The organism is Belnapia moabensis DSM 16746, assembly GCF_000745835.1.
In the GTDB taxonomy this organism is placed as follows: domain Bacteria; phylum Pseudomonadota; class Alphaproteobacteria; order Acetobacterales; family Acetobacteraceae; genus Belnapia; species Belnapia moabensis.
In genome coordinates this window covers 55,340-112,014 of the sequence record NZ_JQKB01000015.1, presented here as the reverse complement: position 1 = coordinate 112,014, position 56,675 = coordinate 55,340, and the positions used below count along the sequence as shown (strand labels likewise).

Below are 56,675 nucleotides of genomic sequence, written 5' to 3'. Positions count from 1 at the left end.
CGGCTGGTAGACGCCCGCGATGGAAATGCCGTAGCCCGGCTCCAACAGGCTGTAGCAGGTGTTGATGAGCTTCGGCGGGGCGGGGGCCTCGCCCCGCAGCAGCGCCGCCACCGCCTCGGCGCAGACCCGTGCCTGGGCATTGGCGGCGAAAGCCGATTTCGGCATCGCGCCGGCGATGATCGCATCGCCGATCAGGTGGATGCCCGGCCGCAGCCGCGATTCAAAGCTGACCGGATCGACTGCGCACCACCCGCTGCGATCCGTGAGCCCCGCCGCCTGGGCGATCCGCCCGGCCGATTGCGGCGGGATGATATTGGCCACCGCCGCCTGGTGCTCGCCGAATTCGGTCCGCACCACCCGCGCCGCCGCATCCACCTCCACCACCTTGCCGCCCGAGGAGAGCGGCACCCATTCCAGCAGGCCGGGATAGAGCGCCGCCCAGGCCTCTTCGAACAGCCGCTGCTTGGAGAAGGCATCCTTGGCATCGAGCAGGATGAGCTTCGACCGCGGCTTATGGGTCTTGAGGTAATGCGCGATGAGGCTCGCCCGCTCATAGGGGCCGGGCGGGCATCGGTAGGGATTGGCCGGCGCCGAGAGCACCACCAGCCCGCCATCCTCCATCGCCTCGAGCTGCCGCCGCAGCAGCAGGGTCTGCGGCCCGGCCCGCCAGGCATGCGGCATCGCCTCGGTATCGAGGCCGGGGATGGCATCCGGATGCAACGCGATCCCCGGCGCCATCACCAGCCGGTCGAAGGGGAGGGTGGCGCCATCCGCCAGCACCACCCGCCGCTCCTCGACGGTTCGTGCGGCCTGAACCACCACGGCGATGCCCTCCCGCCGCAACCCGTCATAGCCGAAGCGTTGCGCCTCCATCTCGCGGAGCCCGGCGATGACGGCATTGCTGAAGGGACAGGAGAGATAGGTGGCGTCCCGCTCCACCAGCGTCACCGAGACGCCGAGGCGATGCAACGCCCGCGCCGCCGTCGCGCCCCCAAACCCGCCACCGATAACGACCACCTTCGGCGCCGCCTGCGCCAGGGCGGGCGCGGCCAGCAGCGCCGCGCCGAGCAGCGCCCGCCGCCTCATCGCGGCGCCGCGACCCAGGCGGCGATGGCCCGGATTTCTTCCTCGCTGAAGCCGCGGGCGATGCGGTCCATCACCGTGGGCGATCCCTGGCCCGCCTTGTAGGCCAGCATCGCCCCGGCGATCGCCTCCACCGGCTGCCCGGCGAGGGCCGGCATCCCGCCCCCGCCATGGCAGCCGGCACAGGAGGAGGCCCCCGGCGGAGGCGCCGCCGCGGCCGGCAGCGCTGCCAGGAGGCTAAGCCCTGCGAAGATCCGCATGCTTCAGCGGCAGCTGCCGCACCCGCTTGCCGGTGGCGGCGAAGATCGCATTCAGCACCGCCGGCGCCGCGACGGCGATGGTCGGCTCCCCGACCCCGCCCCAGAAGCCGCCTGAGGGCATTAAGATCGCCTCCACCGCCGGCATCTCCGCCATGCGCATCACCGAATAGGTGTCGAAATTCTCCTGCTCGATCCGCCCCTCGGCCACCGTGCATTCGCCATGGAGCGCCGCGCTCAGCCCATAGACGAAGGAGCCCTCCACCTGCGCCGCGATCTGCTGCGGGTTCACCGCATGGCCCGGATCGGTGGCAGCGGTGATCTTGTGGATTGTCAGGTCGCCTGCCGGGCTGACCGAGACCTCGGCGCAGGCCGCGACATAGCTGCCGAAGCCCATGATCTGGGCGAGGCCGCGCGCCCGCCCCTCCGGCGCCGGCTGGCCCCAGCCGCCGCGCTCGGCGACCGCGTTCAGAACAGCGAGGTGCTTCGGACTGTTCTTCAGAAGAGCCCGCCGGAACTCCAGCGGGTCCTTGCCCGCCGCATGCGCCAGCTCGTCCATGAAGCATTCTACATAGACTGCATTCTGGTTGAGATTCACCCCGCGCCAGAAGCCTGGCGGCACATGCGGGTTGCGCATCGCATGATCGATGAGGATGTTCGGGATGGCATAGCCGAAGGCACCCTCCTCGCCACCCGGGCTGAGCCCCTGGAACACCACCGGGTCCCGCCCGTCGCGGATGTTCTGCGGGAAGATGCCGGCGACGATCGACTGGCCGGAGATGCGCATGGCAAGCCCCGTCAGGTTGCCCTGCGCGTCCAGCGCGCCCGTCAGCTTGCATTGGGTGATCGGGTGGTAGCGCCCGTGGATCATGTCCTCCTCGCGCGACCAGAGCAGCTTCACCGGCGTGCCGGGCATCTGCTTGGCGATGTCGACCGCCTGGCGCACCCAGTCATGCACCGCACCGCGCCGGCCGAAGCCGCCGCCGAGATGGATCTTGTACACCTCGCACTTGTTGGGCGGCAGGCCCGCCGCTTCCGAGGCCGCGGCCAGCGCCGCCTCGCCATTCTGTGTCGGCGTCCAGACCTCGCAGCGCTCCGGCGTCCAGAGCGCCGTGGCGTTCATCGGCTCCATCGTCGCGTGGTTCTGGAAGGGGTAGCCATAGGTGGCCTCCACCCGCTTCGCCGCGCCCGCGATGGCCGCCTTGGCATCGCCCGCGCGGTTGCCGATGGCGGCCTCTGGCGCCTCCAACCCCGCCTTCAACACCTCAGCGATGCTGGCGGAAGATACCTGCGCGTTCGGCCCGTTGTCCCAGGTGATGGGCAGGGCATCGAGCGCCGTCTTCGCCCGCCACCAGGTATCGGCGACGACCGCAACGGCGGTCTCACCCACCGGGACGACCTTCTTCACCCCCGGCATCCCGGCGACCTTGGCCGCGTCGAAGCTCGCCACCTTGCCGCCGAAGACCGGGCAGTCGCGGATGGCCGCATTCAGCATCCCCGGCAGCGTCAGGTCGGCGCCATAGACCTGCTTGCCATTGGTCTTGTCCACCGTGTCCAGCCGCGGCAGCGGCTTGCCGGCGATGGTCCAGTCCTTCGGGTCGCGCAGCGGGATGTCGGTCGGCGGCGTCAGCCGCGCCGCCGCCTCGGCGACCTTGCCATAGGTGGTGGTGCGGCCGGAGGGCGTGTGGGTGATGGTGCTGTTCGCCGCCCGGCACTCCGTCACGGGCACGCCCCAGCCGCGGGCCGCGGCCTCCACCAGCATCATCCGCGCCGCCGCACCGCCCTTCCGCACGACCTCGTGGCTCTCGCGGATGCCGCGGCTGCCACCCGTGGACATGTTCCCCCAAGCGCGATTGCGCGCCAGGTTCTGCCCCGGGGTCGGGTATTCCGTGGAAACCTTCGACCAATCGGCATTCAGCTCCTCGGCCACGAGCTGGGCGAGGCCGGTGAGCGTGCCCTGGCCCATCTCCGAGCGGGCGATGCGGATGATGATGCTGTCATCCGGCTTCACCACCACCCAGGCATTGACCTCGGGTGAGGTGGCGCCCTGCGCTGCCCCCTGAGGCGCGACCCCTTGGGCGCCCGCCTCCGGTACGCGGATGCCGAGGGTGAAGGCCCCGAGCGCCGCCGAGACCTGGAGGAAGCCGCGGCGATTCAGGCTTGCGATCTGGTTCATCCCCGCCCCCTCAGCCATTGGCCTGGTTGCCGCCGGCCGCCTGCTTGATGGCGGCCTGGACGCGGTTATAGGTGCCGCAGCGGCAGATATTGGTGATCTCGCCGCGGATATCGGCATCGCTCGGCTTCGGATTGGCGGCGAGCAGGGCGGCGGCCGCCATGATCATCCCCGACTGGCAGTAGCCACATTGCGGCACGTCGAGCGCCACCCAGGCCCGTTGCAGGGGGTGGCTGCCATCGGGCGAGAGCCCCTCGATGGTGACGATCTTCTGGTTCTCGTCGAAGGCCGAGACGGGCGTCGAGCAGGAGCGGGTGGCGACGCCGTCCACATGCACGGTGCAGGCGCCGCACTGGGCGACGCCGCAGCCGTACTTGGTCCCGGTCAGCCCCACCTGCTCGCGGATCGCCCAAAGGAGGGGCGTGTCGTCCTCAACCGCAATATCGACGACGCGCCCGTTGATGTTGAGCCTGGCCATCCCGCCCTCCCCCAGCTTTCGCCGATCAGCCTAGCGGGGGAGGTGGCGCGGGGCCAGGATGTTGCAACGGGACGGTCAGGCCGCCGCTTCGGTCACCGCCACATAAGGCAGGCGCTTCACCCGGTCCATGTTCATGCCCTCGATCCGCAGCAGCCGGGTCGGGCCGTCGCGGCGGGGGGCGTGCAGCTCGCCCGGCTCGTAGAGATAGGCATCGCCTGGCTGTAGCGAGTAGTCGCGCACCGGCTTCGCCTTGCCAGGCGTGCTCTCGGTCGGGCGGGCGAGGCATTCGTAGTCAGTCATGATCGTCTCGCCCTCGGCCTGGCCGTAGATCGCCCAGGAGGGGCCGTGGTCATGCGGCGTGCTGCTCTTCGCCCCGACATAGGCATGGGCGAGGATGGCGAAACCGAGCTCCGGATCCTCATAGATGACCTTCCGCTCCGGCGTGCCCTCGGGCAGGATCGAGGCGACGAATTCGCGGTCCTGCAAGGCCTTCTGCACCAGCTCGCAGACCGCGACCCGCCCCTCGGTGCCGGGATGGGACTTGAGGGCGGCGTGGCAATCGGCGGCGAATTGCTCGAGCGTCAGGGCCATGGCCTGGCCTCCTTGCGTGTGATGGACCGATGGACGGTAATCCCCGCGCCGGTGGTGTCAACCGCGCCGGTCCCGGCCGGCGATTGCGACAATGCGATGAAACATCAGCCTGGAAGCCGCCCCACCCGTGTACGGCATGGGCGGGCCCGCCATAATCTTCGGCCCCGATCGCAGACCGCAGGGTACCCGCATGACTGACCCCCGCCTCGCCCGGATCGAGGAGCTGCTGACGCTCAAGGCCGACGGCCAGTACGGCCTCGCCGAGATCAACCAGCGCCAGCACGCGCTGCAATCCGCTTGGCTGGCGGAGCGGCAGGGCTGCCCGCCCGCGCTGATCGCCGCCGCGCTGATGCACGACATCGGCCACCTGGTTCACGACCTCGGCGAGAATCCTGCGGCCGAAGGCATCGACGACGAGCATGAGGCGATGGGCCACGCCTTTCTCATCCGCTGGTTCGGGCCGGAGGTGACGGAGCCCGTCCGCCTCCATGTCGCCGCCAAGCGCTACCTCTGCGCGACGGAGAGCGACTATTTCGGCAAGCTCGCCCCGGATTCCGTACGCAGTCTGGAGCTGCAAGGCGGCCCGATGTCGGCCGAGGAAGTCGCCGCCTTCCGCGCCATCCCTGAAGCGGACGCTGCCGTCCAGCTCCGCCGCTTCGACGAGCAGGCCAAGGTGAAGGGGCTCGAGACACCCCCCGTCACCCACTTCATGCCCTACGTCGCCGCCTGCATCCGTCAGCCCGGATAGGTCTGCGCCCGGATCGCCGAGAGCCAAGGCAGTTCCATCCCCTCGGGCGAGACGAGAACGGTCTCCACCTCGTCCTCCAGCAGCCGGTGCAGCAGCGCCCCGGTGCAGCGCTCGCCCGGCAACCCGTCCTGCGGCGGATCGACGACGAAGGAGGCGGGCGGCGCCCAGGCATAGCGCACCGCGCCTCGCTGGAAGCCGTGATGCAGGTGCAGATGCCCCGAGGCCACCAGCCGCAGCCTGGGATGCTCCAGCACCGGCGCCAGCGCCGCCCGCGCATGGGGCGGCACCGACCAGTAATCGAAGGTCGGATCCCCTGGCTCGGTGATGAAGACCGGCTTGTGCAGGAAGAGCGCGATCCGCCGCTCCGTCGCCGCCGCCTCGGCGATGAAGCCGGCCTGCACCTCCTCGTCCGGCAGGCCCGTCCCCATGATCTCGGTATCGAGGCCGACGATCCGCCAGCCCGGCACGTCCCGCATCCACCAGTCCGGCCCCGCCACGCGCCGAAAGCGTTCGAGCCGCGCCGCATCCACCGGCTGCGCCGGCATGGTGCGCGGGTGGCTGCCGACATCGTGGTTGCCGGGGATGGCGAGCAGCGGCGCCGGAAAGCCCCGCAGCGTCTCCACCGCGAGGGCCAGATCCTCCTCCCGGTCCGCCCCGTCCAGCGACAGGTCGCCGCTGGCGATCAGCAGATCGGGCTTCGCCGCCTCCGCCCACTCCCTCAGCCGCGCCAGGTTCTCGCGAAACAACCCGTTTCGAGGCGCGAGATGCGCGTCCGAGACTTGCAGGATGGTGGTCATCAGGTTCCCCGCCGTGGCAGCAGCCGGCGCACCTCGGCCGCCATCTCGGGCAGGACCTGCTCCGGCGTCGCCCGTTGTTCCACGATGCGCGCCGTGTTGTCGACGATCACCTGCGTCACCCGCACGCTGTTGGCACCGGGGAAGGCATACCACGGGATCGAGATCGGCACCTGCTTCACCGCCGTCGTGTAGAGCGGATTGTCGCGGTAGAACTCGCCGAGCCAGCGTGGATCGTCGATGGCGATCTGGTTCATCGGGATGTAGCCGGTGTTCCGCGCCATCAGCGCCGTACCCTCGGGGCTGGTCGAGAAGCGGAGGAATTTCCACGCCGCCTCGCGCTTCGCCGGGTCCTTCGCCGTCAGCATCCCCGCCGCGCCGCCGGTCGGCAGCCGCCCCTTCTCGGCATCGATGACCGGCATCGGCCCGGTGCGCAGCTCGAAATTCCGGCCGACCTGCTGGATTGCCCCGCGCAGCACCGCCGTCGTCCAGTACATCATCCCGAGCTTGCCGGCGGCGAAGGCCTGCTGCGCCGCATCCGTGGTGAGATTGGGCATGCCGCCCTCCTTCACCATGCGGTCGATCAGCCTGAGGCTCTCCAGCCCCTCGCGCCCGGCGAAGCCGATATCGCGCTCATCCTCGGTCAGCATCCGTCCGCCATGGCCGAAGAGCAGGGCGGAGAACATCCAGTCATCGCCCATCCAGCGATAGAACATGCCCTCCGTCCCATCGCCGAGCGCCTTGATGCGGCGGGAAAGCGCGATATGCCCGTCCCAGTCCGTCGGCATCCGGTCCGGGTCGCCGCCAGCACGCCGCACCAGATCCGCATTGTAGAAGCAGACGGGGTTGGAAGCGGCGAAGGCCAGCCCCGCCTGGAACCCGCCGAAATGTCCGAGCGCCAGCAAGTTCGGCGCATAGCCGAGCGAGGCCGGGTCACCCTCCGCCGTCAGCAGCGGCATCAGATCCTGGGCGATGCCGCGCTCGGCGAAGAGCCGCAGCCGGTTGAAGCCTTGATAGGTGAGGTCCGGCATCCGCCCCACCGCCTGCTGCCGCAGGATGAGCTGCATGCCCTCCTCGTAGTTCGGCGTGGTGACGAACTCGACCTGGATGTTCGGCTCGCGCTTCGCGAAGACCGCCGCGATCGCGTCGTAGCTCTCCTTGTAGATGAAAGGCTGCGCGTAATGCACTGTGATGGAAACCGGCGCCTGCGCCCGGCCGATACGCGGCGCGGCAAGCGCCATGGTGCCGAGCGCGAATGCCGCGCGGCGAGTGAGCAAGGCCATGATCGTCTCCTTCTGTCAGCCTTTGAGTCCGGTAGTGGCGATGCCTTCCACGAAGCGGCGTTGCGCCAGCAGGAAGGCAAGGACGAGCGGCAGCGTCATCAGCACGGCCGCCGCCATCATCGCGCCGAAATCGTCGCCCGCTTCCTCAGAGCGGAAATAGAGGACGCCGAGCGCCGGCGTCGCATGCTCATGCCCCTGCACGACGATCAGCGGCCAGAACAGGTCGTTCCAATGGCTGACGACGGAGAAGATGGCGAAGGCCGTCGCCGCCGGCCAGGCATTGGGCAGCACCACGCGCCAGACGATCGACCATTCCCCCATCCCGTCCAGCCGCGCCGCATGCAGCAGGTCGTCCGGCAGCGCACTGAAGAACTGGCGGAACAGGAAGATGGCGAAGGCCGAGATGGTGAAGGGCGCGATCAGCGCGGTGTAGCTGTCGAGCAGCCCCATCCCGCTCGCCGCCACATAGAGCGGCAGCGCCGGCACATGCGGCGGCACCAGCAGCCCGAGCATCACCGCGCCGAAGGCGATCCCCCGCCCCGGGAAGCGCAGCTTCGCCAGCGCATACCCCGCCGGCACCGCGAAGAGCAGCTGGAAGAGGAGGATGCCGCCGCAGACGACGACGCCGTTCCAGAGGTAGTGCAGCACCGGCACGCGGGCCAGCACCTTGCCGTAATTCTCGGCCGCCGCGAATTGCTCCGGCCAGATCGAGAGCGAGGCGCGGAAGATCTCGCTCACCGGCTTCACGCTCGCCGCTACCATCCAGAGATAGGGCATCAGCACCAGCGCACCGAGCAGCGCCAGCACCGCGATCCGCGCCCTCATGCGTAATGCACCCGCTTGTCCAGCACCCGCGTCTGCACCCACATCAGCGCCAGCACCACGGCGAGGAAGACAAGAGTGATCGCCGCCGAATAGCCGAGCCGCAGATAGGTGAAGCCCTGCTGGTACATGGTGAAGAGCAGCACCTCGGAGGCCTTGTTCGGCCCGCCCTGCGTCAGCACCGCCACCGTGTCGAAGACACGGAGCGAGCGGATCATGCTGATGGTCAGCACGAAGAGCGTCGTCGGCCCGAGCAGCGGCCATGTCACCAGCCGGAAGCGGTCGAACCCGCCCCGCGCCCCATCCACCTCGGCGGCGGCATAGAGCTCGCGCGGAATGGCGGTGAGACCCGCCATGAACAGCACCATGTTGAAGCCGATGCTCTCCCAGACGCCGATGGCGGCGAGGCTCAGCAGCACGGTATCGGAGGAGGACAGCCAGAAGGGCGTCCCCACCCCCATTGCCCGCAGCGCCGCATTCACCGGCCCGATGGTCGGATGCAGCAGGTACTGCCAGGCCGCCGCCATGGCGACCGTAAGCGAGACGACGGGCAGGAAGAACACGGCCCGGAAGAAGGCCCGCCCCCTGGCCCCCGCCTCCACCAGCAGGGCGAGCCCGAGGCCGCCGAGAATGGAGACCGGCGTCACCAGCCCGACATAGACCAGCGTGTTCCGCACCGAGACGCCGAAGCCCCGGTCCGCCAGCATCTCGCGGAAATTATCGAGCCCGATCCAGCCGAGCGCCGTCGCCCCCAGCTCGTAATCGGTGAAGGCCAGCAGCACCGTCGCCAGCGTCGGCAGGAGCAGCAGCAGCAGATAGGCGATGCCCGCCGGCAGCGTCATCAGCGCCCCGGCCAACGCCTCTCCGGCAAGCCGCTTCACGCCGGCACCAGCCCGGCATCCGCCCGCGCCGCCACCCGCCGGCCATCGGCGCCGAACAGCAGCGCCCGCCCCGGCGCGAAGCCGAGCCTGAGCGCCGCCCCCGGCTGCAACCCCTCCCGCGCCTCCGGCTCCAGCCGGGCGACCAGCGCCGCCCCATCCGGCACATGCCGCGCATGCAGCAGCAGCCCGTCGCCGAGGAATTCCAGATGCTCGATCGCCACCGGCAATCCCTTCGCCGCCGGCCGCAGCGCCTCCGGCCGCAAGGCGAGCGTCAGCGCCCCGCATGCCTCCGCCCGCAGGCCGGCAGGCACCCCCGCGACGCGCACCCGCCCCTCTGCATCCGCTTCCGCCGCCAATGTGTTGATGCGCGGCGAGCCGATGAAGCCCGCGACCCGCAGATCGGCCGGATCGGCATAGATCGCCTCAGGCGTGGCCACCTGCAGCAACTCGCCGCCCATCATGACGGCGACCTTGTCCGCCATGGTCAGCGCCTCGGCCTGGTCATGCGTGACATAGAGCGTGGCGACGCCCGCTGCCCGATGGATGTCGACGATCTCCCGCCGCGTCTGCACGCGCAGCGCCGCATCGAGGTTGGAGAGCGGCTCGTCCATCAGGAAGGCCGCCGGCCGGCGCACCACCGCCCGCGCCAGCGCCACCCGCTGCCGCTGCCCGCCGGAAAGCTGCCCCGGCCGCCGGTCCAGCAGCGGCTCGAGCCCCAGCGGCGCCGCCGCCCGACGCACCTCATCGCCGATCGACGCCCGCTTCCTCCGTGCCCCCGGCAGCAGCCGCCCGAGCAGCGGCAGCCGCTCCAGCACCGAGAGCCGCCGCATCGCCAGCGGCACGGCGATGTTCTCCCGCACCGTCAGATGCGGGTAGAGCGCATAGGACTGGAACACCATCGCTATGTCCCGCTCCGCCGGCCTGAGCCGCGTCACGGCTCGCTCGTTGATCACGATCTCGCCGGCATCCGCCGTTTCAATCCCGGCGATGATGCGCATCAGCGTCGTCTTGCCGCAGCCCGACGGTCCGACCAGCGCCACGAATTCCCCGGGCTCGACCGCGAGCGACACGCCCCGCAACACCGGCGTGGCACCAAATCCTTTGACCACTCCAGTGATGGTGATGCCTGCCACGCCGGCCCCTTCGTCTCGATTGCGGGGCGGCTCTAGTGGGCTCCGATGACAATGGCGTTCCGGATTTGTGAAAAATCCATGTCGCCCGGCTTGACCCGCCCCATGGATGGGATGAGTTTTCCGTGTCGGATCACGGATGCTGCATGGACCGCCGAGCCCCGCCTCGCTCCAGCCTCTACCGCGCCCATCGCCTGGTCGCCCGTGGCGCCGCGCCGCAGGGCTGGACGGTTGCCATCCACCCGCCCGATGGCCAGCCGCGGGCGGTCCTGCGCAACACGGTGCCCGCCGGCCTCGCCATCCTCATCGAGGAGGCGAAGCACCAGGTCGACCGCCGCCTCGACGGTGCCGACTGGCAGCGGGAGCCGTAGCACTCCCTGTCCAGGCCCGCTTCCGCATTGCGGGGCGACAAAGGGCGCCCCCCTTACGCCGCCGCCATCCGCGCTCCGCGCGCCTCCAGGTCGGCAAGGCCCGCTGCATCCTTCACTTCCATCCGTCCCAGCGCGAGCACCAGCCCGGCATGACGGCGCAGGGTGGTGCGGCGCCTCGGATTCCGCTCCACCTCATGCACACGCCGCAAGGTGTCCACCATGCGGATCAGTACGGCTGAGGAGCCTCCGCTGTTCTGACGGATCATATGGAACATGGCATCGCAGAGGCCGTCGTAATCGGTGACGTGCCGCAGGAGCACGCTCTGGTCCCCGCGGCACAGCACAGGGGCGGGCATGCGCCGCATTGCAACCTCGCAAAGCGTCGCGCCGAGGCGGTCCAGCACCACCATCGCGGTGAAAGGGTCGTTGATGCCGGGCGACAGGGCGCGAACGGCGACCTCCACCATCTGACGGACGGCGAATTCTAGGTCCTGCACGGCCGCCTGCCGGTCCCCGGTCAGCGCCGCCGCCTCGAAGGCCTCCTCGGCCGAGCGGCTCGCCTCGGCCGGCGCCCGGCCTTGCGGGAGGAGAACCTCGCCGACCGCCGCCCCCGGGAACAGGTAATCGCCCGTCCTGACATGCAGCCGCAGTACGGCGCCGCACGAGGCCGCCCAGTCCGCAAGCGCATCCTCGTCGAGGGTGCGCAGGAAGCCGGCGCGCGGGTAGCGCAGCGGCACCGCTGGAACACCAGCTTCCGTCGCCGCCACACCCGGCCTGTCGGCCTCCTCGCCCTGCTCGAGGCTGGTGACGGCATCCATCAACTCCGCATGGACCAGGCCGATCACGGTATCGATGTTGATGCTGTTGGCGACATGGTGGACGAACCAGACCAGGGCACCGACGCAGAGCAGCGCCAGCACGAGCGCCCCGGTGATGCCGAGATGCGGCACGAAGGCCTGTTCCTGAACGGAGCGCACCGTGCGCAGCAGCATCAGGGCATAGGCGAAGGTGCCGAGAAAGATGCCAAGCACCCACTGGTTACCCGGGTCCCGGATGAAGTGGCGCAGCAGGCGCGGCCCCATCTGGCCCGAGGCGAGCGACAGCGCGGCGACGGTGATGGAGAATACGGTGCCGGCCACCCCGATGGTGGAGGTGGCGACGGCACCGAGCAGGGCCCGGGCCCCGGCCTCGCCGCCGGCATAGATCCAGCCCGCACTCGCCCAGTCGCCCGCGATGCCGGCCCGCTCGGCCCTGGCCATCAGCTCGCCGAGCAGGACGCCCAGGGTTACCAGGAAGGCAGGGCGCAGCCAGAACAGATCGCCCAGTCCCTCCAGCCAGCCGCGCAGCCTGGATGTCATCGGCGCCTCGTCCCCGGACCCGTTTCGCACTCCACTATGAGGGGGGTGGCCCGACGCGGCCAGGGACCGCGTCGGCGAACGGACGACGCCCGCGCCTCAGCTCCCGATCTCGCCGCCGCCCTTCCGGGTGATGGCGATGACGGAAGGCCGCGGCGGCGTGCCCTCCTGGAAGTCCGGCCAGCGGGTGCTCGGCCGCTCGAAGCTGCTGCCCGGGTCCTCGCCGGGATGCTGGATGGCGAGGAAGATCGTCTCCCCATCCGGCGTGAAGCACGGCCCGCAGACTTCCGCCCCGGTCGCCGCCTGGTAGAAGAGCCGCGGCAGCGCCCGCCCATAGCCGCTGGTATCTGCGGCATAGAGCCCATCCGCCACGCCCGCCGCCGCCGGCGCGCCGTCGGTCGCGATCCACATCCGCCCATGCTTGTCGAAGGCGCAATTGTCGGGGCAGGAGAGCCAGCCCTGGTCGCTCGTCGCCCGGTGGTAGCGCGCGCCCGCATCGACGCCCGGCTTGCCGGCGAGGAGGAAGATTTCCCACCTTCCCGTCGCCGCCGCATGATCGACGCGCCCCGTCCCGGCGCCGGGCGGGGTGATCTCCACCACATGCCCGTGGTCGTTGCTCGGCCGTGGGTTGGCGGCGTTCAGCCGCTGCGCCGTGCGGGAGCCGTTGTTGGTCAGCATGGCATAGACGCGGCCCGTCGCCGGGTTCGGCTCCACATCCTCCGGCCGGTCCATCGGCGTAGCACCCAGCAGGTCCGCCGCCCGCCGCGTCTCGATCAGCACATGGGCCTGCGAGGCGAAGCCATTCGCCGCTGTCAGCGGCCCCTCGCCATGCACCAGCGGCAGCCAGACCAGCGTGCCGTCGTCCTGGAAGCGGGCGACATACAGCGTGCCCTCGTCCAGCAGGTCGCGGTTGGCCGCGGCATCGCCCGCAACGAAGGGCCGCGCCGTGACGAATTTGTAGATATACTCGTAGCGCTCGTCATCGCCCATGTAGATGACGACGCGCCCGTCCGCGCTGATCGCATGGGTGCAAGCCTCGTGCTTGAAATGCCCGAGCGCCGTCCGCTTCACCGGCACCGAGGCCGGGTCGTAGGGATCGAATTCCACCACCCAGCCGAAGCGGTTCGGCTCATTCGGCTCGCGGTCGAGGTCGAAGCGCGGCTCGTAGCGCGGCCAGGCGTAGTTGGCCTGGGCGATGATGCCGTAGCGCCTGTAGTGGTCCCTCTGCGCCCCCGTCTCCGCCGCCGCGCCGCCGAAATAGACGTTGAAATTCTCCTCCGCCGTCAGGACCGTGTCCCAGGGCGTGTTGCCGCCGGCGCAGTTGTTGAGCGTGCCCAGCACACGCGTGCCCGTCGGGTCGGCATTGGTCTTCAGCCGGTCATGCCCCGCCGCCGGGCCGCTGATCCGCATCGGCGTCGTGGCGGTGATGCGCCGGTTCAGCCGCCCGTCCCGCACCGGCGCCCAGCGCCCGTCCTGCCGGCGGATCTCGACGACGGAGAGGCCATGCGCCGCCTGCTCCACCGCCGCCTGCTCGGCGCTCGCCTTCTGCGCCGCGGCGCGGCCGGCGCCGAGCCCGGCGAACATCAGGTTGGTGTTGGTATATTCGTGGTTGACCACCAGCAGCCCGTGGTCGCTCGCCCTCGACCCGCGCGGCAGCGGGAAGAAGTCGAGATAGTCGTTGTTGTAGCCGAATTGCTGCGCCTGGGCCGCGGCCGTCTGCGCCGCCGGGTCGAAGGGCGGGGCGTCGGCCAGCACCGGGTCGCCCCAGCGGATCACGGTCTGGATCTCGTAGCCCTCGGCCACCGCGTCACGCTGGCTCAGCCGGTGACTGAGCTCGCCGAAGCCGAGGCTCGATGGCCCCGCCGCCTCGGCGAGGGCCGGCCCGGCGGCGGCCAGCGCTGCGGCGGCGGCCGTCGCCCCGGCCAGTACCCCGCGGCGCGAGAGCCGGCGCTCCGCGATCTCCACCAGGGTCTCGCGCGGCGCCGGGTTGCTGCCGATATCCTCGATCTCGATGAAGTCCGGCACGGTGTCTCTATCCCTTGCAATCCTGGCGCTTCAGCTAGTCCCGGCCAGGGAAAGCAGAATGACGCCTCGATGAAGCTTTTACGTCATTCCCATGGCCCTTGCCGGGCGGCCCGCCTCGGTTACACTCCGCGCTCCCGAGGAGTGAGCGAGACGCATGGCGGCACCCCGCATCGTGCTGGTGGAGGATGACGGCTTCCAGCGCCAGCTGGTCACCGACTACCTATCCCAGCACGGGCTGCGCCCGGTGCCCGCCGCCTCCGGCGCCGAGCTCAAGCGCATGGCCGAGCAGGCGATGCCGGACCTCGCGATCCTCGACGTCCAGCTCGGCGAGGCGGAGGACGGCTTCGCCCTAGCACGCTGGCTGCGCGGCCGCTCGGCGCGCATCGGCATCTTGATGCTGACCTCGGCGGGCGACATGGTGGACCGCGTCGTCGGCCTCGAATCCGGCGCCGACGACTATGTCACCAAGCCCTTCGAGCCGCGCGAGCTGCTCGCTCGCGTCCGCGCCCTGCTGCGCCGCTCTGCCGGCGCCGCCGCCCCGCCGCCGGCCAAGGTTTCCGAGGTCCGCGTGGGCACCTGCATGCTGGACCTGGAGCGCCGCCTGCTGGTCCGCCCCGACGGCAGCGAGGATGCGCTGACCGCCAGCGAGTTCGACCTGCTGAAGCTCTTCGTCAGCCACCCCAACCGACCCCTGACGCGCGACTGGCTGCTCGAATCCAGCTCCCACCGCGAGGCGGATGCCTTCGACCGGGCGATCGACAACCGCATCCTCCGTCTCCGCCGCAAGCTGGAGGCTGACCCTGCCAAGCCCGAGGCGATCCGCAGCGTCCGCGGCGTCGGCTACATGTTCGTCCCACCGCGGGATTGAGGCTGGAGCGTGATCGCCGCAGGCCGGAACGGCCGGAGGCGTGAATCACGCGATCAGGTAACAGCGTTGAGGCTGCGATCGGCGGATCGCAGCCTCAACGCGCCGCCAGCAACGGCCGCAGCACGTCGATGACGCCGCCGAGGGTGATCTGCGTCCCCACGCAGAGCATCAGGAAGGCCGCCAGCCGCGACACCACCCGCGCCCGCGCCTCGCCGAGCAGCCCGGTCAGCCGGTCCGCCGAGGAATAGGCGAGCCACACCGTCACCGCGACGGCCACCGCCGCCGCTGAAACCCCGGCGAAGAAGGGCAGGATCGCCCCGATGCCGCCCGGCGGCCGGTTGGCGCCGAGCGCGACCGCGACAGAGATGGTGCCTGGCCCCGTGGTGAAGGGCATGGTCAGCGGGAAGAAGGCATCGTCCGCCGCACCGGTCGCCTCGCCCGCCTGCTCCTGCTTGCGCGCCTCGATCGTCTCGGGCGCCATCAGCAGGCTCCAGGCCCGCACAGCCACCACCAGCCCGCCGGCGATGCGCAGCGCCGCCAGCGAGACGCCGAAGAACTCCAGCACATAGGCGCCGAGCCAGAGCGCCCCGAGCATCATCATCGCGGCATAAAGGCCGATCCGCTTGGCCAGCAGCACCCGCTCCGCATGGCTGCGGCCGGCCGTCACCTCGCTGAAGACCAGCGCGGCGCCGATCGGGTTCACGATGGAGAAGAGCGCTGAGAAGGCGAGGACGAAGCTCTGCACCCCATTGCCGAAATCGGGCATGTCAGGCGGCGCGCATCGGTAGGGCAGGGAGCATCGCCCTGCATACCATGCCGCACCCCTGGCGCTACAACCCGGCCCGCGCCGCCTTCAGCGTCCGCGCCAGCAGTGTCTCCATCCCCTCCACCGCCTGCCGCGCCGCCGCCAGCTCGCCCTCGCGCGCCAGGCTCTCGACGCGCGCCGCCTGCTCCGCCAACAGCCTTGCGCCGACCATGTGCGAGGCGCCCTTCAGCCGGTGCGCCGTGCCCGCCAGCCGGTCCGGCTCCGCCGCTGCCGCCAGCACCGCCACCTCCTGCTGCGCATTGGCGGCGAAGCTGTCGAGGATGCCCGCCAGCCGCCCCGCATCCGCCCCGAACAGCCCGCGCAGCGCCTCCGGGTCGAACAGCGCGCCGCTCACCGTATCCTCCCCCGTCGCCGTCCCCTCCGGTGCCAGCTCAGGCAGCCAGCGGCCGAGGGTGCGCGCCAGCGCATCGAGCGAAACGGGCTTGGACAGGAAGCCGTCCATCCCCGCCGCATAGCAGCGTGCATCCTCGCCCTTCAGCGCATCCGCCGTCACCGCCACGAGGCCGGTACGCGGCAGTCCCTCAATCGCCTCTTCCTCGCGGATGCGCCGCGCCAGGCCGAAGCCGTCGAGCTCCGGCATGTGCAGGTCGAGCAGCAGGATGCCGTGCCGCCGCGCCTGCCAGAGCTTCAGCGCCGCCGCCCCGTCCTCCGCCACGTCGGCGCTGAGGCCGAGCACCTCAAGCTGGCGCAGCAGCACTTCCCGGTTCACCGGATGGTCGTCCGCCACCAGGAGCCGCGGCAGCCCTTCGAGCGTCTGCGGCACCGCCGCCGGGATGGAGACCGCCGCCTCCGCTGCCTCCCCTGCCGCCGCCGGGGCGAGCAGCAAGGTCACGGTGAAGCGGCTGCCCCGTCCCGGCGTGCTCTCCACCGTGACGTCGCCGCCCATCAGCTGCGCCAGTCGCCGGACGATGGACAGCCCGAGCCCCGTCCCGCCGAAGCGCCGCGTGGTCGAGCTGTCGGCCTGGGCGAAGGGCTGGAACAGCCGCAGCTGCGCCGCCGCATCCATCCCGATCCCGCTGTCCTCCACCGCCAGCACCACCTGCACCCGCCCGTCCGGCTCCGGCCGCGTATCCGCCATCACCCGGACGAAGCCGCGCTCGGTGAATTTCAACGCATTGCCGAGCAGGTTGAAGAGGATCTGCCGCACCCGCGTCGGGTCGCCCGTCACCCAGTCCGGCCCCGGCCCCGCCGGGTCGGTGAACAGGGCAAGCCCCTTGGCGCGGGCCTGCGGCGCCAGCGTCTCCACCATGCCGTCCACCAGGCTGCGCAGGCTGAAGGGCAGGGCCTCCACCTCCAGCCGCCCGGCATCGATCTTCGAGAAGTCGAGGATGTCGTCGATGATGCGGAGCAGCGACTGCGCGCTCTCCCGCATCACCGCCAGCGCCCGGCCCTGCTCGGCCGAGAGGCCGGAGCGCTCGAGGATTTCCATCATCCCGAGCACGCCGTTCATCGGCGTGCGGATCTCGTGGCTCATGGCGGCGAGGAAGGTCGCCTTGGCCCGTGCCGCCGTCTCGGCCGCGTCGCGCGCCGCCTCGGCTTCGCCCTTGGCGGCCAGCGCCGCCTGCTCGTTGAGCTTCAAGGCCGTCATGTCCCGGCAGGTGGCGAGGATCTGGCCGTTGGGGAGGGTGCGGAACTGATTCTCCACCCATTTGCCGTTCGGCATCAGGCGCAGCGGCATCGGCCCTTCGCTCGCCTTCACGGTCGCCCAGCGCTCCTCCACCACCTCGTCCTCCGGCCGGTCGAAGCCGAAGTCGCCGTGGCGGTAGCGCCAGCGCTGCACCGCCTGGTGCGAGGAGCCGCGCTGCATCAGCTCCTCCGGCAGGCCGAAGAGGGCAGGGGCCTTGCCATTGGTCTCGACGATGGCGCCATCCGGGTCGAGCAGGATCACCGCATCCTGCAGCCCGTCCAGCACGCGGCGGAGCAGGGCGCGCTCCGCCTCCAGCGCCTCCTCCTGGTCCTTGAGGCGCGTGATGTCGCGGAAGCAGGTCAGCAGCCCGCCATCCGGCAGGGGCAGCATGTTGAACTCGATCCAGTAGCCGCCGGCGGTCTTGCGGACGTAGCGGTTGCCGCCCGGCTGCAGCATGGCCTGGGCGCGCTCCTCCACCAACGCCTCGAGCGCCACCGGGTCCTCGGGCGGTGGCCCGAAATCGCCGCGCAGGGCCTGGAAGCGGAGGATATCCCGCCCGCTCGCGCCCGGATGCGCGATCTCCGGCGGCAGGCGGAGGAAGTCCATGAGCTGCCGGTTGGCGATGCGCCAGCGGTAGTCCTTGTCATACAACATGACGCCATCGGCCAGGTTGTCGATGACGGTGCGCAAGGTCGCCCGCTCGGCCTCCAGCGCCAGGGCGCTCTCGCGCATCTCGGTGATGTCGCGGGCGACGATGTAGAGCTTGCCGTCCGGCTGCGGATGGTAGTGCAGCTCGATCCAGCGGCCATTGGCGAAGCGCTGTGCAATCCGCTTGTGGCCGGGCGAGGTGAGGGCCAGCCAATGCATGGCGACCTCGGCATCCTCCGGCCGATCGTGACCGAAATCGCCGCGGCGGACCATGTAGCGCAGCGCATCCTGGAAGCGTGCGCCCGGCTCGCCGAATTCCGCCGGCAGGCCGAGCACCGCCTCCTCATGCCCGTTGGATTCGAGCAGCGTGCCATCGGCATCGAACAGCATCACCGCATCGCTGAGATTGGCGAGCAGGCGGCGGGCCTGGGCGCGCTCCGCCTCCAGCGTCGCCTGCGCCTCCTTCAGCGCGGTCACGTCGCGGATGATGATGAGCAGGTGGCCGTCCAGACGCGGCCAGAAATTATACTCCGCCCAGACGCCGCTCGGCATCAGTGCGGTAAAGGTGAGATCGCCGGAAGACAGGATCTCGGCCCGCCGCCGGGCGACGAACTCGTCCTCCGTCTCGGCGAAGCCGTAATCGCCGCGCCGGTACATATGGCGCAGCACCTCCTGATGGGTGCAGCCCGGCTGCACCAGCTCCGGCGGCAGGTCGAGCAGTCGGCCGGAGCGGTCGGTATTCTCGAGGATCACCCCATCGGGGTCGAGCAGCACGACGCAATCGGTGACGTAGCGCAGCAGCAGCTCGGTGCGGCCGCGCGCCTCGGCCAGGTTCTCCTCCGCCTCGCGCTGCCAGGTCACGTCGCGCAGCAGGCCGAGGCGGCTGCCATCGGCCAGCACCTCCACCTCCACCTCGATCCGCCGCTCATCCGGCGTGGTCCAGCGGGCGGTGCCGCCAGCCGGGGCCTTGAAGGGGGCGAGGGCGGCATCGAGCGCCGGCCCCGCCGAGGGGCCGAGCAGCATGTCGAGCCGCTGCCCGCGGAAGGGCCGCATCGTCAGCCCCAGCACCGCGGCGAGGGCCGGGTTGGCGAGGCGCAGCGTCTGGTCCGGCTCGAACACGGCGATGCCGGCCTTCATCTGCCGGAGCAGGGCAGGGAGCAGCAGCGAGGCCTCGGCGGGGTCCATCAGATCCTGCGTCGGGGCATGGTCGGGCATATCCGGCATAGGACGCCTTATGCGTCTCATCGCAGTCCCATAGTCGCGGAAGAATTGTCGCGTCTGTCGCACGGCCCCGGAATCAGCCGGCGACTCGCCGCAGGAGCCGGCCCGACCGGGCCTCGGTGGCGCCACCCGCCCCGGTATAGGCCGTCTGCCCATTGACCCAGACCTCGGCGATCCCCGCCGCCGGCTGCCGCGGCTCGGCGAAGGTGGCGCGGTCGGCGATGGTCGCCGGGTCGAACAGCACGAGGTCGGCAAAGGCCCCCGGCGCCAGCACCCCGCGCCCCTCGAGGCCGAAGACCGCCGCCGGCCGCCCCGTCATCTTGTGGATGGCCGCCTCCAGCCCGAACAAGCCGAGATCGCGCCCGTAATGCCCGATCACCCGCGGGAAGGTCCCCCAGAGCCTCGGATGCGGGTGCTCCGCCAGCGGCCCGCCATCGCTGCCGATCATCGCCATCGGGTGGGCCATTATCCGCTGCACATCCTCCTCCGCCATGTTGTGGAAGATGCCGCTGGCCGGCAGCAGCCGCGCCACGGCCCCCTCCAGCGAGAGGCCCCACTCCACTGCCACCTCGTCCAGCATCCGCCCCGCCATCTCGGGGTAGGGGAGGGAGGTGGCGATCCTGACCGGCACATCCGCCCGCGGCTTCCGCGCGGCGAGCGAGGTGGAGGCGGCGGCGTAGGGATAGACGTCGAAGGCCACCGCCTGCCTCTTCGCCCCCGCCTCGATCGCCGCCAGCGTCTCCACCGAGCGGCCATGGTTCTCCGGCAAGGCGCATTTGTGGTGGCTGATGACCACCGGCACCCCCGCCGCCGCACCGATCGAGAGCGTCTCCTCGATGCTCTCCAGCACCCCCTCCGCCTCGTTCCGCATATGGGTGACGTAAAGCCCGCCATAGCCGCGCAGCGCCTCGGCGACCGCGATCACCTCCTCCGTCGGCGCATGCTTGCTCGGCGCATAGAACAGCCCGGTCGAGAGCCCCGCCGCCCCCTCCGCCAGCGCCTCGGCGAGCCTGCGCCGCATCGCCTCCGCCTCGCGGTCGGTGGCCGGCCGGTCGAGGTCCCGCCCCATCGCCCCGAGGCGCAGCGACATATGCCCGATCAACGCCAGCGTATTGACCGCGGCCGGGTCCCGCCGCAGCCGCTCCGCATAGGCGCCGAAACTATCGAAGATCCACCATTCCGGCGCACAGACCTGGTCGAGCGGCGCCGGCGGCCGCTCCGCCATCGGCACCGGCGAGAGGCTGATGCCGCAATTGCCGACCACCACCGTGGTCACCCCCTGCGAGGTCTTGCACATCATGCATTGCGGCCCGCAGAGCACCGCCTGGTCGTCATGCGTATGCGCGTCGATGAAGCCCGGCGCCACCGCCCGGCCATCGGCCATCACTTCGCGGTCCGCGCCCGTCCCGGAGAGGTCGCCGATGGCCGCGATCTGGTCGCCGGTGACGCCGATATCGCCCCGCCGCGCCGGGGCGCCGGTGCCGTCGATCAGCGTCGCGTCGCGGATGATCAGGTCGCAGCGCAGGCCCATGGTGGTCACTCCCAAGGCGGTGAGCTTGGCGCGCCGCCCCGGGGCTGCCAAGCTGCCGCGATCCGGGAGCTGCGCCACGGGCCGCTATGCCTTCCGGGGCGTGCGAAGGAGCCGAGGACGAGCATGCAGCCACGCGACCGCGCCGCCTACTCCGCCATCGTGGACCGCCCGCCGCTCCGCCTGCCCGGCGATGCGCGGATCGTCGTCTGGACCATCGTCACCCTCGAGGTCTGGGACATCGGCAAGCCCATGGCCCGCCAGGTTCTCCCCGCCCCGACCGGCCAGGTGCTGCTGCCCGACGTGCCGAACTGGTCCTGGCACGAATACGGCATGCGCGTCGGCGTCTGGCGCTTCTTCAAGCTCTACGAGCGCCTCGGCATCGCCCCCACCCTCTCGATCAATGCCCGCGTCTGCGAGGATTACGAGCGCGTCGCCCGCCAGGCGCTGGAGGCCGGCTGGGAGTTCATGGGCCATTCCTGGGAACAGGGGCCGATCCACAAGGAGCCCGACCAGCGCGCCATGATTCATCGCTCGATGGATGCGCTGGAGCGCTTCACCGGCACCCGCCCCGTCGGCTGGCTTGGCCCGGGCCTGACCCAGACGCTGGAGACGCCGGAGCTGCTGGCCGAGGCCGGCGTGCAGTATATCGGCGACTGGGTCTATGACGACGAGCCGACCACCATCCGCACCGACAAGGGCCCGCTCGTCACCCTGCCCTATACGGTGGAGCTGAACGACATCCCCATGATGCTCGTCCAGCACCACGAGAGCGACTACCTGCTGAAGCGCGCCATCGACCAGTTCGACCGGCTCTACGAGGAAGGGGCGGAGCGGGCGAAGATCATGTCCATCGCCATCCATCCCTACATCTCAGGCCAGCCGCACCGGATCCGGTATCTGGAACGATTCTACGAGCATGTGGCGAAGCATGGCGGCGTGCTGCATTGGAACGGTGTGCAGCTACTGGATTGGTACAGGTCCCAGGCCCCGGCCTGAGGCCGGCCTCAGAAGCCCGCTGCCCATTCCCCATCACCACCGGACCGACGCCGGTCGGACTTCATCCTGGACGCATAGGCATCCCGCCCATGCCGCCGTTTCCTGTCCATGACGAGGCAGTAGCCCAGGAAAGCGAGAATGAGGACGAGGTAGGTCGCGAAGCCGAAAGTAAAGAGAGGAATCAGCGGTGCCATCTTGATCTCCGTTCCGAGACCCATTTTTGAAACGGAGCGCGTTTCACACAACCTACAAGGGTGCGATTAAGCTTATTTAACGCGTATACAGATTATGGATGCCCGTTCGCGGGCGGGCTCAGTAGGCCATCCATCCGCCATCGACCATCAGGTTCTCCCCGGTGACATACATCGCGTCGTCCGAGGCGAGGAACAGCGCCGCCCCCGCCACATCCTCCGGCCGCCCGAGTCGTGGCCAGGGCGTGCGCGCATGGGAATAGGCGATCATCGCCGGGTCGATGGCCCGCCCCGTCTTGCCGGTGAGGATCTTCCCCGGCGCCACCGCATTGCAGACGACGCCCTGCGCCGCATAATCCACCGCCACCTGACGCGTCAGATAGGCGACCCCCGCCTTCGACGTCCCATAGGCAATGTCCCCCGGCGAGGCGACCATCCCATGCTGCGAGGAGATGTTAACGATTCGCCCCCGCACCTCGCCCCGCGGCGGCTGCGCCAGCATCGCCCGCACCGCCGCCCGGCTCATCAGGAAGCAGCCGGTGAGGTTCACCGCCAGCACCCGGTCCCACTCCTCCCGCGAGCAGTCCAGCAGCGGCTTGCCGAGGGTGATCGCCGCATCGTTCACCAGCACGTCGAGCCGGCCATGCCGCCCGATCACTCGCGCCACCGCCGCCTCGCACTCCGCCTCCACCGACACATCGGTGGCGATATGCTCGATGCCGAGCCATTCATGCGTCGGCTGCCCGCCCTCGCGCACGACGGTCGTGACATCGGCGATCACCACCGTCGCGCCCTCGGCGACGAAGCGCGCCGCGATCGCCCGCCCGATCCCCGACGCCCCGCCGGTGACGAGCGCCACGCGATCCTTCAGCCTCATCGCCCGCCTCCGCTCGCCACCAGCATCCGCCGCTCCAGCCGCGCCACCGCATGGGCGAAGGGCCAGAGCAGTACGAAATACAGCACCGCCGCCGCCATCAGCGGCGTTGGGTTGTAGGTCTGCTCCTGCGCCACGCGCGCGCTCCGCAGCAGCTCCGGCAGCGCGACCATGGCGGCGATGGATGTCGCCTTCACCAGCTCCAGGCTGTTTGAGGCGAGCGGCGCGATCACCGCCCGCAGCGCCTGCGGCAGCACCACCAGCAGCATCGCCCTGAGCGGCGTGAGGCTGAGCGCCGCCGCCGCCTCCCTCTGCCCATGCGGGACGCTGCCGAGTCCCGCCCGGAAGATCTCGCCGTAATAGCCCGAGTTGTTGAGCACCAGCGCCAGCACCGTGGCCGCAAAGGCCGGCAGCGTCAGCCCGAGGAAGGGCAGGCCGTAATAGATCAGCACCAGCAGCACCAGCACCGGGAAGGCGCGGAACAGGTCGATCCAGCACAGCAGCCCGACCCGCACCGCGCGGCCGCCGAGCGCGCAGCCGAGCCCGACCAGCAGCCCCGCCAGCATGCCGAGCGGCAGTGCGACGAGCGCAAGCTTCGCCGTCAACCACAACCCCTGCGCCAGCAGTGGCCAGACCCGGACGAGGCTCTCCCAATCCGCGAAATTGTCGATCAGGTCCTGCAGCATCACCGCGGCACCACCCGTCGCGCCTCAAGCCACCGGCTAGCGACGACCAAAGGCAGGAACAGCACCAGGTAGAGCGCCGCGGCGAGGGTCAGCGGCGAAGGATTGGCCGCGATGGCCATCGCGCTCTGCGCCCGCCCCAGCACCTCGGAGAGCGAGACGGCCGTCCCCAGCGCCGTCCCCTTGGTGATGGCGATGGCCCGGTTCGTCAGCAGCGGGATCGCCAGCCGCACCGCCTGAGGCAGGATGACGAGGAAGAAAGTCCCGCGAAACCGGAGCCCCATCGCATAGGCTGCATCCCACTGCCCCCGCGGCAACGCCTGGATCGCGCTGCGGAAGATCTCCGCCGCGAAGGCCGACAGCACCGCCCCCAGCGCCCCGACCGTCGCCCAGAAGGGCGAGAGCGTGATCCCCGCATAGGGCAGCCCGAAATACAGCACGATGATGACGGCGAGCTGCGGCAGCGTGCGGAACAACTCGATCCACACCACAATCGTCTGTCGCAGCACCGGCACCCTGGCCGCCATCGCCACGGCCATCGCCAGCCCGAGCCCGATGCCCAGCACCACCGTGGCAATGGCCGCCGCCAGCGTCACCCAGAGGCCGGCGGCGATCTCCGGCCCATAGCTCCGCAGGACATCGAGGTTGAGGTAGTACTCCGCCAGCCGCTCCATGCGGCGATTATTGGCAGCGCGGCGTGTGCGCCGTATCCTCGAAGCCCGGCAGCCCCGGCGGCCCGTAGCCCGGGAAGACCTGAGTCATCGAGGAGCCCGCATCCGGCGGCGCCCCGTACCACTTCTCATGCAGCCGGGCGAGGAAGCCATCCTGCTTCATGCATTCCAGCACCTCCTCCACCCGGTTGCGGTATTCGCGGCTCTCCGGCCGGAAGGCGATGCCGAAATTCCGCCCCGTGTAATCCTTGAAGGCCACGGTGATCTGCCGGTTCTGGCTCGCGGCATAGACCGTCGTCGGGATCTCGTTGATGGCAGCGAAGGCGCGGCGCGTCAGCACCGCCTGCACGCTGTCGGGGAAGGTGTCGTAGCGCTGCACCTCGAAGCCGTATTTCTCGGCATTCGCCGTCGCCCAGGTGTCGCTGATCGTCCCCCGGTTGACCGCGATGGCCCGGCCCTTCAGCGCCTCCAGCCCCGCCAGCGTCTCGTTGCGCCGGGTGATGAAGCCATTGCCCGTGGCGAAGAAGGGCTCCGTATAGAGCATCCGCTGCGCCCGCTCCTCGGTGATGTTCAGCGGATTGGCGGTGAACTCGAAGCGCTTCGCAAACAGCGCCGCGAACAGCCCCGAGAAATTCACGTCGACGATCTCGACCCCCGGCCGCCCGAGCCGCCTGGCGATCTCCGTCATCAGGTCGACGCCGAAGCCCTCGGGCCCACTCGCCCCACGCACCATCCAGGGCGCCACGCCGAAATCCGAGCCGACAACGAGCGGTCGGTTCTGCGGATGATCCGCCTCCTGCGCCGGCGCGGCGAGGGCGAGAACCAGCAACGGGGCGGCGAGCAGGAAGCGTCTCAGCACGCGAAGGCTCCTTCATCCGGGGAGAAGGCAGCCTCCCGATGCGAAGCTGATCCGTCAACCCGTTGTCAGGCTAGAATATCCGCCGGCGCCTCCCGCCGCAGCCGCTCGCCGAGCGTCCGCCCGAGCCGCTCCGCCTCCATCGCCGGCCCCTCGATGCTGTCGCGCAGCAGGTAGCTGCCATCCGGCCGGGCGATGAGCCCCGTCAGCCGTACCACCCCATCCGCGCCGAGTTGCGCATAGGCCCCTATCGGCGTCCGGCAGGAGCCATCGAGCGCGCCGAGCAGCGCCCGCTCCGCCGTGGCGACGATCCGCGCCTCCCGGTCCTCGATCGCGGCGAGCAACTCATGCAGCTCCACATCCCGCGCCCGCACGGTGACGCCGACGATGCCCTGCCCGGCGGCCGGCACCACCGCATCGGCATCAAGCACCACGCCCGCCTCGCGCTCGAGGCCCATCCGCTTCAGCCCGGCCAGCGCCAGGAAGGAGGCGGCGAAGTCCCCGTTCCGCACCCGCCCCAGCCGCGTCTGCACATTGCCGCGGATGATCTCGCAGCGCAGGTCCGGCCGCACCGCCAGGATCTGCGACTGCCGCCGCACCGAGGCCGTGCCGATCAGCGCCCCATGCGGAATGCAGGCCAGCGGGTCGCGCCGATCGGGCGCCCCGCACACGGGCCCGAGGATGATCGCATCCCGCGGGTCCTCCCGCTGCAGCAGGCAGGCCAGCACGATCCCCGGCGGCAGCTCCGTCTCCAGGTCCTTCAGGCTATGGACGGCGAAATCCACCTGCCCATCCAGCAGCGCCTCGTGGATTTCCTTGGCGAAGAGCCCCTTGCCGCCGATATCGGCGAGCCGGCGGTCCTGCACCCGGTCGCCCTCGGTGCTGATGACATGCTCCTCGAAGGCCTTGGCATTGCGCAGCACCGGGCAGAAGCTGCTGACGATCGAAAGGAAATGCCGCGTTTGCCACAAGGCGAGCGGCGAGCCCCGCGTGCCCACCTTCAGCGGCAGCGTTTGTCCCGCGCCATGGCGTGGCGCGGTCGGGATGTCGAGGGAGCGCAAACGGGTCATCGAGGGCACTCCTGCTCAGGCGCGGGCGAAGCCGAAAAGATGGGCCAGATCCTTGAAGAAGATGCGCACATGCGCCATCGGATCGCGGCGGACCAATTCCTTGTTCATGTAGGATTCCCAGGTCAGCCGCTGGACATCCTTGTCCTCGCAGATGGCGACGAACTTCTCCCGCCGCTTGTCGGAGGAATACCAGAAATACTGCATGATCCCGAGGATCCAGAAGACGCGGCCATGCGCCTTCATGAAGCGCTTGCGCGCGAGGCCGAGCGCCCGTGCATCGCCTGTCACAATACAGGCCTCCGCCGCCTCCGCCGCCAGCCGCCCGCCGAGCATGGCATAGTAGATGCCTTCGCCCGAGGCCGGCGCGACCACGCCCGCCGCATCCCCCGCCAGCACCACGTCGCGCCCGTTGTCCCAGCGCCGCGCCGGCTTCATTGGGATCGGCGCCCCTTCGCGGCGGATCGTCGCCTGTCCCGCCAACCCCGTCGCCTCGCGCAGCGCGCCGACCGAGCCGCGCAGCGAGAAGCCCTTGTGCGCGGAGCCGGTGCCGATGCTCGTCGTCTCCCCATGCGGGAAGATCCAGGAATAGAAATCCGGCGAATGCCGCCCCTGATAGAAGACATCGCAACGCTTCGCGTCGAAGCTGCCCGCGCCATCGGCCGGGGAAGCGACGATCTCATGATAGGCGAAGACGCAGGGCAGCTTGGCCGCCGCCGGCACCTCCTGCTTCGCCACCTTGCTCTTCGCCCCGTCGGCGCCGATCACCAGCCGCGTCCTGACGCGCGCCTCGGCGCCATCCTTTGCGGCATAGACGACGACCGCCGTTCCATCCGCCTCATGCTCGATCCGCTCGAAGCTGCCCGTGGCGCGCTCCGCCCCGTTCTCCGCCGCGCGCACTCGCAGGAATTCGTCGAAATGCTCCCGGTCCACCATGCCGACGAAGCCGCCATCGATCGGCATGTCCACCTCGCGGGCGGAGGGCGCGATCATCCGCGCCGCATTCACCCGCGCAACGATGATGCGGTCGGGGATGTCGAAGTCGCGCACCAGCCGCGGCGGGATGGCGCCGCCGCAGGGCTTGATGCGCCCCGCCTTGTCCAGCAGCAGCACCCGCCGCCCGGCCCGCGCCAGGTCATCCGCCGCCGTCGCCCCGGAGGGCCCGCCGCCGACCACGACGACATCGAAGCTTCCTGGCTCGTTGGCCATGGTGGTTCCTCCCGGTTCTTATCCGTTGCGCGACGCGGCGAGCCCGCCGAGGCGAGGCCCCGGCGCCGTGGCCCGGCCGATCCTTGCCGCCAGCACGCCCGATACGAGAAACAGCACGCCCTCGGTGCAGAACACCGCGCCATAGGCCATCGGTGCCGAGCCGATGAGGTTGCGCGCCAGGTCGCTCGCCCCGGCTCCCGCCAGCCCGCCGAGCCCGAAGGCGATGGCCTGCGCCGCGCCCCAGAGCCCCATGCGCGTCCCCTCGCGCCCGCCGCGTCCCTGGCCTGCGAGCTGCATCATCGTGGCGATCGCCGCTGCCGCGAACGCGCCGTTCGCCGCCCCGAGCGCCACATAGGACAGGCCGAGCGGCCAGCCCGGACCGACCGCGGCGGCTCCGGCAAGCCCGAACAGCGCCACCGCCGAGGCGGCGCACCCCGCCACCGTCCATCCCTTCAGCGAGCCGAGGCGCCCGCCGAGCAGCGCCACCAGGGCCATCCCGCCGAAGACCCCGCCATGCTGCAGCGAGGCGAGCTTCGTCGTCTCCCCGAGCGTCAGCCCGAAAACGACACCCCCGAACGGCTCGAGGATCAGGTCCTGCGCGCTGTAGGCCAGCATCGAGACGAAGACGAAGACGGTGAACTGCCGCGCCTGCCGCTCCCCCCAGATCTCCGCCAGCGCCGCCCGGAAGCCACCTCGCGGCGCGCACTCCGGCGCCGCGCGCAGCCCCGCCGGCTCCATCCCCCAGACCGCCAGCACCGTCACCAGCAGGGCGAGGCCCGAGACCGCCGCCGCCACCGCCAGCAGCCGCGCCGGCGAGAAGGGGTCGAGGAACCGCCCCGCCAGCGCCGTCGTCACGATGAAGCCGAAGATCATCATCAGCCAGACGATGGTCGCCGCCGGCGCCCGCCTTGCCGGCGCCACCCGCGTGGCCAGCAGCGCCAGCAGCGAGGTCCCCGCCGCGCCCACGCCGAGCCCGATCATCACGAAGGACAGCGCCGCCAGCGCCAGCCCCGCGAGGCGCCACTCGGCCATCAGCCCCGTCGCCAGCGCCGCGCCGATGCCGCCCAGCCCCAGCACGCCGACCCCGCCGATGATCCATGGCGTGCGCCTGCCACCGGTATCCGACCCATACCCCATTGCCGGCCGCATCAGCTGCATCGCGTAATGCAGCGCCACCAGCAGGCCGGGGATGGTCGCCGGCAGGCCGAGCTCCACCACCATCACCCGGTTGATCGCCGATGTCGTCAGCACGACGATCGCCCCCAGCGCCGTCTGCACCAGCCCGAGGCGCAGGATACCGAGCCAGCCGATCACGGCAGCACCGGCCGCAGCGCGAAGGCCGCGAACAGCATCCCGAGCACGTAGAGCGTCGTGCCCGTGCCGTTGTACCAAGGCGCCTTGCCGCGGGGATCGGCCAGCAGCCGCTGCATCAGCCAGAGCTGCGCCGCGAGCAGCAGGCCGATGGCCGCCGCCTGCCAGGCGCTGCCCCAGCTCAGCAGCAAGGCGACGACCACGACCTGCGGCACCGCCATCACCACGCAGGCCAGCTGCGCCGCCCGCTCCACGCCGAGCTTCACGGGCAGGGAGCCGACGCCCATGCGTGCATCGCCCTCGACCGACTTGAAGTCGTTCAGCGTCATGATCCCATGCGCGCCGATGCTGTAGAGCGCGGCGATCGCCAGCACCCGCCCATCCGGTGCCGCAGCCCCGAGCACTGCCGCCCCGGTGATCCAGGGCAGCCCCTCGTAGCAGGCGCCGCAGGCCGCATTGCCCCACCAGCCATTCGCCTTCAGCCGCAGCGGCGGCGCGCTATAGGCCCAGGCCAGCGCCAGCCCCAGCACCGTCGCCGCGAACCCCCAGACCCCGAGCACCGTCGCCACGGCGAGCGAGACCAGCGTCCAGGCGATGGCGATATAGAGCCCCCAGCGCCCCGGGATGCGCCCCGAAGGGATCGGCCGCCCCGGCTCGTTGATCGCATCGACATGCCGGTCGAACCAGTCATTGATCGCCTGGCTCGTGCCGCAGACCAGCGGCCCGGTCAGCAGCAGCCCTGCCGCGATCACATGCCACCGCCCCGCACCCCCCACGCCCGCGGAGATCACCCCGCAGGAGAAGGCCCACATCGGCGCGAACCAGGTGATCGGCTTCAGCAGCTCGAGGCAGGCGGCAGGATCGAGGCGGAGGGCGCGGTCGCTCATGCGGTCATCCCATCTCGCCATTCTCGGCCGGCAGGTCGCCGAGCCCGTAGCGCCGGAGCTTCACATAGAGGCTCTGCCGGCTGAGCCCGAGCATCTCCGCGGCCGAGGCCCGGTTGTCGCCCGTCAGCTCGAGCGCCGCCTCGATGCAGAGCCGCTCGATCACGTCGGTCGCCTCGCGCACCAGTTCCTTCAGCGGCACCTGCCCGATCAGTTCGGTCAGCTGCTCCACCGACCTTGGCGTCCGCCCCACCGTCCGCCCCGGCGCCGTCACGCGGGTGCCGATGTCGCGGATGGCGAAGCCGAAGCAGGGGCCCGAGCCGTTCATCACCGTGACGGCGGAAATCTCCACATCCACCGTGGCGCCATACTCGCCCCGCAGCGTCGTGGCGAAGAGCCGCACCGGCCCGCGCTGGCGGAGATTGGCGGTCAGCACCTCCATCTCGACGCCAGGCTGGCCGAGCCAGCGCTCCAGCGGCTGCCCCACCGCCTGCTCCTCGGCGCCGAGCTGCGCCATCTCGATGAAGGCGGCATTGGCGGTGACGATGCGCCCGTCCTGCTCGGTGACGACGAAGGCATCCGGCACGCTCTCGACCAGCCGCAGCATCTTCGACTTGGCGCGCGGCAGTACCACCGCCCCCGCCTCGCCTTGCGGATAGGTCAGCCGCACCAGGACGAGGCTCGCATTCTCCTGCCGGAAGGGCGTGGCCGAGACCAGCACCTCCCGCCCATCCTCCTGCAGCAGCGCCGGCACGTCCTCGGCCCGCCCGGTCGCCCGCATGCCCGCCAGCATCACTTGGATGCGGTCCCGCGCGCGCTCGCCGAAAATGTCGAGGAAGACCCGCGGCGCTCCCTTCTTGCCGCGCCCGAACAGCTGGTCGGCTGCGCGGTTCGCCTCCAGCACGCCGAGCGTCGCCGCGTCGAGGATCAGCACCGGCTCCGTCCAGAGCTGGAACAGCATGCGGTAGCGCGTCTCGGCATGACGCAGCCGGGCATAGTCGCGGTCGATCGACTGCTGCGCCTCGACCAGCCTCTGCTGCAGGACCGAGAGCGGGCGGAGGTCCCGCCCGAAGGCGACGACGCGGCCGCCCTCGCCGACCCGCACCGTCGAGAAGAGGATTGGCACGGAGCCGCCCCCGCCCGCACCCTGGTTGATGTGCCGCCAGCGCGGCAGCGCGCGGTCGGCGACATCCTTCAGCATGGCCTCCACCTTCGGCCGGCTGTCCTCGGCCACGGTGTCGAGCCAGGGCTGGCCGAGCCAGCTTTCCTCCCCCTCCATCTCGGCGGCGAGGTCTTCACTGTTGAAGGCAACATCGCGGATGACGCCATGCTCATCGATGATGAGGGCGATATCCGCCGCTGCGGTAATCAGGATTGCGGCGGCTTCCGCATCGAGATTGCCCAGCGATGTCTTCGGAGCCTTGAACGCCTTCACGGGCGGGCGATTCCTTCACTGGATATGAGGACGATTCCTCCCTGGAATTTTCGCCGGACCTTGCCTCACCCGCGCTCCGCCAACAAGCGCAGCAGCCGCGCCGCCTGGATCGGCGCCTCCCTCGCATCGGTCGCGGTGGCATCCGCCCCGACCAATGCCGCATACTCTGGGTGGCCGACGAAGGCCGGCCCCCCCACCATCACCGCCATGCCGCGGTGCCGCGAGGCCTGGCGTGCCTTGCGGATGGTCACCGCCAGCAGGTCCATCCGCTGCGTCGAGCCCAGCGTCAGGCCGAGAATGTCGACATGCACCCGCCGCAGCATGCCGGTCAGGTCGCTGATCGAGCGGATCGGCACGGACTGCGCCTGCCACCCGGCACGGCGGAAGAAATCCGCCACCATCTCGAGGCCGAAGACATGCTGCTCACCCGGCACCGGCGCCAGCAGCACGCTGTGCCCGGCTGCGCGCAGCGGCTGCGCGCCCTTCACCAGATGCGCCACGAGGCTCTCGCGGATGCGGCGGAGCTGCGCGAGCCCGAGGGTTACCGTGGCGAAGTCGCATACGTCATCGGCCCAGAACTGCCCGAGCAGCCGGGCGGTCGGTGCCAGCAGGTCGAGATAGATGTCCTCCACCGTCATGCCCGACAGGTACAGCGCCTCGACATAGGCCGCGGCCGAGGCGTTGTCGTGCCGCAGCAGCATGGCGCCGAGCGCATCGATGGGGACCGTGTCGGCCAAGGTAAGGCTCCTCGACTGGACGGCATGCGCTAGGCGGAGCCGAGGAATCACCTCCGCCGCCAGCGCGTCGCCGAAGCGAGGAGAATGGCCCGGACGTTGCGGTTCGGCGAGGGGGGGGCGCGGAGCCGGGTCTGCGCCGGCTTCCGCAAGGGCCCTGGCCAGGTTCCGACGCAGGCTGGAGCCGGCAGTTTGTCCCATGGCGGCCATTGGTTGTCTCCCGCCGAAAACTATCGGCTCCGGCCCGAATGGATGTCAATCTGTCTTTACGTCAATCGAGCTTGACACTCGTCAGCCGGCAGCCCTAGCCTCCCTTCACTGAGCGTCACGCAACGGGAGGGCAGCCGGTTCAAGAACGATGCAGGCAGGCGGCGCAAATAGTTTCGAAAAACTCCAGCGTCCCGACCGGCATTGCTTTCGAACTGGTTCCTCAGCGGACCTTCTGAGCAGAGGGTTGTCAAGCAATGTTTACAATCGGCGTCGTGGCTCGACTCATCGATTCTATTGATGCCTGCCCCTGGGGCACGGCATCCGGCCGACAGGGTGCCCGCACCCGCCGCGCTCCCCTCTACACAGTCGAAGAGCGCCGCCGCCGCGACGCCACCGGCTGGACCCTGGTCCAGGGCATCCTCGCGCCTGTGCAGTTCGGCGTCTTCCTCGTCAGCCTCGCCCTGGTGCTGAACTACCTGGCGACGGGCGAGGGCTACCAAGCCGCCACCCTCTCCATCCTGGCGAAGACCGCCGTGCTCTACGCCATCATGGTCACCGGCTCGATCTGGGAGAAGGTCGTCTTCGGCCGCTATCTCTTCGCCCGCGCCTTCTTCTGGGAGGACGTGTTCAGCATGCTCGTCCTCGCGCTGCACACGGCCTATATCGTGGCGCTCGCCGCCGGCATCGGCGACACGCACGACCTGATGCTGCTGGCGCTCGCGGCTTACGCCTCCTACGTCATCAACGCCGCGCAATTCCTGCTGAAGCTGCGCGCCGCCCGCCGCGACGAAGCCGCCTGGCCGACCGCACTGGGCTATTCCAAGTGAGCGCCGCCGCGCTCGCCCACGCCCCGGCTGCCGGCTGCACCGAGGCGCCGGTGCTGCGGGAGCGCGGCCAGCGCGAGGTCTTCTGCGGCCTCACCGGCATCATCTGGCTGCACCGCAAGATCCAGGACGCCTTCTTCCTCGTCGTCGGCTCGCGCACCTGCGCCCATCTCATGCAGTCCGCAGCGGGCGTCATGATCTTCGCCGAGCCGCGCTTCGCCACCGCCATCATGGAGGAGCGCGACCTCGCCGGCATGACGGATGCCAATGAGGAGCTCGACCGCGTCGTCGCCCAGCTCCTCGCCCGCCGCCCCGACATCCGCCTGCTCTTCCTCGTCGGCTCCTGCCCGTCGGAGGTCATCAAGCTCGACCTCTCGCGCGCCGCGCAGCGGCTCAATGCCACCCATGCCCCCGGCGTCCGCGTGCTGAATTACTCCGGCAGCGGCATCGAGACGACCTTCACCCAGGGCGAGGATGCCTGCCTCGCCGCCCTCGTCCCCGAGATGCGCGCCGACCCGGCGCCCAGCCTGCTCGTGGTCGGCGCCCTTGCCGAAGTCGTCGAGGACCAGATGCGCCGCCAGTTCGAGGCGCTCGGTATCGGCCCTGTCGCCTTCCTGCCGCCACGCCGCGCCGCGGACCTTCCCGGCATCGGCCCCGGCACGCGCTTCCTCCTCGCCCAGCCCTTCCTCGCCGAGACGGCGCGGCTGCTGGAGGAGCATGGCGCCCGCCGCCTCGCCGCGCCCTTTCCGCTCGGCGCCGAGGGCACCACCGCCTGGCTCCGCGCCGCCGCCGAGGCCTGGGACGTCCCCGCCGCCCGCTTCCGCGAGGTGACGGCGATCGGCGAGCAGCGCGCCCGCACCGCCATCGCCCGCCACCGCGCCCTGCTCGCCGGCCGCCGCATCACCTTCTTCCCCGACAGCCAGCTCGAGATCCCGCTCGCCCGCTTCCTCGCCCGCGAACTGGACATGCAGCCGGTCGAGATCGGCACGCCCTATCTCCATCGTCAGCACCTCGCCGAGGAGCTCGCCCTGCTCCCCACCGGCGCCACGCTGAGCGAAGGCGGCGATGTCGATAGCCAGCTCGACCGCTGCCGCGCCGCCCGGCCCGACCTCGTCGTCTGCGGGCTCGGCCTTGCCAATCCGCTGGAGGCGGAAGGCTTCACCACCAAGTGGTCGATCGAGCTGGTCTTCACCCCGATCCAGGGCTACGACCAGGCCGGCGACCTCGCCGCGCTCTTCGCCCGCCCGCTCGACCGCCGCATGCGGCTGATGGTGTAGCGGCATGCAGCTCGCCATCTGGACCTATGAGGGTCCCCCGCATATCGGCGCGATGCGCGTCGCCACGGCGATGCAGGGGCTGCATTACGTGCTGCACGCGCCGCAGGGCGACACCTATGCCGATCTGCTCTTCACCATGATCGAGCGGCGCGGCGCCCGCCCGCCCGTCACCTACACCACCTTCCAGGCGCGCGACCTCGGCGGCGACACGGCGGAGCTGTTCAAATCCGCCGCCAGCGACGCCTTCCGCCGCTTCCAGCCACAGGCGATGATCGTCGGCGCCTCCTGCACCGCGGAGCTGATCCAGGACGACCCGGGCGGCCTCGCTCGCGCCCTTGGCCTGCCGATCCCGGTCATCCCGCTGGAACTGCCGAGCTACCAGAAGAAGGAGAATTGGGGCGCCGCCGAGACCTTCTACCGCCTGGTCCGCGGCCTCTGCGCCCCGCCCGCGCCGCGCCCTGCGGGCCGCGCGCCGAGCTGCAACATCCTCGGCCCCACCGCCCTCGGCTTCCGCCATCGCGACGACCTCCGCGAGATCACCAGCCTGCTGGAGCGCATGGGCATCACGATCAACGTCACCGCCCCGCTCGGCGCGACGCCGGCCGACCTTACCCGTCTCGGCGAGGCCGATTTCAACGTCGTCCTCTATCCCGAGACCGCTGGCCCCGCCGCCGCCTGGCTCGCCCGCGCCCATGCGCAGCCGGCGACGAAGACCATCCCCATTGGCCTCAATGCCACCCGCGAATTCATCGCCGAGGTCGCGGCGCTGGCCGGCATCGACCCCGCCCCGATCCTCGCCGCCGAATCGTCGCGCTCCGCCTGGTACTCGCGCTCCGTCGATTCGAACTACCTCACCGGCAAGCGCGTCTTCGTCTTCGGCGATGCCACACACGCTCTTGCCGCCGCCCGCGTGGCGACCGAGGAACTCGGCTTCACCCTGGTTGGCCTCGGCAGCTACGCCCGCGAGCAGGCCCGCGAACTGCGTGACGCCGCGAAGGCCCACGGCATCGAGGCGACGATCTCCGACGACTACCTCGCCGTCGAGGCCTCGATCCAGGCCGCCCAGCCCGAGCTCATCCTCGGCACCCAGATGGAGCGCCACACCGCGAAGCGCCTCGGCATCCCCTGCGCCGTCATCTCCGCCCCCGTCCATGTGCAGGACTACCCGGCGCGCTATTCGCCGCAGATGGGCTTCGAGGGCGCCAATGTCCTCTTCGACACCTGGGTCCACCCGCTGATGATGGGCCTCGAGGAACACCTGCTCGGCATGTTCCGCGAGGATTTCGAGTTCCAGGCGGATGCCGCCCCCTCCCATCTCGGTGCGGCCGCCGCCACCGCGACGCCCACCCTCCCGGCGACCCTCACCTGGACCGCCGAGGCCGAGCGCGAACTCGGCAAGATCCCCTTCTTCGTCCGCGGCAAGGCCCGCAGGAACACGGAGCGCTACGCCACCGAACGCAGCATCGGCACCATCACCCTCGAGGCGCTCTACGATGCCAAAGCCCATTTCAGCCGTTAGCGCCATTCCCCTGCGGGTGGTCATCGTCACGATGGACAGCCACCTGTCCGGCGCGGTGATGCATGCGGTGACGGCGCTGCGGCGTGAGCTGCCGGGCCTGACGCTGGTGGTCCACGCCGCCGACCAATGGGGCTCTGACGAGGTGGCGCTCGCCGCCTGCCATGCGGACATCGCTAGCGGCGACATCGTCATCGCCTCGATGCTTTTCCTCGAGGACCATATCCGCGCCGTCCTCCCCGCGCTGGCGGCGCGGCGCGAGAGCTGCGACGCCATGCTCGGCCTGCTCTCCGCCGGCGAGGTGATGCGCCTCACCCGCATCGGCCGCTTCCGTATGGATGCCGAGGCGACGGGCGTGATGGGCATGCTCAAGCGCCTGCGCGGCAACCGCAAGCCCGGCGGCCAGAGCAGCGGCCGCGACCAGATGAAGATGCTGCGGCAGCTGCCGCGGCTGCTGCGCTTCGTCCCCGGCACCGCGCAGGACGTCCGCGCCTATTTCCTCGCCCTGCAATACTGGCTGGCAGGGTCGGAGGAGAACCTCGCCAACATGATCCGTCTGCTGGTCGGCCGCTACGCCACCGGCCCGCGCCAGCAGCCGCAGGGCCGCCTGCAACCCGCCGCGCCACCCATCGAGTATCCTGAGGTCGGCCTCTTCCATCCCCACGCCGCAGACCGCATCACCGAGCGCGCCGAGGACCTTCCGGCCGCAGGCACCAATGGCACCGTCGGCCTGCTGATCCTTCGCTCCTACGTGCTGGCCAACAACGCCGCCCACTATGCCGGCGTCATCGCGGCGCTCGAGGCCCGCGGCCTCCGTGTCATCCCCGCCTTCGCCAGCGGCCTCGACTCGCGCCCCGCAATCGAGCGCTACTTTCTAAAGGATGGCGTTGCCTGCATCGATGCGCTGGTCTCGCTCACCGGCTTTTCCCTTGTCGGCGGCCCCGCCTACAACGACGCCCGCGCTGCCGAGGCGATCCTCGCCCAGCTCGACATCCCCTACATCGCCGCCCACCCGCTGGAATTCCAGACGATGGAGCAATGGCAGGCCGATGCCCGCGGCCTGCTGCCGGTCGAGGCTACGATGATGGTCGCCCTGCCCGAGCTCGACGGCGGCATCTGGCCGATGACCTTCGGCGGCCGCACCGGTACGGCAGATGGCGATACCGCGCATGAGATGGCCGCCCATCCCGAGCGCGCCGCCATGCTCGCCGCCCGTATCGCCAGGCTCGTCGAACTGCGCCGGGCCGAGCGCGCGGCCCGCAAGCTCGCCATCATCCTCTTCAACTTCCCGCCGAACAGCGGCGCGACCGGCACGGCCGCCTATCTCGGCGTCTTTGCCTCGCTCCACCACACGCTGACCGGCCTGCGCGACGCCGGCTACACGCTAGATGTCCCCGCAACGGCCGACGACCTCCGTCGCATGATCCTCGACGGCAACCGCGCCCGCTACGGCACGGATGCCAATGTCGCGCTCCGCGTCCCGACCGAGGATATCCTCCGCCGCGAAATCTTCCTCCCCGAGATCGAGGCGCAATGGGGCCCCGCCCCGGGCAAGCTGCAAACCGACGGCGCCGGCATCTACGTGCTCGGCCTCCGGCTCGGCAATGTCTTCATCGGCATCCAGCCCGCCTTCGGCTATGAGGGCGACCCGATGCGCCTGCTCTTCGAGCACGGCTTCGTCCCGACCCACGCCTTCAGCACCTTCTATCGCTGGATCCGCGAGGATTTCGCCGCCCATGCCGTGCTGCATTTCGGCACCCATGGTGCGCTGGAATTCATGCCCGGCAAGCAGGCCGGCATGTCCGCCGAGTGCTGGCCCGACCGGCTGATCGGCGACCTGCCGAATTTCTACTTCTACGCCAGCAACAACCCGTCCGAGGGCACCATCGCCAAGCGCCGCGCCGGCGCCGCGCTGATCAGCTACCTGAGCCCGCCCGTCGCCCATGCCGGCCTCTACCGCGGCCTGCTGGACCTCAAGGCCTCCATCGACCGCTGGCGCGCGCTGGAGCCCGGCAGCGACCCCGACCAGCAAGCCGCGCTCGCCACGCTGATCCAGGCCCAGGCCGCCGCCGTCGACCTCGCCACGGCCGAACAGGCCTGGACCGACGCCGACGCCACCATCCTCGCCCTCGGCCGCGAACTCCTCGCGCTGAAGGAGACGCTGATCCCCTACGGCCTCCACGTCATCGGCGAGCCGCCCAATGCCACCGACCGCGCCGCCATGCTCGACGCCGCCGGGGTGATGGAGCCCGAGCGCCGCGCCATCCTCGACGCGCTGCTCGCCAAGGACCACGAAATCCCCGCCCTCCTGCACGCGCTCGATGCCGGCTACCTCCACCCCGCCCCCGGCGGCGACCTGCTCCGCACCACGGAGGTGCTGCCTACCGGCCGCAACCTGCACGGCTTCGACCCCTTCCGCATCCCGAGCGCCTTCGCCGTGCAGGACGGCGCCCGCCAGGCCGACCGCCTGCTCGCCCGCCACGCGGCGGATGGCAACGCCCTGCCCGAGACCGTCGCCCTCGTCCTTTGGGGCACCGACAACCTGAAGACCGAGGGTGGCCCCATCGCTCAGGCGCTTTGGCTGATGGGCGCTGCCCCGCGCTTCGACAGCTACGGCCGCCTCTGCGGCGCCCAGCTCCTGCCGTTGGAGACGCTCGGCCGCCCGCGCATCGATGTCGTCGTCACCCTCTCCGGCATCTTCCGCGACCTGCTCCCCTTGCAGACCCGCCTGCTCGCCGAAGCCGCCCTCCTCGCCGCCGAAGCCGACGAAGCCCCCACGCGCAACTACATCCGCAAGCACGCCCTCGCCTTCCAGGCCACGCATGGCGGGTCGATGACGGAAGCCGCGCTCCGCGTCTTCGGCAATGCCGACGGCGCCTACGGCGCCAACGTCAACCAGCTGGTCGGCAACGGCGCCTGGACCGACGAGGACGAGCTCGCCGACGCCTATGAGCGCCGCAAGGGCTTCGCCTATGGCGTCAACGGCAAGCCCGTCCGCCACGCCGCCGTCCTCGCCCATGTGCTCGCCAGCGTCGAGGTCACCTACCAGAACCTCGATTCCGTCGAGCTCGGCGTCACCACCGTGGACCACTATTTCGACACGCTCGGCGGCATCAGCCGCGCGGTGAAGCGCGCCCGCGGCACCAGCGCCTCGATCTATATCGGCGACCAGACGCGCGGCGACGGCGCCGTCCGCACCCTTTCCGAGCAGGTCGCGCTCGAGACCCGCACCCGCGCCCTCAACCCGAAATGGTACGAGGCGCTGCTCTCCCATGGTTACGAGGGCGTCCGCCAGATCGAGGCGCAGGTGACGAACACCCTAGGCTGGTCCGCGACGACCGGCGAGGTCGACCCCTGGGTCTACCAGCAGCTCACCGAGACCTTCGTGCTCGACGCCGTGATGCGCGAACGCCTGGCCGCGCTGAACCCGACCGCCTCGGCCAAGATAGCGAACCGCCTGCTGGAAGCGCATGAGCGCCGCTACTGGTCGCCCGACCAGACCGTGCTCGACGCCCTGCGCCAGGCCGGCGAGGAGCTGGAGGACCGGCTCGAAGGCATCACCGTGGAGATGGCCGCATGAGAATCGAGACGCCGCATGCCGCCCTCCACCGCCGCCCGGTCCCCGCCCGGATGGACGGCGAGGGCAGCCTGCAGGTCCACCTGGACCCGGCAATGACCATCGGCAGCGCCAAGGTTTTCTCCGTCTACGGCAAGGGCGGCATCGGCAAGAGCACCACCAGCTCCAACCTCTCCGTCGCCTTCTCGAAGCTCGGCAAGCGCGTCCTCCAGATCGGCTGCGACCCGAAGCACGACAGCACCTTCACCCTGACCAAGAGCCTGATCCCCACGGTGATCGACGTGCTCGAGACCGTCGACTTCCACTCGGAGGAGCTGCGCCCCGAGGATTTCGTCTTCGAGGGCTATAACGGCGTGATGTGCGTCGAGGCCGGCGGCCCGCCAGCCGGCACCGGCTGCGGCGGCTATGTCGTCGGCCAGACGGTGAAGCTGCTGAAGGAGCACCGCCTGCTGGAAGACACCGACGTGGTGATCTTCGACGTGCTCGGCGACGTGGTCTGCGGCGGCTTCGCGGCGCCCCTCCAGCATGCCGACCGCGGCATCATCGTCGCCGCCAACGACTTCGACAGCATCTTCGCCATGAACCGCATCGTCGCCGCCATCAAGGCCAAGTCGAAGAATTACGACGTCCGGCTCGGCGGCGTCATCGTCAACCGCAGCGCGGCGACCGACCAGATCGACAAGTTCAACGCCGTGACGGGGATGCAGACGCTCGCGCATTTCCCCGACCTCGACGTCATCCGCCGCTCCCGCCTGAAGAAGTCCACCCTCTTCGAGATGGACCCGACGCCGGAGCTAGTGGCGGTGCAGGAAGAATACCTTCGCCTCGCCGCCAATCTCTGGGCCGGTACGGAGGCCCTCAGCGCCTCGCCGATGAAGGACCGCGACATCTTCGACCTGCTGGGATTCGACTGATGCCGAGCAGCACCTACACCGCCCGCCGCGGCGAGCTCGAAACCTATTTCGACCGCACCGCGGCCGAGGCCTGGGCGCGCCTCACTTCCACTGCGCCGGTCGGCCGCGTCCGCGCCACCGTCCGCGCCGGCCGCGACTCCATGCGCGCCACTCTGCTCTCCTACCTGCCGGACGACCTCACCGGCCGCCGCCTGCTCGATGCCGGCTGCGGCACCGGCGCGCTGGCGGTGGAGGCAGCCCGCCGTGGTGCCCATGTCACGGCGATCGACCTCTCGCCGACCCTGGTGGCGCTTGCCGCCGAGCGCGCCGCCGGCAACACCGGCGCCGGCCATGTCGACTTCCGCACCGGCGACATGCAGGACCCCGCCCTTGGCGAGTTCGACCACGTCGTCGCCATGGACAGCCTGATCCACTACAAGGCGCCCGATGTCATGGCGGTGCTCGCCGGCCTTGCCGCCCGTACCCGCCATTCGATGCTGCTCACCTTCGCTCCGCGCACCCCGCTGCTCGCGGCGATGCACGCCATCGGCCAGTTCTTCCCACGCGGCGACCGCTCGCCCGCTATCGAGCCCGTCGCCGAGCGCCGCCTCGCGCGCCTCGTCACCGTCGGCCTCCCCGGCTGGCAGCCCGGCCGCAGCCGGCGCATCGCCGCCGGTTTCTACATCTCCCAAGCCCTGGAGGTGCGCCGCGCATGAGCCGCATGACCCGCGCCTGGACCAGGCTCAGCCCCGAATTCCTCCCCTTCGCCGACGCCGCCTCGGCCGAACTCCCCCTCGGCCGTCTGCTGCGCCTCTCGCTCTTCCAGGTCTCGGTCGGCATGGGCTCCGTGCTGCTGATCGGCACGCTGAACCGCGTGATGATCGTCGAGCTTGGCGTCTCCGCCTGGCTGGTGGCGACGATGGTTTCGCTGCCGCTGCTCTTCGCCCCCTTCCGCGCCCTCGTCGGCCACCGCTCGGACAACCACCGCTCGGCTCTCGGCTGGCGCCGCGTCCCCTACATCTGGATGGGCACGCTGCTGCAATTCGGCGGCCTAGCGATCATGCCCTTCGCGCTGATCCTGCTCTCCGGCGACAGCAACGCACCGCCCATCGTCGCCCATATCGGCGCGGCGTTGGCCTTCCTCCTCGTCGGCGCCGGCCTGCACACGACGCAGACCGTCGGCCTCGCGCTCGCCACCGACCTCGCCCCGCCCGAGTCCCAGCCGCGCGTCGTCGCCCTGCTCTCGTTGATGCTCCTCCTCGGCATGATGGTGAGCGCCCTCGGCTTCGGCGCATTGCTGCAGCATTTCAGCCAGCTCCGCCTGATCCAGGTCATACAGGGCGCTGCCATGCTGACGATGGTGCTGAACTGCATCGCTCTTTGGAAACAGGAGCCGCGCGACCCGGGCCGCACCCGCGCCAACCGGCCCCAGCCGGGTTTCCTCGACTCCTGGCGCCGCCTGCGCGGCGAGGGCCGCTGGACACGCCGCCTCGCCGCCATCGGCCTCGGCTCCGCCGCCTTCAGCATGCAGGACATCCTGCTTGAGCCCTATGGCGGCCAGATTCTCGGCCTCTCCGTCGCCGCGACGACGACGCTGACGGCGCTCTTCGCGGGCGGCGGCATTGCTGGCTTCGCCATGGCAGCGCGCGGCCTCGGCCGTGGCGCGGACCCGCACCGCATCGCCGGCTTCGGCGCCCTCGTCGGCGCCACGGGATTCGCCGGCGTCATCTTCGCCGCCCCTCTCGACAGCGCCGTCGCCTTCGGTCTCGGCACGGTGGCGATCGGCCTGGGCAGCGGCCTCTTCACCGTCGGCACGCTGACGGCCTGCATGGACCTCGCCCGCAGCGGCCAGGCCGGCCTCGCGCTCGGTGCCTGGGGCGCAGTGCAGGCGAGTTGCGCAGGCGGCGCCGTCGCCGCCGGCGGCGTGCTGCGCGATCTCGTCTCGGAATTCGCCATGCATGGCGGCCTCGGCACGACGCTCACCGTCGCCGCCACCGGCTATGGCGCGGTCTACCTGCTGGAGATCGTGCTGCTCTTCGCCACCATCGCCGTGATCGGCCCGCTCGTGAGCGTCGCCCGGCCGCGGCCCACACCCTCGCTCGGCCTCGCCGGGTCGCCCAGCTAGCGGAGGAACGCCGTCATGCAAACCGGTGCCATCACCAGCTATGTCGATGTCGCGCAGGTCGCGCTCTACGCCTTCTGGCTCTTCTTCGCCGGCCTCATCTGGTACCTCCGTCAGGAGGACAAGCGCGAAGGCTACCCGCTGGAGAGCGACCGCTCGCCCTACGTTACGGTGGAAGGCCTGCCGCCCATCCCGCCCGCGAAGGCGATGAAGCTCTCGCACGGCGGCACCGTCATCCCGCACCGCGAGGAACGCAACCTCGACGGCCTGCTGATCCCGACCGCCCCCTGGCCCGGCGCGCCGATGCAACCGCTTGGCGATCCGATGAAGGACGGCGTCGGCCCCGCCTCCTACGCGCTCCGCGCCGATGTCCCCGACCTCACCTTCGACGAGCAGCTGCCGAAGATCGTCCCGCTCCGCGCCGCCGAAGGCTACTACCTCGCCGCGCAGGACCCCGACCCGCGCGGCTACCAGGTCGTCACCGCCGATGGCCGCATCGCCGGCACTGTGGTCGATTGCTGGGTGGACCGCTCGGAGACCGTGGTGCGCTACCTCGAGGCCGATGCCGAAGGCTCCGCCGGCGCCCGCCGCGTCGTCTTCCCGATGGCGCTCGCCCGCGTCGACGCCAAGCACCGCATCGTCAAGGTCGTCTCCGTCCTCGCCACCCAGTTCGTCGAGGCGCCTATGCTGAAGGACGCCGACACCATCACCATCCGCGAGGAGGACCGCATCAGCGGCTACTTCGCCGGCGGCCACATGTACGCCACGCCGCAGCGCCTTGGCCCACTCATCTGAAGGAGGCAGCCACCGTGCAGGAACATGAGCTGGAGCCGGTCTGGGGCCTGCCCGAGCGCCCCCCCGCCAACGAGGCGATCCTCTGGCAAGGCGCCCCCGACTGGCGCTCCTATGCCCGGCGCGGCCTGCATATGCGCGGCCTCGCCCTCTACTTCGCGCTGCTGCTCGGCGCACGTTTCACCGCCTCGCTGATGGACGGCGCCAGCCCGCTCGTCGCGCTGCGCGACGCCGCCTGGTTCATGCCCTTCGCGGCGGCGGCGCTGGCGCTGGTGCTGCTGCTCGCCGTACTCGTCGCGCGTACCACCGCCTACACCATCACCAGCCGGCGCATCGTCTTCCGCATCGGCATCGCGCTCTCGATGACGGTGAACATCCCCTTCGCCGCTATCGAGGCCGCGTCGCTGCGCCGCCACGCCGATGGCAGCGGCGACCTCACACTGACAATCTCGCCGAAGCAGCGCATTTCCTACATCTTCTTCTGGCCGCATGTGCGCCCGTGGCGCTACGCTCGCCCCGAGCCTGCGCTGCGCGCGATCCCGAATGTGGATGCGGTGGCGCAGACCCTGTCGCGGGCCCTGGCCGCGGCGGCTGCGGTGCCGGTCCGTCCGGTCGCCTCCGCCGCTCCTGCCGGGGCCACAACCGGCCCGCAGACGGCCGCGGCCTGAGGGAGGACGGGATGAGCAGCCATTCCCACGACATGGCGGTGCCACGCGGCCCGCTGATCGGCGCCGGCGCGCTGCTCCTCGCCGTCGTCGTCGCCACCGGCATCGGCCGCATGGCCGGCGCCGGCACCACCGCGCCGCGTGACGACGCGCCGGTGCTCGCCCGCAGCCTCGGCTTCGAGGACCGCGCCGATGGCGGCATCCTGGTGCGCGATGTCGAGGCCGGCCGCGACATCGCCCTGCTGGAGCCAGGCACCAACGGCTTCGTCCGCGGCGCGCTGCGCGCCCTGGTGCGCGACCGCCGCCGCGAGGAGATTACCGGCCGTGCGCCCTTCCGCCTCGCCGCCTGGCCCGACGGCCGGCTGACGCTCGAGGATCCCGCAACCGGCATCAGCATCGGCCTCGAAGCCTTCGGCCCGACCAACATGGAAGCCTTTGCTCGCCTGCTGACCGCGGGGAGGGCCACGCCATGAGCCTCGGCCTCATCTCCCGCCTCACCGGCGGCCGCCGCTTCGAGGTACCCTGCACCGTTGATATCGAGCAGAGCTTCGACAGCCTGCACGCCCATGCCATCCCAGAAGGCGTGCTGCTCCGCCCCGGTGACCGCGTGCTCGTCCACGGCCTGCCCGACCATGTCGCCCCTGGCGCGACGCTGCGCTTCGAGGCCCGTGCCACCGTCATCCGCGCCGGCTGGCTGGAGCGCGCCTGGACCGAAGCTTCCGCCATCCTGGAGCTGACCGAACTCTACCATTGCGGCTTCGAGCCCAAGGAAGCGCCATGAACGCCATCGCCCCCGGTGGAACGCCCACCCCGCGCCGGCCGCTCAACGAGAGCACCCGCGAGGCAACGACCGATACCGTCCTCAGCCCGCGCTTCTACACCACCGATTTCGACGCCATGGACCGCATCGATGTCGGCAGCCTCCGCGCCGAATGGGACGCGCTGATGGCTGAGTTCCACGCCGACCCGAACAAGGGCCATTTCGTCCGCAACGAGTCCTTCGACGAGTTCAGGCTCGACGCCCTGCCGGCACCGCTGCAGAAGGAGCTGGTCGAGTTCCTGGTCAGCTCCGTCACTGCCGAATTCTCCGGCTGCGTCCTCTACGCCGAGATCCGCAAGCGGGTGAAGAATCCCGACATGCGCGACCTCTTCGGCGTGATGAGCCGCGACGAGGCGCGCCATGCCGGCTTCATCAATGACGCGCTGAAGGATATCGGCATCGGCGTCGATCTCGGCTTCCTCACCAAGGCGAAGAAGTACCACTACTTTCAGCCCAAGTTCATCTTCTACGCCACCTACCTCAGCGAGAAGATCGGCTATGCCCGCTACATCACCATCTTCCGCCAGTTCGAGCGCCATCCGGAGCTGCGCTTCCACCCGATCTTCCTGTGGTTCGAGAAGTGGTGCAACGACGAGTTCCGCCACGGCGAGGCTTTCGCCCTGCTGATGCGCGCCAACCCCAAGCTGCTCGAAGGCCGCAACAAGCTCTGGGTGAAGTTCTTCCAGCTCGCCGTCTATGCGACGATGTATGTGCGCGACCACGCCCGGCCGGAGTTCCACAAGGCCCTCGGCATGACGCCCTCCGACTACGACTACCAGGTCTTCGACACCTGCACCGAGATCTGCAAGCAGGTCTTCCCGGTGACGCTCGATACCGACCACCCGGCCATGCGCCGCGGCTTCGACCGCCTCTTCCGCATCACGCAGAGGATGACTGCGGCCAAGGCGCGCGGCGGACTCGTCGGCAGGCTGCAGTGCGCCGGCCTCGGCGCCGCGGCGGCCGCCACCTTCGCCCGCCTCTATCTCCTCCCGGGCAAGCATGCGGCGCTGCCGGCGCAGATCCGCATGGCGCCCGCCTGGTAGGAGCGCCATCGCGTCATGGCCGATTACGGTCTGCCCGCCCTTTATGCTCTGTTCGTCTGGTGGTTCAGCACCGGTGCGATCATCTGGTTGGACGGGCTGCCGACGCGGACCTATCGCTGGAGCATGCTGGGCGCGACGGCCGTGCTGGCCGCCGCCCTCTGGGGTCTCGCCGCCAGCAGCGCGGACGCCTCGCCCATCGGCGCCTATTGCGCCTTCTCCTGCGGCCTGCTCGCCTGGGCCTGGCAGGAGATGGCCTTCCTGATGGGCTTCGCCACCGGCCCACGGCGCCAGCCCTGCCCGGAAGGCTGCACCGGCTGGCCGCGCTTCCGCCTCGCCGTGCTGACGATCCTCCACCATGAGCTGGCGATCATCGCCGGCGCCGTCTCCGTCCTGGCACTGACCTGGGGCCAGCCCAACCAGATCGGCGCCTGGACTTTCCTGCTGCTCTGGGGCATGCGCCAGAGCGCCAAGTTGAACGTCTTCCTCGGCGTGCGGAACCTCAACGAGCAGTTCCTGCCGCCGCACCTCGCCTATCTCGGCAGCTTCTTCGCCCGCAAGCCAATGAACCTGCTTTTCCCGCTCTCCGTCACCGGCGGCACGCTACTCTGCGCCTGGTTCTTCCACCACGCCCTGGCCGGCGGGGCCAGCGACTTCGAAGCCGCCGGCTTCACCTTCCTCGGCGTGCTGACCGCGCTCGCCATCCTCGAACACTGGTTCCTGGTGCTCCCCATCCCGGCGGAAGCGCTCTGGAATTGGAGCATGAAGTCACGCCGCCCGGCCACACCGGCTGTGGCGGAAGCGGAGGCGCCGCGCCTGCATGCGCTGCGCCCCGCCGCCTGAAGCCATAAGCCCTGAAAGGGAGAGGGGACGATGAACTACGAGGCGTTCTTCCGGAAGCAGATCGGCGCCCTCCACCGGGAAGGCCGCTACCGCGTCTTCGCCGACCTCGAGCGCCAAGCCGGCGCCTTCCCCTATGCGACGCACCACCGCCCGCGCGGCCAGCAGCAGGTGACGGTCTGGTGCTCCAACGACTATCTCGGCATGGGCCAGCACCCGAAGGTGCTCGCGGCGATGCACGAGGCGCTGGACAAGTGCGGCGCCGGCGCCGGCGGCACGCGCAACATCGCCGGCACCAACCACTACCACGTCATGCTCGAGCAGGAGCTCGCCGACCTGCACGGCACGGAGGCCGCGCTGCTCTTCAACAGCGGCTACATGTCGAACTGGGCGACGCTCTCGACGCTCGCCTCGCGCATGCCCGGCTGCGTCATCGTCTCCGACGAGCTGAACCACGCCTCGATGATCGAGGGCATCCGCCACAGCCGCGCCGAGCGCCGCGTCTTCGCCCATAACGACCCGGCCGACCTTCGCCGCATCCTCTCCGAGATCGACCCGGAGGCGCCGAAGCTCGTCGCCTTCGAGAGCGTCTACTCGATGGACGGCGACATCGCCCCCATCGCCGAGTTCTGCGACATCGCCGAGGAATACGGCGCCATGACCTATATCGACGAGGTCCATGCCGTCGGCCTCTACGGCCGCCGCGGCGGCGGCGTCACGGAGCGCGACGGCGTTGCCCATCGCCTGACCGTCATCGAAGGAACGTTGGCGAAGGCCTTCGGCGTCGTCGGCGGCTACATCGCCGGCTCCGCCGCGATGTGCGACTTTGTCCGCTCCTATGCCTCGGGCTTCATCTTCACCACCTCCATGCCGCCCGCGGCCGCGGCCGGCGTCATCGCCAGCATCCGCCATCTGAAGGAGAGCAGCGTCGAGCGCGACCTGCTGCATGCGAACGCTTCGCAACTCCGCGCCAAGCTGGACGCCGCTGGCGTGCCGCACATGGAGAACCCGAGCCACATCGTCCCCGTCATGGTGCGTGACCCGGTGATCTGCAAGCAGATCAGCGACCTTCTGCTGGACCACTACGGAATTTATGTCCAGCCGATCAACTACCCCACCGTGCCGCGCGGCACGGAGCGGCTGCGCTTCACCCCCGGTCCGCTGCACAGCGAGGCGGATATCGACCATCTCGTCTCTGCACTTTCCGAGATCTGGTCGCAGTTCAGCCTGCAGCGCGCTGCTTGAGAATCATTCTCATGGAACGAATTCTCTCCTTGCTGCGCTTGGCAAACCTGAATCCGGGCCCAAGCTTCCTGGGCCGGGCCACAGGAGGAGGACAAGCGAGACATGGACAGGACGAGAAAGCCGCAGGCGCGCCGCGAATTCCTGCAGAAGACCGGCCTTCAGATCGCCGGCCTCGCGGCCCTGGCGCCGATCGCCGTCGCCACCGCACGGGCGCAGGACAAGCTCGCACCCGAGATGGTCATGTATCAGAACCAGCCGAAGGACAACCAACGCTGCGACGGCTGCCTACACTTCCAGCCGCCGAATGCCTGCGCCATCGTCAATGGCGAGATCAAGCCCGAGGGCTGGTGCGCCGTCTGGGCGGCCAAGGGCTGAAGCAGACCCGGCGCGGCCCGCTCGCCGCGCCGGCCGGAGACAGACGGCCGTGACCGGGCGGCGCGCATTCCCCTTCTCCGCCATCGTCGGGCAGGAGGAGATGAAGCTGGCGATCCTTATCGCCGCCATCGACCCCGGCATCGGCGGCGTGCTCGTCTTCGGCGACCGCGGCACCGGCAAGTCCACCGCCATCCGCGCCCTCGCCGCCCTGCTGCCCGAGATCCCCGTCATCGAGGGCTGCCCCTATCGCTGCGACCCGGCCGACGAGGCCGCGCTCTGCGCCGAATGCCGCAGCCGCCGCCCGCACCGCACCGCAATGGCGCCCGTCCCGGTGGTGGACCTGCCGCTCGGCGCGACGGAAGACCGCGTGCTCGGCGCCCTCGACATCCAGCGCGCCCTGGCCGAGGGGGTGAAGAGCTTCGAGCCCGGCCTGCTGGCCCGCGCCCATCGCGGCTTCCTCTACATCGACGAGGTGAACCTGCTCGAGGATCACCTCGTGGACCTCCTCCTCGACGTCGCCGCCTCCGGCGAGAATGTGGTGGAGCGCGAGGGCCTCTCCATCCGCCACCCCGCCCGCTTCGTCCTGGTCGGCAGCGGCAACCCGGAGGAGGGCGAGCTCCGCCCGCAGCTCCTCGACCGCTTCGGCCTCTCGGTCGAGGTGACGACGCCGCGCGACCTCCCCAGCCGCATCGAGGTCATCCGCCGCCGCGACGCCTTCGAGCGCGACCCGTCCGGCTTCACCGCCCACTGGTCCGGCGCCGAAGCCGAGCTGCGCCGTCGCATCCTCGCCGCCCGCACCCGCCTGCCCGACATCGCGCTGCCCGATTCCGCGCTGGAACGTGCCGCCCGCCTCTGCCTCGCCCTCGGCACCGACGGCCTCCGCGGCGAACTCACCCTCATCCGCGCCGCCCGGGCGCTCGCCGCCTTCGAGGGCGAGGCCGAGGTGGACGACGCCGCCCTCCGCCGCGTCGCCCCGCCCGCGCTCCGGCATCGCCTCCGCCGCAACCCGCTGGACGAGGCCGTCTCCACGACGAGGGTCGAGCGCGCCATCGCCGAGATCTTCACCCCGTGACCCTAGCCGCCGAGCCCTGGGCCGATGCCACGCGGGCCGCCGCCCTCCTGGCCATCGACCCGGCGGGGCTCGGTGGCGCCTCCCTCCGAGCTCCGCCCGGCCCGGTGCGCGACGCCTGGCTCGCCCTGCTCCGCACGCTTCTGCCGCCTGCCACGCCCTGGCGCCGCCTGCCCCTCGGCATCGCCGATTCCCGCCTGCTCGGCGGCCTCGACCTCGCCGCCACGCTGCAATCCGGCCGCCCCGTCGCCGAGCGCGGCATCCTCGCCGAGGCCGATGGCGGCCTCCTCCTCCTGGCGATGGCCGAGCGCCTGGCCCCTGGCACCGCCGCCCGCCTCGCCGCCGCGCTGGACACCGGCGAGGTCGCCGCCGAGCGCGATGGCCTCACCCTCCGCGCCCCAGCCCGCGTCACGCTCATCGCCCTCGACGAAGGGATCGGGCCCGACGAATCCCCGCCCGCGGCGTTGCTGGACCGCCTGGCCCTCCGCCTCGACCTCACCCCGATCCCGCCCTCCGCCACCAGGGCACTCGCCCCCACCGCCGGCCAGATCATCGCCGCCCGCGCCCTGCTCCCCCGCATCGCCGCCGGCCCGGATGTGCTGGAGGCCCTTTGCGCCACCGCCGCCACCCTCGGCATCGACAGCCTCCGCCCGCCCTTGCTCGCCCTCCGCCTGGCCCGCGCCGCCGCCGCCCTGGCCGGCCGCGAGGCGGTGGCCGAAGAGGATGCGGCGCTGGCCGCCCGCCTCGTCCTCGGTCCCCGCGCCACCCAGGCCCCCGCCGCCCCTGAGCCGGAGGCGCCACCCCCACCCCCACCGCCCGAGACGGCCGAGGACCAGCCCCCCCAGCCCAGCCCCGAGCAATTGGGCGAAATCCTCCTCGCCGCCGCCGAAGCCGCCATCCCCGCCGGCCTGCTGGACCAGCTTCGCCTCGCCCCCGCCCGCACCCGCACGCCCGGCACCTCCGGCACTCGCCGCGCCTCGCCCCTGCGCGGCCGCCCTATCGGCAGCCGCCCCGGCGATCTGCGCGGCGGCACCCGCCTCGCCCTGGTCGATACCCTCCGCGCCGCCGCCCCCTGGCAGCGCCTGCGCGGCGGCGGTAGCCCCCGCCTCCGCATAGCCCGCGAGGACATCCGCATCCGCCGCTTCCAGCAGCGCTCGGAGACGGCAACGCTCTTCCTCGTCGATGCCTCCGGTTCCGCCGCCCTGCACCGCCTGGCCGAGGCCAAGGGCGCGGTCGAGCTGCTGCTCGCCGAATGCTATGTCCGCCGCGACCGCGTCGCGCTCCTGGCCTTCCGCGGCACCGGCGCCGAGCTCCTCCTGCCGCCGACCCATTCCCTCGTCCGCGCCCGCCGCAGCCTCGCGGCCCTGCCCGGCGGCGGCGGCACCCCCATCGCCTCGGCGCTCGACCAGGCCCTGGCCCTCGCGGACGCCATCCAGCGCCGCGGCCAGACCCCGCTGCTGGTCCTGCTGACCGATGGCCGCGCCAACATCGCCCGCGACGGCCGGCCCGGCCGCGAGCGCGCCATGGCCGAGGCGCTGGAGGCCGCCCGCGCCCTCCGCGCTGCCCGCATCGCCGCCCTGCTGGTCGATACCTCGCCCCGCCCGCAGGAAGCCGGCCGCAGCCTCGCCGCCGCCCTGGGCGGCCGCTACATCCCGCTCCCCTATGCCGACGCCGCCGCCATTTCGCGGGCCGTGAGGGCGGCATGAATCCGGCCGATGCCCGTCTCCGTGCCAGGCGGTGCTCCGCCGACCGCCCGGCAAGGCTGACGCCCAGCGCCCCACGCCTCCGAGCCCCACGGCCGGCCACATGACCGCCAACCGCCCCGATTGGGCAACCGATGGCCGTGACTGGCCGAACCGCGCCGCCAGCCGCTTCGTCAAGGCCGCCGGCTTCCGCTGGCATGTCCAGGTGGCAGGGCAGGGGCCCATCCTGCTTCTCGCCCATGGCACCGGCGCCGCCACCCATTCCTGGCGCGGCCTGCTGCCCCTGCTGGCCCGCCGCTTCACCGTCGTCGCCCCCGACCTCCCCGGCCACGGCTTCACCGACACCCCCGCCGGCGCCCGCCTCTCCCTGCCGGTCATGGCCCGTGCCCTCACCGAGCTGACCCGCACCCTCGGCCTGCCCCCCCACCTCGCCGCCGGCCACTCCGCCGGCGCCGCCATCCTCGCCCGCATGACGCTCGACGGCGGCATCGCCCCGCGCGCCGTCATCGGCCTGAACGCCGCGCTGCTGCCCTTCGAGGGCTTCGCCGGCCAGGTCTTCTCTCCCGTCGCCCGCCTGCTGGCCGGGGTGCCCGCCGTCCCCTGGTTCTTCGCCCGCCGCGCCGCCGAGCGCAGCGTCGTCGAGCGCCTGCTGCGCGACACCGGCTCCACGCTCGACCCGTGCGGCGTCGAGCTCTACGCCCGGCTGGTGCGCCGCCCCGCCCATGTCGCCGCCGCCCTCGGCATGATGGCGAACTGGGACCTCCACCCCCTGCTGCGCGACCTCCGCCGCCTGAAGCCGCCGCTGGTCCTGCTGGTCGGTGGCGCCGACCGCACCATCCCCCCCGCTGATGCCCGCCGCCTCGCAGCGATGCTCCCCGCCTTGCGGGTGATCCCGCTTCCCGCCCTCGGCCACTTGGCCCATGAAGAACAGCCGGAGCGCATCGCCACCCTTATCGCCGGCCTCGCGGAGGAACTAGGGCTCGCCACCCTCGCCGAGGCATGATCCTCCCGCCCTCGCACCCCCAGCGCCTCGAGCTGAACGACGAGGTCCATGCCCGCCCGCCCGAGGCTCTGGCCCCGCCGCTCCGCCTCTCCTACCTCGCCCTGCTGACCGACCCAGCCCGCCGCGACGCCTCCTGGGAGGCCGTCTGCGACCTCGCCCGCCGCTCCGCCATTCCGCCGCCGCTGCCCGGCGCCAGCCATTTCAGCGCCGATTTCGGCCCCTTCCGGCTGAAATGGGAGCGCCACACCGAGTTCAGCCGCATCATGGCGATCACCCCCGGCGCCGATGCGGCCGACCCCTTCGCCACCCCCGCCATCGCCGCTCTCCCGCCCGACTGGGTGCAGGCGCTGCCCGGCGAACTGCTCGTCGCAACCCACCTCGCCCTGCTCCCCGCCGGCGGGGCGGACCCCGACACGCTCGCCGCCCGCCTCTTCGCCGGCAACAGCCTGATCGGTGGCACGATGAGCGGCGGCGCCGCCCGGGTCTTCACCGATTTCCGTATCCATGGCGGCTTCAGCCGCATCCTGGTCGAGGATATCCGCACCACGCCACGCCAGGCCGGCCGCCTCATCCAGCGCCTGCTGGAGATCGACACCTACCGCATGCTGGCGCTCCTCGCCCTGCCGCTCGCCCGCGACTTGGGCGCCCCCATCACCGCCAGCGAACGCAAGCTCGCCGAGATCACCGAAGCCCTCGTCACCGCCCGCAGCGCCGACGAGCCGGAGCTGCTGGAGAGCCTCACCCGCCTCGCCGCCGAGACCGAGAGCCGCGAGGCCCGCACTCTCTACCGCTTCAGCGCGGCGGAGGCCTATGACGCCCTCGTCCAGCGCCGCATCGCCGAACTCCGCGAGGGCCGGATGGAGGGCATGCAGACCCTCCAGGAATTCATGGAGCGCCGCCTCGCCCCCGCGATGAACACCTGCCGCGCCATGGCCACCCGGCAGGACGCGCTCTCCCGCCGCGTCGCCCGCGCCACCCAGCTTCTCTCCACGCGCGTCGACCTCACGCGCGAGCAGCAGAACCAGGTGGTGCTCGCCAACATGGACCGCCGCGCCCAGCTCCAGCTCCGCCTGCAGGAGACGGTCGAGGGCCTCTCCGTCGCCGCCATCACCTACTACATCGTCGGCCTGGTGGCCTATGTGGCGAAGGGGCTGAAGGCCGGCGGCCTGCCGCTCGATGTCGACCTCGTCACCGGCATCGCCATCCCCGTCGTGGCGGTGGCTGTCGCCCTGGCCATCCGCCAGTTCCGCCACATGATGACAAAGCGCACGACCTTCCTCACTCCACCAGCGGGAAGGTAGCCGCCAGCGCCCAGGCCAGCGCCAGCGCATGCCCGATCGCCGCCGGCAGCGGCGTCCCCGTCACCCGCCAGCTCCACCGCCCGACCAGCCCATAGACGGCGAGGAAGAGCAGCATCACCGGCACGATGATGATGAGGAAGAACAGCCGCCGCGGATCGAGTGCGACCGCGATGAGCAGCGAGACGAGGAAGGCGAGCTTCGTCGCCGGCGCCGCGAGGCGCGCCGCATGCGGCCCCCGCACCGCCCATTCGTCGGCGAGGAACCAGGGCAGCGTCCCGCACAGCATCACCGGCACCAGCCAGGCCCGCATCCCCACCGGCAGGAAGCTCGCCAGCAGCAGGTCGGTCGCCACGCCGAAGCTGAGCATCGCATAGGCCGCGACGCCCGCGGCCCCAACCGCCACCCGCCCCGGCCGCGCCCCGCTCCACCCCGCGCCCCGCCACCACAGCAGCAGCCCCGTCAGCACCCCATAGAGCGCGCAATGCAGCGCGATGTAGTCGCCGAGCAGCAGCGGCAGGAACCGCCTCGGCACCAGGCGCAGCAGCAGCGGCGTCAGCACCGCCGGCACCAGCACGACCGGCCAGAAGCGCCACCACCCCATCCCGCCGCCCTCGACCTGCGCCACCGCCCGCGGCAGCAGCATCGACAGCGGCCAGCCCAGCGCCAGCAACCCGCCGAAGAGCAGGGCCAGCGCCCCGCCGCGGATATCGAGGAACCCACTCCCCGTCCGCCCGAACACGCCATCGAACCAGCCGAGCGATTCCGCCAGCGCATCCCGGCTGTAGAGGATGCCGATATGCTCGACGCCCGCGGCGAAGGCGTAGCGTCGCGCCGTTCCATCCTCGAAGCGCCCCAGGGTGACACGCTCCGCCCCCGCCCCGGCCAGCCGCCGCGCCGCATCCCGCAGGAATTCCGGCTCCCAGGCCCCGACCAGCAGCAGCAGGTTGCGCGGATGCTCCGCCGTCACCTCCGGCCCGAAGCCCGACAGCGCGACCGTCGCCGTTACATCCGTCCGCCCGAAGGCGAAGCGCACCACGATATCCGCCGCCATCGAATGCCCGAGCAGTGCCAGCCTGCCATCGCCCAGCCCCCGCGCCACCTCCGCCACCCGCCCGAGCGCCGCCATCAGCGCCCCCGCCGCCGCCCGGTCGTCGCTCAACCCGCCCGCCAGCGGCACCGGGTTCCGCCCATGCCCAGGGAAGTCGAAGGTCACCGCCACATACCCACCCCGCGCCAGCGTCACGGCGAAGGCCTGCATCATCTGCTGCGACCCCGCGAAGCCATGCGCCACCACCACCACCGGCCCCGCCGCACCCGAGGCCGGCCGGAACACCCGCGCCGGAATCTCCCCCACCGCCAGCGGCGCCTCCACCACCCCCTCGCGCGCCGCATGCAGCCGCCAGCCGCCGAGCCCGATCGCCGCCAGGGCCAACAGCGCCACGACCATCCCTGCAATTCGTCGCAAGCCGCACTCTCCGCGCTGGTGGTTTCCGTCAAGCCAGGTTTACACTCGCATGCAATGCCCGACTTTACACCCGCCGCGCCGCCCGCCCTCCCAGCCCTGCTGCTGCAGACCCCGCGCCCGCATGCGGTGGTGATCGGCTCCGGCTTCGGCGGCCTGGCCGCCGCCATCCGCCTCGGCGCCCGCGGCTACCGCGTCACGGTGCTCGAACGCCTCGGCGAGCCCGGCGGCCGCGCCCGCGTCCACCGTCAGGACGGCTTCACCTTCGATGCCGGCCCGACCATCGTCACCGCGCCCTTCCTGCTGGAGGAGTTGTGGTCCCTCTGCGGCCGCCGCATGGCCGACGACATCGACCTCCGCGCCCTCGACCCCTTCTACCGCATCCGCTTCGATGACGGCGCCACCTTCACCTATTCCGGCGACCAGGCCGCGATGCGCGCCCAGGTCGCCGCCTTCGACCCCGGTGACCTCGCCGGCTATGAGCGTTTCATGGCGCTCAGCGCCGAGACCTGCCGCATCGGCTTCGAGCAACTCGGCCACACGCCCTTCGGCCACTGGACCGACATGGCGAAGGTCGCCCCCGGCCTTGCGCGCCTGCAAGCCTGGCGCAGCGTCTACCGCACCGCCGCCGCGCATTTCCGCAACGAGCGCCTGCGCACCGTCTTCAGCTTTCACCCGCTGCTGATCGGCGGGAATCCCTTCGCCGCCAGCGGCATCTACGCCCTGATCTCGCATCTCGAGCAGCGCTGGGGTGTCCATTGGGCCATGGGCGGCACCGGCAGCCTGATCCAGGGCCTCGTCCGCCTGATCGAAGGGCAGGGGGGGCGCCTCCGCTGCGGCGCCGATGTCGCCCGCATCGAGACCACTGGCCGCCGCGCGACAGGCGTGACGCTGGCCGACGGCGAGACCATCCCCGCCGATATCGTCGTCTCCAACGCCGATGCCGCCTGGACCTACGGCAAGCTCCTCCCTGGCCTGCCACGCCGCCGCTGGACGGACGCGAAGCTCGCGCGCGCCCGCTACTCGATGAGCCTCTTCGTCTGGTATTTCGGCACCCGCCGCCGCTACGATTCGATCGGCCACCACACGATCCTGCTCGGCCCGCGCTATCGCGGCCTGCTGCGCGACATCTTCACCCGCAAGCATCTGGCGGAGGATTGCAGCCTCTACCTCCACCGCCCGACCGCAACCGACCCGTCGATGGCGCCCCCCGGCTGCGATGCCTTCTACGTCCTCTCCCCCGTCCCGCATCTCGGCAGCGGCATGAACTGGGCCGAGCAGGCCGAGCCCTACCGCCGCCTGATCGCCCGCCGCCTGCACGAGACGCTGCTCCCCGACTTCAAGCAGGAGATCGTCACCTCCCGCCTGACGACGCCGCAGCATTTCCAGGATGACCTGCTCGCCGTCCACGGCGCCGCCTTCGGCCTGGAGCCGGTGCTGACGCAGAGCGCCTGGTTCCGCCCGCACAACCGGTCGGAGGAGGTGGAGCGCCTCTACCTCGTCGGCGCCGGCACGCATCCCGGCGCCGGCATCCCCGGCGTCATCTCCTCCGCCAAGGTCCTCGACAACGTGGTGCCGCATGCCTCAGCCCTGGCCTAGCTGCTCTCCACGTCACCGCACGGAGGCCACCACCTGATGTGCGCCAGCCCCGTCCTCGCCGCCGCGGACCTCGCCGCCTGCCGCGCCCTGCTGCGCGGCGGGTCGAAAAGCTTCCACGCCGCCGGCAAGCTGCTCCCCGCCCGCATCCACGAACCCGCCGCCGCGCTCTACGCCTTCTGCCGCATCGCCGATGACGCGATCGACGAAGGCGGCGGCCCCGCCGCCCTCGCATCCCTCCATGCGCGCCTCGACGCCGCCTATGCCGACCGCCCGCACCCGCACCCCGCCGACCGCGCGCTGGCCGCCGTCGCCGTCCGCTACGCCATCCCCCGTGCCCTGCCCGCCGCCCTGCTCGACGGCTTCGCCTGGGACCAGTCCGGCCGGCACTACGAGACGCTGGCCGAGCTCGAAGCCTACGCCGCCCGCGTCGCCGGCTCGGTCGGCGCCATGATGGCCCTGCTGATGGAGGAGCGCCGCCCGGAGGTCCTGGCCCGCGCCTGCGACCTCGGCGTCGCCATGCAGCTCACCAACATCGCCCGCGATGTCGGCGAGGATGCGCGGAACGGCCGCCTCTACCTTCCCCGCGCCTGGATGCGCGAGGCCGGCCTGGACCCCGATGCCTGGCTCGCCGCCCCCGCCTTCGACGCGCGCCTAGCCGCCGTGGTGCAGCGCCTGCTCGCCGCCGCCGACGCCCTTTACCGCCGCTCCGAGGGCGGCAT

At 70.9% G+C, this 56,675-nt stretch carries 52 protein-coding genes (2 of these 52 running past the window's edge); 25 read left to right on the top strand and 27 right to left on the bottom strand.

Going from position 1 to position 56,675, the window contains the following annotated elements; genetic code table 11:
* From EP26_RS12405 to EP26_RS12385, 5 genes are all read right to left on the bottom strand, one after another.
* A protein-coding gene (locus tag EP26_RS12405) for an NAD(P)/FAD-dependent oxidoreductase (RefSeq protein ID WP_157033511.1) crosses the window boundary here: on the bottom strand, positions 1-1,086 show its 5' portion. 135 nt of this gene lie to the left of the window's left edge; only the first 1,086 of its 1,221 coding nucleotides appear in the window; its start codon is at positions 1,084-1,086; its stop codon lies off the left edge, out of view.
* Complete coding sequence (locus EP26_RS12400; RefSeq protein WP_043338878.1) at positions 1,083-1,343, bottom strand: c-type cytochrome; 261 nt, start codon at positions 1,341-1,343, stop codon at positions 1,083-1,085. The genes EP26_RS12405 and EP26_RS12400 overlap by 4 nt, the downstream gene beginning before the upstream one ends.
* Positions 1,321-3,516, bottom strand: a complete 2,196-nt coding sequence (locus tag EP26_RS12395; RefSeq protein ID WP_043338877.1) for a xanthine dehydrogenase family protein molybdopterin-binding subunit — start codon at positions 3,514-3,516, stop codon at positions 1,321-1,323. The genes EP26_RS12400 and EP26_RS12395 overlap by 23 nt, the downstream gene beginning before the upstream one ends.
* Positions 3,517-3,526: 10 nt before the next feature.
* Complete coding sequence (locus EP26_RS12390; protein ID WP_043338876.1) at positions 3,527-3,991, bottom strand: (2Fe-2S)-binding protein; 465 nt, start codon at positions 3,989-3,991, stop codon at positions 3,527-3,529.
* Positions 3,992-4,066: 75 nt separating this feature from the next.
* Complete coding sequence (locus EP26_RS12385) at positions 4,067-4,582, bottom strand: cupin domain-containing protein (RefSeq protein WP_052389104.1); 516 nt, start codon at positions 4,580-4,582, stop codon at positions 4,067-4,069.
* Positions 4,583-4,772: 190 nt separating this feature from the next.
* Between EP26_RS12385 and EP26_RS12380 the strand changes: the two genes are divergently transcribed.
* Positions 4,773-5,330, top strand: coding sequence for a phosphonate degradation HD-domain oxygenase (locus EP26_RS12380; RefSeq protein WP_043338906.1), 558 nt, complete (start codon positions 4,773-4,775; stop codon positions 5,328-5,330).
* On the opposite strand, the gene EP26_RS12375 is transcribed toward EP26_RS12380, so the two are convergent.
* From EP26_RS12375 to EP26_RS12355, 5 genes are read right to left on the bottom strand one after another with little or no spacing between them, the layout of a single operon-like run.
* Positions 5,318-6,127: a metallophosphoesterase family protein gene (locus EP26_RS12375; RefSeq protein WP_043338905.1), complete on the bottom strand. Its 810-nt coding sequence runs from the start codon at positions 6,125-6,127 to the stop codon at positions 5,318-5,320. The two genes, EP26_RS12380 and EP26_RS12375, sit on opposite strands and share 13 nt — an antisense overlap.
* Positions 6,127-7,407 carry an ABC transporter substrate-binding protein gene (locus tag EP26_RS12370; RefSeq protein ID WP_043338875.1) on the bottom strand — a complete coding sequence of 427 codons (1,281 nt, stop codon included), beginning with the start codon at positions 7,405-7,407 and terminating at the stop codon, positions 6,127-6,129. Before EP26_RS12370 ends, EP26_RS12375 begins: the two co-directional genes overlap by 1 nt.
* Before the next feature lie 15 nt (positions 7,408-7,422).
* A complete protein-coding gene (locus EP26_RS12365) occupies positions 7,423-8,232 on the bottom strand; it encodes a carbohydrate ABC transporter permease (RefSeq protein ID WP_043338873.1) in 810 nt (269 codons plus the stop codon).
* Entirely contained in the window at positions 8,229-9,110 is an 882-nt protein-coding gene (locus tag EP26_RS12360; protein ID WP_043338872.1) for a carbohydrate ABC transporter permease, read from the bottom strand. The genes EP26_RS12365 and EP26_RS12360 overlap by 4 nt, the downstream gene beginning before the upstream one ends.
* Positions 9,107-10,243 (bottom strand): ABC transporter ATP-binding protein, encoded by a 1,137-nt coding sequence (locus tag EP26_RS12355; protein WP_043338871.1) that lies wholly within the window; start codon positions 10,241-10,243, stop codon positions 9,107-9,109. Before EP26_RS12355 ends, EP26_RS12360 begins: the two co-directional genes overlap by 4 nt.
* Before the next feature lie 143 nt (positions 10,244-10,386).
* On the opposite strand from EP26_RS12355, the gene EP26_RS12350 reads away from it, so the two are divergent.
* Entirely contained in the window at positions 10,387-10,611 is a 225-nt protein-coding gene (locus EP26_RS12350; protein ID WP_043338870.1) for a hypothetical protein, read from the top strand.
* 53 nt (positions 10,612-10,664) lie between these two features.
* Here the strand turns inward: EP26_RS12350 and EP26_RS12345 are convergent, their stop codons facing one another.
* On the bottom strand, positions 10,665-11,969 hold the full coding sequence (locus EP26_RS12345) for a DUF2254 domain-containing protein (RefSeq protein ID WP_043338868.1): 1,305 nt from the start codon (positions 11,967-11,969) through the stop codon (positions 10,665-10,667).
* 96 nt (positions 11,970-12,065) lie between these two features.
* Entirely contained in the window at positions 12,066-13,991 is a 1,926-nt protein-coding gene (locus EP26_RS12340) for a PhoX family protein (protein WP_043338867.1), read from the bottom strand.
* 154 nt (positions 13,992-14,145) lie between these two features.
* Between EP26_RS12340 and EP26_RS12335 the strand changes: the two genes are divergently transcribed.
* A complete protein-coding gene (locus EP26_RS12335; protein ID WP_043338866.1) occupies positions 14,146-14,859 on the top strand; it encodes a response regulator in 714 nt (237 codons plus the stop codon).
* A 94-nt stretch (positions 14,860-14,953) separates the two neighbouring features.
* On the opposite strand, the gene EP26_RS12330 is transcribed toward EP26_RS12335, so the two are convergent.
* The 3 genes from EP26_RS12330 to EP26_RS12320 form a co-directional block, all read right to left on the bottom strand.
* The gene (locus EP26_RS12330) at positions 14,954-15,625 is read right to left on the bottom strand and encodes a MarC family protein (RefSeq protein ID WP_043338865.1); all 672 of its coding nucleotides are present in this window, start codon (positions 15,623-15,625) and stop codon (positions 14,954-14,956) included.
* Positions 15,626-15,689: 64 nt separating this feature from the next.
* Positions 15,690-19,184, bottom strand: coding sequence for a PAS-domain containing protein (locus tag EP26_RS31900; RefSeq protein ID WP_052389102.1), 3,495 nt, complete (start codon positions 19,182-19,184; stop codon positions 15,690-15,692).
* Between the two features lie 73 nt (positions 19,185-19,257).
* A complete protein-coding gene (locus tag EP26_RS12320) occupies positions 19,258-20,790 on the bottom strand; it encodes an N-acyl-D-amino-acid deacylase family protein (RefSeq protein WP_245624381.1) in 1,533 nt (510 codons plus the stop codon).
* Between the two features lie 45 nt (positions 20,791-20,835).
* Between EP26_RS12320 and EP26_RS12315 the strand changes: the two genes are divergently transcribed.
* The gene (locus tag EP26_RS12315; protein WP_043338864.1) at positions 20,836-21,708 is read left to right on the top strand and encodes a polysaccharide deacetylase family protein; all 873 of its coding nucleotides are present in this window, start codon (positions 20,836-20,838) and stop codon (positions 21,706-21,708) included.
* A gap of 8 nt (positions 21,709-21,716) precedes the next feature.
* On the opposite strand, the gene EP26_RS12310 is transcribed toward EP26_RS12315, so the two are convergent.
* The 11 genes from EP26_RS12310 to EP26_RS12260 all read right to left on the bottom strand — a co-directional run bounded on the left by EP26_RS12310 (position 21,717) and on the right by EP26_RS12260 (position 31,626).
* Entirely contained in the window at positions 21,717-21,902 is a 186-nt protein-coding gene (locus tag EP26_RS12310) for a mitochondrial import receptor subunit TOM20 (protein WP_157033510.1), read from the bottom strand.
* Between the two features lie 118 nt (positions 21,903-22,020).
* Positions 22,021-22,776 (bottom strand): SDR family NAD(P)-dependent oxidoreductase, encoded by a 756-nt coding sequence (locus tag EP26_RS12305; protein WP_043338862.1) that lies wholly within the window; start codon positions 22,774-22,776, stop codon positions 22,021-22,023.
* Complete coding sequence (locus EP26_RS12300) at positions 22,773-23,459, bottom strand: amino acid ABC transporter permease (RefSeq protein WP_043338861.1); 687 nt, start codon at positions 23,457-23,459, stop codon at positions 22,773-22,775. Before EP26_RS12300 ends, EP26_RS12305 begins: the two co-directional genes overlap by 4 nt.
* Positions 23,459-24,130 carry an amino acid ABC transporter permease gene (locus tag EP26_RS12295; RefSeq protein ID WP_043338860.1) on the bottom strand — a complete coding sequence of 224 codons (672 nt, stop codon included), beginning with the start codon at positions 24,128-24,130 and terminating at the stop codon, positions 23,459-23,461. Before EP26_RS12295 ends, EP26_RS12300 begins: the two co-directional genes overlap by 1 nt.
* A gap of 7 nt (positions 24,131-24,137) precedes the next feature.
* A complete protein-coding gene (locus EP26_RS12290) occupies positions 24,138-24,986 on the bottom strand; it encodes a substrate-binding periplasmic protein (protein ID WP_211259430.1) in 849 nt (282 codons plus the stop codon).
* Between the two features lie 65 nt (positions 24,987-25,051).
* Entirely contained in the window at positions 25,052-26,053 is a 1,002-nt protein-coding gene (gene hemC / locus EP26_RS12285) for a hydroxymethylbilane synthase (RefSeq protein ID WP_043338859.1), read from the bottom strand.
* Between the two features lie 15 nt (positions 26,054-26,068).
* Entirely contained in the window at positions 26,069-27,259 is a 1,191-nt protein-coding gene (locus tag EP26_RS12280) for a geranylgeranyl diphosphate reductase (protein WP_043338857.1), read from the bottom strand.
* A gap of 18 nt (positions 27,260-27,277) precedes the next feature.
* Positions 27,278-28,573, bottom strand: coding sequence for a BCD family MFS transporter (locus EP26_RS12275; RefSeq protein ID WP_043338856.1), 1,296 nt, complete (start codon positions 28,571-28,573; stop codon positions 27,278-27,280).
* Positions 28,570-29,457: a chlorophyll synthase ChlG gene (gene chlG, locus EP26_RS12270; protein ID WP_043338855.1), complete on the bottom strand. Its 888-nt coding sequence runs from the start codon at positions 29,455-29,457 to the stop codon at positions 28,570-28,572. Before chlG ends, EP26_RS12275 begins: the two co-directional genes overlap by 4 nt.
* A gap of 4 nt (positions 29,458-29,461) precedes the next feature.
* Complete coding sequence (gene ppsR, locus EP26_RS12265) at positions 29,462-30,889, bottom strand: transcriptional regulator PpsR (RefSeq protein ID WP_043338854.1); 1,428 nt, start codon at positions 30,887-30,889, stop codon at positions 29,462-29,464.
* 65 nt (positions 30,890-30,954) lie between these two features.
* The gene (locus tag EP26_RS12260; RefSeq protein ID WP_052389101.1) at positions 30,955-31,626 is read right to left on the bottom strand and encodes a cobalamin B12-binding domain-containing protein; all 672 of its coding nucleotides are present in this window, start codon (positions 31,624-31,626) and stop codon (positions 30,955-30,957) included.
* 479 nt (positions 31,627-32,105) lie between these two features.
* Here EP26_RS12260 and bchF point away from each other — a divergent pair, with 479 nt between their 5' ends.
* From bchF to EP26_RS12165, 19 genes are all read left to right on the top strand, one after another.
* Positions 32,106-32,660 carry a 2-vinyl bacteriochlorophyllide hydratase gene (gene bchF / locus EP26_RS12255; protein ID WP_456303876.1) on the top strand — a complete coding sequence of 185 codons (555 nt, stop codon included), beginning with the start codon at positions 32,106-32,108 and terminating at the stop codon, positions 32,658-32,660.
* Positions 32,657-33,934 (top strand): ferredoxin:protochlorophyllide reductase (ATP-dependent) subunit N, encoded by a 1,278-nt coding sequence (locus tag EP26_RS12250; protein WP_043338852.1) that lies wholly within the window; start codon positions 32,657-32,659, stop codon positions 33,932-33,934. The genes bchF and EP26_RS12250 overlap by 4 nt, the downstream gene beginning before the upstream one ends.
* A 4-nt stretch (positions 33,935-33,938) precedes the next feature.
* Positions 33,939-35,453, top strand: a complete 1,515-nt coding sequence (gene bchB / locus EP26_RS12245) for a ferredoxin:protochlorophyllide reductase (ATP-dependent) subunit B (RefSeq protein ID WP_043338851.1) — start codon at positions 33,939-33,941, stop codon at positions 35,451-35,453.
* Positions 35,428-39,030, top strand: coding sequence for a magnesium chelatase subunit H (locus EP26_RS12240; RefSeq protein WP_043338850.1), 3,603 nt, complete (start codon positions 35,428-35,430; stop codon positions 39,028-39,030). The genes bchB and EP26_RS12240 overlap by 26 nt, the downstream gene beginning before the upstream one ends.
* Entirely contained in the window at positions 39,027-39,941 is a 915-nt protein-coding gene (bchL, locus tag EP26_RS12235) for a ferredoxin:protochlorophyllide reductase (ATP-dependent) iron-sulfur ATP-binding protein (protein ID WP_043338848.1), read from the top strand. Before EP26_RS12240 ends, bchL begins: the two co-directional genes overlap by 4 nt.
* Positions 39,941-40,636 (top strand): magnesium protoporphyrin IX methyltransferase, encoded by a 696-nt coding sequence (gene bchM, locus EP26_RS12230; RefSeq protein WP_043338847.1) that lies wholly within the window; start codon positions 39,941-39,943, stop codon positions 40,634-40,636. Before bchL ends, bchM begins: the two co-directional genes overlap by 1 nt.
* Positions 40,633-42,045, top strand: coding sequence for a BCD family MFS transporter (locus EP26_RS12225; protein ID WP_043338846.1), 1,413 nt, complete (start codon positions 40,633-40,635; stop codon positions 42,043-42,045). Before bchM ends, EP26_RS12225 begins: the two co-directional genes overlap by 4 nt.
* Before the next feature lie 15 nt (positions 42,046-42,060).
* On the top strand, positions 42,061-42,837 hold the full coding sequence (puhA, locus tag EP26_RS12220) for a photosynthetic reaction center subunit H (protein ID WP_043338845.1): 777 nt from the start codon (positions 42,061-42,063) through the stop codon (positions 42,835-42,837).
* 14 nt (positions 42,838-42,851) lie between these two features.
* Entirely contained in the window at positions 42,852-43,502 is a 651-nt protein-coding gene (gene puhB, locus EP26_RS12215; protein WP_043338843.1) for a photosynthetic complex putative assembly protein PuhB, read from the top strand.
* Positions 43,503-43,513: 11 nt separating this feature from the next.
* Positions 43,514-43,972, top strand: a complete 459-nt coding sequence (puhC, locus tag EP26_RS12210; RefSeq protein ID WP_043338842.1) for a photosynthetic complex assembly protein PuhC — start codon at positions 43,514-43,516, stop codon at positions 43,970-43,972.
* Complete coding sequence (locus EP26_RS12205; RefSeq protein WP_052389100.1) at positions 43,969-44,280, top strand: hypothetical protein; 312 nt, start codon at positions 43,969-43,971, stop codon at positions 44,278-44,280. Before puhC ends, EP26_RS12205 begins: the two co-directional genes overlap by 4 nt.
* Entirely contained in the window at positions 44,277-45,362 is a 1,086-nt protein-coding gene (gene acsF / locus EP26_RS12200; RefSeq protein WP_043338841.1) for a magnesium-protoporphyrin IX monomethyl ester (oxidative) cyclase, read from the top strand. Before EP26_RS12205 ends, acsF begins: the two co-directional genes overlap by 4 nt.
* Before the next feature lie 15 nt (positions 45,363-45,377).
* Positions 45,378-46,202, top strand: a complete 825-nt coding sequence (puhE, locus tag EP26_RS12195; RefSeq protein ID WP_052389099.1) for a putative photosynthetic complex assembly protein PuhE — start codon at positions 45,378-45,380, stop codon at positions 46,200-46,202.
* Between the two features lie 30 nt (positions 46,203-46,232).
* Complete coding sequence (gene hemA / locus EP26_RS12190) at positions 46,233-47,444, top strand: 5-aminolevulinate synthase (protein WP_043338839.1); 1,212 nt, start codon at positions 46,233-46,235, stop codon at positions 47,442-47,444.
* Positions 47,445-47,546: 102 nt separating this feature from the next.
* Positions 47,547-47,819 (top strand): high-potential iron-sulfur protein, encoded by a 273-nt coding sequence (locus EP26_RS36220; protein ID WP_043338837.1) that lies wholly within the window; start codon positions 47,547-47,549, stop codon positions 47,817-47,819.
* Positions 47,820-47,868: 49 nt separating this feature from the next.
* Positions 47,869-48,891 carry a magnesium chelatase ATPase subunit I gene (gene bchI, locus EP26_RS12180; RefSeq protein ID WP_043338836.1) on the top strand — a complete coding sequence of 341 codons (1,023 nt, stop codon included), beginning with the start codon at positions 47,869-47,871 and terminating at the stop codon, positions 48,889-48,891.
* On the top strand, positions 48,888-50,594 hold the full coding sequence (locus EP26_RS12175) for a magnesium chelatase subunit D (protein ID WP_043338835.1): 1,707 nt from the start codon (positions 48,888-48,890) through the stop codon (positions 50,592-50,594). Before bchI ends, EP26_RS12175 begins: the two co-directional genes overlap by 4 nt.
* A gap of 100 nt (positions 50,595-50,694) precedes the next feature.
* Positions 50,695-51,594 (top strand): alpha/beta fold hydrolase BchO, encoded by a 900-nt coding sequence (gene bchO, locus EP26_RS12170; protein WP_043338834.1) that lies wholly within the window; start codon positions 50,695-50,697, stop codon positions 51,592-51,594.
* Entirely contained in the window at positions 51,591-52,895 is a 1,305-nt protein-coding gene (locus EP26_RS12165; RefSeq protein ID WP_043338832.1) for a DUF3422 family protein, read from the top strand. Before bchO ends, EP26_RS12165 begins: the two co-directional genes overlap by 4 nt.
* Here the strand turns inward: EP26_RS12165 and EP26_RS12160 are convergent.
* Positions 52,873-54,360 carry an alpha/beta hydrolase gene (locus EP26_RS12160; RefSeq protein WP_043338830.1) on the bottom strand — a complete coding sequence of 496 codons (1,488 nt, stop codon included), beginning with the start codon at positions 54,358-54,360 and terminating at the stop codon, positions 52,873-52,875. The two genes, EP26_RS12165 and EP26_RS12160, sit on opposite strands and share 23 nt — an antisense overlap.
* Before the next feature lie 54 nt (positions 54,361-54,414).
* Here EP26_RS12160 and EP26_RS12155 point away from each other — a divergent pair, with 54 nt between their 5' ends.
* Together EP26_RS12155 and EP26_RS12150 are read left to right on the top strand one after the other, a co-directional pair.
* Complete coding sequence (locus EP26_RS12155) at positions 54,415-55,956, top strand: phytoene desaturase (RefSeq protein WP_043338829.1); 1,542 nt, start codon at positions 54,415-54,417, stop codon at positions 55,954-55,956.
* A gap of 36 nt (positions 55,957-55,992) precedes the next feature.
* Positions 55,993-56,675 carry the 5' portion of a phytoene/squalene synthase family protein gene (locus tag EP26_RS12150; RefSeq protein ID WP_157033507.1) on the top strand. 355 nt of this gene lie beyond the right edge of the window, so the window shows 683 of its 1,038 coding nt (coding positions 1-683); it begins with the start codon at positions 55,993-55,995; the stop codon falls past the right edge of the window.

Bases quoted from the DNA above. Each gene is read 5' to 3' on its own strand.
- EP26_RS12400 (WP_043338878.1), bottom strand. From the start codon at position 1,343: ATGCGGATCTTCGCAGGGCTTAGCCTCCTGGCAGCGCTGCCGGCCGCG.
- EP26_RS12395 (WP_043338877.1), bottom strand. From the start codon at position 3,516: ATGAACCAGATCGCAAGCCTGAATCGCCGCGGCTTCCTCCAGGTCTCG.
- EP26_RS12390 (WP_043338876.1), bottom strand. From the start codon at position 3,991: ATGGCCAGGCTCAACATCAACGGGCGCGTCGTCGATATTGCGGTTGAG.
- EP26_RS12385 (WP_052389104.1), bottom strand. From the start codon at position 4,582: ATGGCCCTGACGCTCGAGCAATTCGCCGCCGATTGCCACGCCGCCCTC.
- EP26_RS12380 (WP_043338906.1), top strand. From the start codon at position 4,773: ATGACTGACCCCCGCCTCGCCCGGATCGAGGAGCTGCTGACGCTCAAG.
- EP26_RS12375 (WP_043338905.1), bottom strand. From the start codon at position 6,127: ATGACCACCATCCTGCAAGTCTCGGACGCGCATCTCGCGCCTCGAAAC.
- EP26_RS12370 (WP_043338875.1), bottom strand. From the start codon at position 7,407: ATGGCCTTGCTCACTCGCCGCGCGGCATTCGCGCTCGGCACCATGGCG.
- EP26_RS12365 (WP_043338873.1), bottom strand. From the start codon at position 8,232: ATGAGGGCGCGGATCGCGGTGCTGGCGCTGCTCGGTGCGCTGGTGCTG.
- EP26_RS12350 (WP_043338870.1), top strand. From the start codon at position 10,387: ATGGACCGCCGAGCCCCGCCTCGCTCCAGCCTCTACCGCGCCCATCGC.
- EP26_RS12345 (WP_043338868.1), bottom strand. From the start codon at position 11,969: ATGACATCCAGGCTGCGCGGCTGGCTGGAGGGACTGGGCGATCTGTTC.
- EP26_RS12335 (WP_043338866.1), top strand. From the start codon at position 14,146: ATGGCGGCACCCCGCATCGTGCTGGTGGAGGATGACGGCTTCCAGCGC.
- EP26_RS12330 (WP_043338865.1), bottom strand. From the start codon at position 15,625: ATGCCCGATTTCGGCAATGGGGTGCAGAGCTTCGTCCTCGCCTTCTCA.
- EP26_RS31900 (WP_052389102.1), bottom strand. From the start codon at position 19,184: ATGCCGGATATGCCCGACCATGCCCCGACGCAGGATCTGATGGACCCC.
- EP26_RS12315 (WP_043338864.1), top strand. From the start codon at position 20,836: ATGCAGCCACGCGACCGCGCCGCCTACTCCGCCATCGTGGACCGCCCG.
- EP26_RS12310 (WP_157033510.1), bottom strand. From the start codon at position 21,902: ATGGCACCGCTGATTCCTCTCTTTACTTTCGGCTTCGCGACCTACCTC.
- EP26_RS12305 (WP_043338862.1), bottom strand. From the start codon at position 22,776: ATGAGGCTGAAGGATCGCGTGGCGCTCGTCACCGGCGGGGCGTCGGGG.
- EP26_RS12300 (WP_043338861.1), bottom strand. From the start codon at position 23,459: ATGCTGCAGGACCTGATCGACAATTTCGCGGATTGGGAGAGCCTCGTC.
- EP26_RS12295 (WP_043338860.1), bottom strand. From the start codon at position 24,130: ATGGAGCGGCTGGCGGAGTACTACCTCAACCTCGATGTCCTGCGGAGC.
- hemC (WP_043338859.1), bottom strand. From the start codon at position 26,053: ATGACCCGTTTGCGCTCCCTCGACATCCCGACCGCGCCACGCCATGGC.
- EP26_RS12280 (WP_043338857.1), bottom strand. From the start codon at position 27,259: ATGGCCAACGAGCCAGGAAGCTTCGATGTCGTCGTGGTCGGCGGCGGG.
- chlG (WP_043338855.1), bottom strand. From the start codon at position 29,457: ATGAGCGACCGCGCCCTCCGCCTCGATCCTGCCGCCTGCCTCGAGCTG.
- bchB (WP_043338851.1), top strand. From the start codon at position 33,939: ATGCAGCTCGCCATCTGGACCTATGAGGGTCCCCCGCATATCGGCGCG.
- EP26_RS12240 (WP_043338850.1), top strand. From the start codon at position 35,428: ATGCCAAAGCCCATTTCAGCCGTTAGCGCCATTCCCCTGCGGGTGGTC.
- bchL (WP_043338848.1), top strand. From the start codon at position 39,027: ATGAGAATCGAGACGCCGCATGCCGCCCTCCACCGCCGCCCGGTCCCC.
- bchM (WP_043338847.1), top strand. From the start codon at position 39,941: ATGCCGAGCAGCACCTACACCGCCCGCCGCGGCGAGCTCGAAACCTAT.
- EP26_RS12225 (WP_043338846.1), top strand. From the start codon at position 40,633: ATGAGCCGCATGACCCGCGCCTGGACCAGGCTCAGCCCCGAATTCCTC.
- puhA (WP_043338845.1), top strand. From the start codon at position 42,061: ATGCAAACCGGTGCCATCACCAGCTATGTCGATGTCGCGCAGGTCGCG.
- puhC (WP_043338842.1), top strand. From the start codon at position 43,514: ATGAGCAGCCATTCCCACGACATGGCGGTGCCACGCGGCCCGCTGATC.
- EP26_RS12205 (WP_052389100.1), top strand. From the start codon at position 43,969: ATGAGCCTCGGCCTCATCTCCCGCCTCACCGGCGGCCGCCGCTTCGAG.
- acsF (WP_043338841.1), top strand. From the start codon at position 44,277: ATGAACGCCATCGCCCCCGGTGGAACGCCCACCCCGCGCCGGCCGCTC.
- puhE (WP_052389099.1), top strand. From the start codon at position 45,378: ATGGCCGATTACGGTCTGCCCGCCCTTTATGCTCTGTTCGTCTGGTGG.
- hemA (WP_043338839.1), top strand. From the start codon at position 46,233: ATGAACTACGAGGCGTTCTTCCGGAAGCAGATCGGCGCCCTCCACCGG.
- EP26_RS36220 (WP_043338837.1), top strand. From the start codon at position 47,547: ATGGACAGGACGAGAAAGCCGCAGGCGCGCCGCGAATTCCTGCAGAAG.
- bchO (WP_043338834.1), top strand. From the start codon at position 50,695: ATGACCGCCAACCGCCCCGATTGGGCAACCGATGGCCGTGACTGGCCG.
- EP26_RS12165 (WP_043338832.1), top strand. From the start codon at position 51,591: ATGATCCTCCCGCCCTCGCACCCCCAGCGCCTCGAGCTGAACGACGAG.
- EP26_RS12155 (WP_043338829.1), top strand. From the start codon at position 54,415: ATGCCCGACTTTACACCCGCCGCGCCGCCCGCCCTCCCAGCCCTGCTG.